Here is a 55286-nt window from a genome sequence, read left to right on the forward strand (position 1 = left end):
TGGACGAATGGGCCGGTGCTGTCCGGCCGTGGGCTGGTGAAGCGCTACGGCGCGCAGTACGCCCTGGCCGGCATCGACATCGACATCCAGCCGGGGCTCCGCCTTCGCCGAATGCAGACGAACCTAGGGTGCGGTCCAGCCGCGCTGCTCGCCGCCGGAGCGGGAAGCGCCGTTGAGCCGCATCTTCGCCGCCTCGGCCCGCTCGCGCTCGGCCAGCTCGGCGTGCAGCTCACGCAGCAGCGCCCGGTCGCGCTCGCTCAGGCTCGGGTCGTCCAGGTCCAGCGCCGGCAGCTCGACGACCTCGTGCATCGACGGCTTGCCGATGGCGATCTCGCGGCCCTTCTCCGGGTCCTCGGCCAGCGCCTGCCGCAGCTGCGCGACCTCGGCCGGGGTCAGGTCGGCGGTGCGCTCGGCCCGCGTCTCGGACCGCTCGGAAGACCGCTCCGACCGCGACTGGCGCGGCGGCTCCGGGACGGGCGGCGGCGACACGATCGGCACCACCGGGGCGACGGGCTCCGGCGAGGTCGTCGTGGCGGCGCTCGACCGCATGCTGTGCCGGCTGCCCGAGGACTCCGCGACCGGTTCCGGCGCCACCGCGGCCGGCGCCTTGACCGGCTCGGGCCGGTAGACCGACGCGGTCGACGTCGTGCTCCCGGTCACCCAGGCCGGCGACGCGGCCGCCGAAGCGGCCTGGTGGTACTCGGAGTGCGCGACGCCGGGGCCGCTGACCTCGACGACGGAGTGGATCCCGGCCCGGCGCAGCGCCGTGTCGACGCGGAACGCGACGGCCGGCGGGTTGCCCTCCGGCCCCAGCTCGACGAGCACCACGCGCTGCGGCAGCGCGCCCGGCACGCTGCCGGCCGGCGTGTTGCGCCACACCGCGTGCACCGAGCGGACGTCCGGCAGCACCTGCAGGGTCCGGTCGAGCGCCTCGGCGATGCCGAACTCCGGGGAGTTCTCGCCGCTGAACCGGTGCGTGCTGACCGGCTCGGCCTCGTCGACCAGCAGGTCGTTCGCCAGCGTGGCGTCCGACCGGCTCATCTCGAGCACCAACGCCAGTTCCCGCTGTTCGGCGGAGCTGACCGGGATCCGGCCCGCGATGAGCGTGCCGGTGGTCAGCTCGACCGCCTCGTCGATGTGCGCACGGGCGATCAGCTCACGCGCCTCGGTGAGCGCGCTGTCGTCGATCCGGCCCGCCAGGGCCAGTAACAGGTTGTGCAGGCGCAGGGGCACCGAGAACCCGTCCATGGGCGGGCCGTCGTGGACCTCCACCATTGCCTTGCTCCCTCCCAGCTCGCTGGCGGGCGAGCGCTATGCGGCTACTAGCCGGGTCCCCGTCACCGCGCCCACGCAGACCAGCTCTGAGTCGGCCAGCGCGGCCCGGTGGTACCCCGGCAGGTCGAAGCGCGGCGGAATGACCTCGACGCTGGGCTCTTCGTCGCCCAGAACGCGCAGCACCCGCTGCAGTTCGCCGGTCAACCTCGGCAGACCGTTCAGCGCGGTGATCAGCAGCACGCGTTTGGCCGTGCCCTGCCCGACCACACCGACGTGTCGCCAGCTTTGCCGCACTTCCCCCACGTCCGGGCGTCCTCGCAACGTTGCGTGGATCAACACGGACACGGAGTCGACCGAGTTAACCCATTCGGGCGCACTCGACGTGAATGTGTACCGGTTCTCGGTGACGTCGTCTACCCCCAGCGTCGAACTGACCTGGTGCCAGTCGGCGCCGTGCGGGATGAGCCCGGCCACGAGCAGGCGGTACTCCGTCTGGTCGAGGTCAATCCTGTGCTTAAGCAAAGACCTCGGCAGCGTCCGGGCGAGCGTGCCCATGGCGCCCTCGCCGAGCCAGTCCCGGAACCGCCACAGCAGCTGGTCGGGCAGCCGCCCGGCCAGCCGGAGCAGCAGCTCGTGAGTGGACTGCTCGATGTCCGGATCCATCACTGCACCTCCACGATCAGTTCGACCTCCACCGGCGAGCCGATGGGCAGCTCCGCCACGCCGACGGCCGAGCGGGCGTGGATGCCCGCGTCGCCGAAGACCTCGCCGAGGAGCTCGGACGCGCCGTTGACGACCGCGGGCTGGCCGGTGAAGCCCTCCGCGGAAGCCACGAAGCCGACAACCTTGACGATCCGCGCGACGTTGTCAATGCCGACCAGTGCGTGCACGGCCGCGAGCGCGTTGAGCGCCGACGTGCGGGCGTGGCCCTTCGCCTCTTCGGGGCTGATCTCCGCGCCGACCTTGCCGGTCGCGGCGAGGACGCCGTCGACGAAGGGCAGCTGGCCCGAGGTGTAGACGTGCTTCCCGCTCTGGACGGCGGGCACGTAGGCGGCCAGCGGGGCGGCCACGCCGGGCAGCTCGATGCCGAGCTCCTTCAGCCGTTCGCTCCAGCTCACGGGGTCAGCCCTTCGGACGCTTGAGGTACGCGACGTGCTGCTCGCCCGTCGGGTTCGGCAGCACGGTGACCAGTTCCCAGCCGTCCTCGCCCCACTGGTCGAGGATCTGCTTCGTCGCGTGGATCAGCAGAGGGACGGTCGCGTACTCCCACTTGGTGGCGCTCATGAACCGGGAGCGTAGCCAAGCGGGCAAGACCGCCGGGGGCCGCCGCCGGAAATCCGCGCGCGACTCGCCGTGCTGTGTTCCATCTCACGCCGCTAGCGTGGGCTCGTGGAAACGTGGCGCGTGATCGCGGCGGCCCTGCTCGCGGCGGCCGGGCTGCCCCTGGTGCTCGTCGTGATGGCGAAAGTGCGCGACCGGACGCAAAGCTCCGGCCAGGTCGTCCTCGGCGGGGTGATCACCTTCACGCTGCTGGTCGTCCTCGGTGTGCTCATCCTCACCGTGCTGCCCGGGCTCGTCGCCTGGGTGCTCGTCGCGGCGGTCGCGGCTGCGGTCAGCGTCATGCTGCTGGCCAGCTGAGCGCTGATTTAGGGTGAAGTGGTGACCACTTCCCATGCCGGCTGGACCGACGAGCTTGCCCGCGCCCGGCTGCACTTCGTCACCGGCAAGGGCGGGACCGGCAAGACGACGCTCGCCGCGGCGCTCGGCCTCGCGCTCGCCCGCGAAGGCCGGCGCGTGCTGCTCATCGAGGTCGAGGGCCGCCAGGGCATCGCCCAGCTCTTCGACACCGAGCCGCTGCCCTACGCCGAGCAGCGCATCGCCGCCGTCCCCGGCGGGGGCGAGCTGCGCGCGCTGCACATCGACGTCGAGGCCGCGCTGCTCGAGTACTTCGAGATGTTCTACAACCTCGGCTTCGCCGGCCGGACGCTGCGGCGGATGGGCGCGATCGAGTTCGCGACCACGCTCGCCCCTGGCCTGCGGGACGTCCTGCTCACCGGGAAGATCAAGGAGTGCGTCGGGCGCACCGAGTCCGACGGGCGGCACACCTACGACGCCGTCGTCGTCGACTCGCCGCCGACCGGCCGGGTCGTCAAGTTCCTCGACGTCACCAAGGCCCTGACCGACCTCGCGAAGACCGGCCCGATCCGCGGCCAGGCCGACGGCGTCGTCAAGCTGCTGCACTCCGGCGAGACGGTGATCCACCTGGCCACGCTGCTGGAGGAGATGCCGGTCCGCGAGACCGTCGAAGCCGTCGCCGAGCTCGACGGCGCCGACCTGCGCCCGGGTGCGGTGCTCGTCAACCGGGTCAGACCGCCGCGGCTGCCCGCGCGCTCGGTGACCGCCGCCGCGGACGGGCGCGTCGACGCCTCCCGCGTCCGCACCGGGCTCGCGTCGGCCGGGCTGAAGCTGCCGGAAGACACCCTGGACGCGCTGGTCGAGGAAACCGTCGAGCACGCCGTGCGGGTCGCGGCCGAGCAGCGGGCGCGCGAGCAGCTCGCCGAAGCCGACCTGCCGACGCTCGAGCTGCCGGACCTCACCGACGGCGTCGACGTCGCGGCCCTCTACGACCTGGCCGAGGCCCTGACCGACCAGGGGGTGCGGGTGTGACCACCATCGACATCGACGCGCTGCTGGACGCCCCGGAGAGCCGCGTGATCGTCTGCTGCGGCTCCGGCGGCGTCGGCAAGACGACCACCGCCGCGGCGCTGGCCCTGCGCGCGGCCGAGCGCGGCCGCCAGACCGTCGTGCTGACGATCGACCCCGCGCGGCGCCTGGCGCAGGCGCTCGGGCTGCGCGAGCTCGGCAACCACCCGAAGCAGGTGAAGGTCGAAGGGTTCGAGCCCAAGGGCGAGCTGTGGGCGATGATGCTGGACATGCGTCGCACCTTCGACGACATGGTGCGCGTGCACGCCGGCCCGGAGCGGGCCGAGCAGCTGCTGCAGAACCCCTTCTACCAGACCATTTCCACGTCGTTCTCCGGCACGCAGGAGTACATGGCGATGGAGAAGCTGGGCCAGCTCGCGGCCAGCGGCGACTGGGACCTGATCATCGTCGACACCCCGCCGAGCCGGTCCGCTTTGGACTTCCTGGACGCGCCGACGCGGCTGTCGTCCGCTTTGGACGGCCGGATGATCCGGCTGCTGACCGGCCCGGCGAAGGCCGGCGGCTGGGGTCTGCGCAAGGTCGTCAACGCGGGCTTCTCGATGTTCGCGAAGGCGGTCTCGACGATCATCGGCGGCCAGCTGCTGACCGACGCGTCGGCGTTCATGCAGGCGTTCGACAGCATGTTCGGCGGCTTCCGCGAGCGCGCCCGCAAGACGGCGGAGCTGCTGCGCTCGTCGGGGACGTCGTTCCTGGTGGTGGCGGCCCCGGAGCCGGACGCGCTGCGCGAGGCGTCCTACTTCGTCGAGCGGCTGTCGTCGGAGTCGATGCCGCTGGCCGGGCTGATCGCGAACCGGACGCACCCGGTGCTGGCGAAGCTGTCCGGCTCCGAGGCGCGCACAGCGGCGGACTCACTGCAGGGCGCGCCCTTGGCCGAAGCGGTGCTGCGCCTGCACGCGGACCGCGTCGACCTGGCGGCGCGCGAGGAGAGGCTGCTGGCGCGGTTCACCCGGGCGCACCCCGAGGTGGCACTGGCCCGGGTGCCCGCGCTGGCCGGCGACGTGCACGACCTGGAAGGCCTGCGCGCCATCGGCGTGAAGCTCGCCGGCTGAGGCCGAGCGGCGGGGCACGCGGTGGCAGGACCGCGCACCCCGCCGCGGCCCTCAGCCGACCTCGACCCGCTCTTCCGCGTCCCTCTTGGCCGCGTCGAGCAGGTCCGCCCAGCTCTCCACGTCGGGGCGGCGGCGCAGCAACGCCCGCCGCTCCCGCTCGGTCATGCCTCCCCACACGCCGAAGTTGATCCGGCCGTCGAGCGCTTCGGCGAGGCATTCCGTCCGGACCGGGCAGCCCATGCAGACCGCCTTGGCCCGGTTCTGCTCCGCGCCCCGGACGAACAAGCCGTCCGGGTCGGCGTCCCGGCAGGACGCGTTCATTCGCCAGCTCGACTGGTTGGTTTCCATACCCCCAGCTCCCTACCCTGGTGATCGACGCACCAGCGGGGAAAGGCACTGCGCTCCTTGCCCCCGCGAGCGTGTCTCCCTCTGCTCACGTCGGTTCCGGGCACCTCCCCGGTGCCGGTAGCCGCCGCATCGACCGGACGAGCTCCCACTCGTGTTGGTCCATCCGACGGCTTGTCTTCGTGAGACGTTGACGGACTGTAGGGGCCCTCGGTTCCCCCCGTCGAGACCTAGAATGCCTTCCGTTACCAGATGTCACCGAAGGGGGTCGGTTTTGTCACTGATTTCACACCTCCGGAGACACGGCGTCACCGGCGCCTGACTCACTCCGGGTAGCCTGGCCCTCGTGCGAAAAGCGGATGGTTTGTTCAAGCTCATCGGCCTCTGTCTGCTCGCGGGGGTACTCGTCGCCGGCATGCTCTTCCCGATCGTGGGGGCCGCCGGTGTCATGTCCAACCAGGCCAGCGAGACGGTGGAGAAGACGTCCTCGGACCTCGCCGACATCCCGCCGCCGCTGGTCACGACGGTCACCGACAGCACCGGCAAGCCGATCGCGACCCTGTACGACCAGTACCGCCTGCCGATCACCCCGGACCAGATCAACGAGGCCATGAAGTGGGCCCTGGTCTCGGTCGAGGACAAGCGGTTCTACGAGCACCACGGCGTCGACTGGCAGGGCACGCTGCGCGCGGCCGTCAGCAACACGACGGGCGCCGACACGCAGGGCGCGTCGACGCTGACCCAGCAGTACACCAAGAACTACCTGATCAACGTCGTCTACCGGAACGACCCGATCGGCCAGAAGAAGGCGCAGGAGCAGTCGGTCGCCCGCAAGCTCAAGGAAGCGCGGATCGCGATCCAGCTCGAGACCAAGCTGTCCAAGCAGCAGATCCTCGCCGGCTACCTGAACATCGTCGAGTTCTCCCGGCAGATCTACGGCATCGGGGCCGCCGCGCACGCGTACTTCAACACCACGCCGGAGAAGCTGACGGTGCCGCAGGCGGCGTTGCTGGCCGGGCTGGTGAACAACCCGATCAACAACGACCCGTGGAAGCACGCCGACAAGGCCACCGCGCGCCGCAACCTCGTCCTCGACCGGATGGTGGAGAACAAGAAGCTGGCCAAGGCCGACGCGGACCGCTTCAAGGGCGAGCCGCTGGGCGTCGTGCCGGACTTCCCGGCCAAGCCCGCGGCCAACTGCATCGGCGCGGGCCCGGAGTCCGGGTTCTTCTGCCAGTACGTCGAGGACTACCTGATCAAGGCCGGCATGACGAAGGACCAGCTCTACACCGGCGGCTACACGATCAAGACGACGCTGGACGAGCGCGCCAACCACGAGGCGAAGGTCTCGGCCGAAGCGCAGGTCAAGAAGACCCAGCCGTACGTAGCCAACACGCTGTCGCTGATCAGGCCGGGCAAGGAGCGGCACGAGGTGGTCGCGCTGGCCGCGAACCGCGACTACGGCCAGAACCAGGACCAGGGCCAGACGACGTATGCGCTGCCGACCGGCGTCTACAACACCGGCGGCGCGGGGTCGACGTACAAGATCTTCACGTCGGCCGCGGCGCTCGAGAAGGGCGTGGCGGGGATCTACTCGCCGGTGCTGGTGCCCGACTCCTATACGTCGCGCGTGTTCACCGGTGGCGCGAAGAGCTGCCCGCCGACCGGGCCGCCCCTGCGCTCGAACTGGTACTGCGTGGGCAACGCCGGTGACTACAGCCGGATCGCCCAGGGCGCGACCCTGCAGACGGCGCTCGCGACCTCGCCGAACACCGCGTTCGTCGAGCTCGAGGACCGGCTCGGCAGCACCGCGCCCGGCATCGACATGGCCAAGCGGCTCGGCATGCGCGACACCATGGCGAGCAACATCGGCGGTGGCACGGTCGACCCGAAGGCGGACAAGCCGGAGAAGAGCCAGAGCCAGGCCGAGTACTACGGCCCGAAGGGCAGCTGGCCGGGCTTCGGCGCGTTCACCCTGGGCTTCAGCCCGCTCAGCGGCCTGGAGCTGGGCAACGTCGCGGCGACGATCCTCTCCGGCGGCGTCTGGTGCCCGCCGACGCCGATCGCCGGGGTGACCGACCGCAACGGCGCGCCGGTGCCGGTGAAGGAAGCCCCGTGCGAGCAGGCCGTGCCCGAGGGCCTGGCGAACACCCTCGCCGTCGGCATGAGCAAGGACGACCAGCCCGGCGGCACGTCGGCCGCCGCGGCGGCCGCGGTCGGCTGGAACCGGCCGATCATCGGCAAGACGGGCACGACGCAGGGCAACGTCTCGGCGACGTTCGTCGGCGGCACCCCGCAGCTGGCGGGCGCGGCAATGACATTCAAGTTCGGCGGCGGCCAGGGCGGTATCTGCGACGCGGGACCGGGCAACGTCCGGGTCTGCGGCAGCGGGAACATCTTCGGTGGCAAGGCCCCGGCCCGCACCTGGTTCGGCGCGATGAAGAACATCATGGACGCCAGCCAGCCGGCTGTGCCGTTGCCAGGACCGGATCCGCAGTACATGGGCGGCGCCGCCCGGTAACGGCCGGAAGGGGCCGCGCTCGGCGCGGCCCCTTTCCGGCTTGTTCCGGTCGGTTACGCCGGCGGGAAAGCCGAATCCATCGACATCAGCAATTCCGGACTGGCCGGGTCGTCGATCTCGACGTACGGTCGTTCACCCACGTGCCGCGCCCAGAAGGTCTGGTTGCCCACCCACTCGGGATCCTCGGTCGACGACACCGAAACCGTGATGAGCGCCGTCACCGCCGGCGCGTCCGGAACGGCGCGGACGAGGTGCAGCACCTCGCGGCTCAGCGCATAACCACGACGAAGCAGCAGCGCCGCCCGCTCCTCCCCGCGCGGAAGGTCCAGGTCGTGCACGGCACGGCCGTTCACCGCCGCTTCGTACCCTGTCAGGTCGTCGAACGCGGCGCGGTCACCCGAATACGACCGGCGCCGGGCTCCCAGGACCCACGCGCCGCCGGGCTCCCGGACCCAGCCCGCCGCCAGGACTTCGCCGGCCCCGGGCGGGAGGTCCGCCGCGGTGACGGTGTCCAGCTCCGCCCGCGCGGCCAGTTCGCGCATCGCGTCGGTCATCACCAGCACGGTCATTCCCTTTTACCCGGAATACCCCAACGGTCAGTTCCCCCCTGGCATGTCGGACAGGACCTCCATGTTCCACCAGTAGTACAGCTGGTCGAGCCGGTCGTTGTCCGTCACCTTCGTCGACAGCAGGACCCCGCCCATCAGCTTCTTCGCGTCCGTCCACGCCAGCTGGGCCGGGTCGCCGAGGAAGCACGTCAGGTAGTCGCCGGGCACCGGCGCGCGCGTCTCGGCTCGGTAGTACGTGCCCCAGATCTTCGGGAAGGTCAGCGGGCGGCACGCGCCCTTGGCGTCGTTGCGCGTGAGGCCCTGGCTCTTCACGATGTCCTGGAACCACTTGTCCATCGCCGCCGCGTCGGCGAACCGCAGGAACTTCGCCCCCGTCGGCTGGGGGAACACCACGTTGCCCGCCTTGACGTCCCCCACGTTCGAGTCGCCGCATTCGACGGCGGCGGCCGCTCCGGCCGGGACGGTCGCGTCTTCGCACGTGTACTGCTTGTAGACCGCGGGAAGCGCGGCGTACAGCTTCTCGTCGTGGGCCGGCTTCGTTTCCGAAGTGGACGGTGGTGGCGTCGTCTTCGAGGTCGTCCCCGGCGTCGACGACGTCGGCGGGTCGACGGTCACCGGCGTCGTCGGACCGCCGGTCTGCGTCGTCTTGTCCTTCGTCACCACGTACGTGATCACCAACGCGACCACGACGATCCCGGCGAGCACGCCGCACAGCGCGATCCACCGATTCCGCTGCGACTTCGCCGCCCGGGGCGGCTGCGGCGCGACCGGGATCGGGACCGGGGCACTCCACGGTCCCGTCGGCGGACCCGCGTACGTCCCGGTCGGCGGACCTGGGTAGGGCGCGGTCGGCATCGGCATGGCGCGCGGCGGGGTCATCGGCGCGGGCCGAGCCGGCGGCGGTACCGGGCCCGGCAGGGTCTTCTGCCACGTCGGCATCGGCGGCACCGGCGCGGCGAGAGCCGTCCGGACGGCGTCGGCGAACGCCCGGGCCGTCGGGTACCGGTCGGCGGGGTACTTCGCCATCCCGCGCGCCACCACCGCGTCCAGCGCCGGCGGCAGCCCGGGCCGCTCCTGCGACGGCACCGGCGGCGGCGCGTTCAGGTGCGCGCCCATCTGCGCGGCCGCGCCTTCCGCGGCGAACGGGCGCCGCCCGGTGAGGCACTCGAAGAACACGCACGCGAGCGCGTAGACGTCGACGAGCCCGGTGATCGGCGCGTCGCCGAAGCGTTCGGGCGCCATGTAGTCGAGGGTGCCGATCACGTTGCCGGTGCCGGTGATCGACGTCCCCTCGCCCGACATCGACCGCGCGATGCCGAAGTCCACGAGGTACACGAAGTCCGCGCTCGTCACCAGCACGTTGGACGGCTTGACGTCCCGGTGCACCAGGCCGTCCTCGTGGGCGGCGTCGAGCGCGCCCGCGACCTGCTCGACGATCGCCGCCGCCCGCTCGGGCGTCAGCGGCCCGTCTTCGAGCAGCTCCTTGAGGTCCTTGCCCTCGACGAGCCGCATGTCGAGGTACAGCTGCCCGTCGATTTCGCCGTACGCGTGGATCGGGATCACGTGCGGTTCCCGCAGCCGCGCGACGATCTGCGATTCGCGGCGGAACCGCGCGCGGAAAGCCTCGTCACCCGCGTTCGGCCCGGACAACAGCTTGAGCGCGACGACGCGGTCGTGCGCCGTGTCGTACGCGCGGTGGACCTCGCCCATGCCCCCTCGGCCGAGCAGGCCCTCGATCCGGTACGGCCCGAACTGCTCCATCGTTCTCCCCAACCCCCCGGTTGGAAACCCATCACACGGGCCGACGCAAATGCTAAAGGTCAGGTTCCCCGGAACGGCGGCGAGTTGACCCAACCGTTGAGCACGTATCCTGGACTCCGTGAGCACGCTCAGTAACACAAGCACGTCGGGGGCGACCGCGAAGCGCCTCGCCGCGGGGACGGTGGCGCTCGGCGTCGCGACCCTCGGTTACGCCGTCGGCATCGAACGGCGCCACTGGACCCTGCGCACCGCCGAGCTGCCGGTGCTGGCGCCGGGGTCGCGGCCGTTCACCATCCTGCACGTCTCGGACCTGCACATGCTGCCGAGCCACCGCAGCAAGCAGCGCTGGGTCGCCGCGCTCGACGAACTGAACCCCGACCTCGTCGTCAACACCGGCGACAACCTCTCGCACCGGCAGGCCGTCCCGTCCGTGCTGCGCGCGCTGGGCCCGCTGCTCGACCGTCCCGGGGTGTTCGTCTTCGGCAGCAACGACTACTACGCGCCGAAACCCAAGAACCCGGCCCGGTACCTGATGCCGCAGGGCAAGAAGAAGCGCATCCACGGCGTCCAGCTGCCGTGGCGCGACCTGCGCGCGGCGTTCGTCGAGCACGGCTGGACCGACCTGACGCACGTCCGCCGCACGATCGACGTCGGCGGGCAGCCGGTGTTCGCGGCCGGCGTCGACGACCCGCACCTGCGCCGTGACCGCTACGCCGACATCGCCGGCCCGGCCGACAGCGGCGCGGCGGTCCGCATCGGCGTGACGCACTCGCCCGAGCCGCGGGTGCTCGACACGTTCGCCACGGACGGTTACGACCTGGTCCTGGCGGGCCACACCCACGGCGGCCAGCTCCGGCTCCCGGGTTACGGCGCCTTGGTCACGAACTGTGAGCTGGATCGCACCCGCGCCCGCGGCGCCTCGCGCTGGGGCGCGCACATGTGGCTGCACGTTTCGGCCGGCCTGGGCACGTCGCCCTGGGCGCCGGCGCGCTTCGCCTGCCCGCCCGAGGCGAGCCTGTTGACCCTGGTCCCGCGCGGATCGGGGACGGCGAAATCGCGTAAGTCGGCCCCCCGGAAAGCCCGCGACACCGTCCGCTAGACTTCTCCACGACCCGTTAAGCAGTACCTCGGGGTGTGGCGCAGCTTGGTAGCGTGCCTCGTTCGGGTCGAGGAGGTCGTGGGTTCGAATCCCGCCACCCCGACGAGTAAGAGCCGGTGTCTTCGGACACCGGCTCTTCTGGTTTCACAGCTCTTTCAGCGCTCTTTCAGCGGGTCGCCGTCACCTCGACCCAGCATTGGCTGAAATCGCCGTCGCCACCGCGGGTCCACACCCACGCCGAGCGGGCCGCGCTCGCCAGCTGGTCCCGGTCTCGTCCCTCCTCCCTGAGTGCCGCCTCGAGCCGCGTCTCCACGTATCTCGCCAGGTCGCGGTAGCTCATGTCCGAGCGGTAGCGGGCTCTCGACACGATCTCCGTGAACCCCGCCGTCGCGCATTGGTCCGCGATCACGCGGCCCGCGAACGGGTTGCCGCCCGCCTGGCGGCGCAGGAGGTAGTGGCCGCGCAGGGCCGCGTCGACGTTCGCCGTCTTCGGCCGGAGGCGGGCCTTGCTCCAGTCCGAAGTGGACAAAGCCAGCCTGCCGCCCGGCTTCAGCACGCGGTGCAATTCCGCCAGCGCGTCCAGCGGTGCGGCCAAGTGCTCGAACAGCGCGTGCGAGAACGCGACGTCCACGCTCCCGGAAGCGAAGGGCAGGTCGTACGCCGACGCCACCACGTAGTCCACTGTGGACCTCCCGGCCCGGCGCGCGGCGGCCCGGGCGAGCGCCACCTGACCGGCGTCGAGGTCGACTCCGGTGACGCGGGACTCCGCGGCCAGCCCGAGCGTGATCGAGCCCGGGCCGCAGCCGAGGTCGACCACCCACGTCCCCGGCCCGAACAGCGGCTGGGCGAACGTCGCGCGCTCCGCCGCCGTGCGCGCGGACATCATCGAAACCGCGTCTCGCCCGTAGCCCGGCGCGTAACCCTCCAGCACCCCGCACACAGTACGGCCAGAAGGTGGCAGGATCGAGGGGTGAGCACGCAGTCAGCCAAGCAATTCCCGCCCGCGGTGGTCCCGGACCGGCTGTTCGACGACGCCGAAGCCGAAGCCCGCTGGCGCGCCCGCTTCCACGCCCCCCGCATCTCGACGCCCGATTGGGCCCGCGACGCCCCCGACGCCAACGTCTACGTCTCCAACGCCAGCGGTGTCTGGGAGGTCTACGCCTGGAACCGTGCGACGGACGAGCACCGCCGCGTCACCGACCGGCCCAACGGCACCCTGCACTCGACCCCGTCCCCGGACGGCGAGTGGATCTGGTGGTTCGACGACACCGACGGCGACGAGTTCGGCTCCTGGGTGCGCGAGCCGTTCGCCGCGACCGAGGGCAGCAAGCCCGAGAAGGCCGTGCCGGACGTCCACGACGGCTACCCGGCCGGCCTCGAGATCGGCGCCGGGATCATCGCGGTCGGCGTCTCGACCGACGACGGCAGCGAGCTGTTCGCCCGGATCGGCGGCGAGACGCACCGCTTCTACAGCCACGCGGACGACGCCGGCATCGCGTCGATGTCCCGCGACGAGAGCCTGATCGCGATCTCGCACTCCGAGCACGGCGACTCGCGCCACCCCGCCCTGCGAGTGCTCGCCACCGACGGGTTCGCCGTGGTGGCCGACAAGTGGGACGGCGAGGGCAAGGGCCTGTCCGCGCTCGAGTTCTCGCCGCTGCCCGGCGACCAGCGCCTGCTGGTGCTGCACGAACGCCGGGGCCGCGAGGAGCTGCTCGTCTGGGACGTCCGGGACGACACCGAGACCGAGATCGAGCTGGACCTGCCCGGCGAGGTCGTCGCGGGCTGGTACCCGGACGCCCGCGCCCTGCTCGTCGTCCACTTCCACGAAGGTCGCAGTTCGTTGTACCGCTACGACCTCGACACGGCCGAGCTGTCCTCTGTGGACACTCCGGCCGGCCGGATCGGCGGCGCCGGGGTCCGTCCGGACGGGACGGTCGAGTACTCGTGGTCCAGCGCCGCCGAGCCGGCCGCGGTCCGGGCGCGGACGGCCGACGGCGCCGACTCGGTGCTGCTCGAGCCGCCGGGCGACCGGGCGCCGGGGTCGGAGCCGGTGACCGACGCGTTCGTCGAAGGCGTCGGCGGCCGGATCCACGCACTGGTCTCGCGGCCTTCGAACGCGCCGGAGGGCCCGCTGCCGACGGTGTTTTCGCTGCACGGCGGCCCACACGCGGCGGACGAAGATCGTTTCTCGGCTTACCGGGCGACCTGGCTCGACGCCGGGTTCGCCGTGATCGAGGTAAATTACCGCGGCTCGACCGGCTACGGCTCGGCCTGGCGTGACGCCATCGAAGGCCGGCCCGGGCTGACCGAGCTGGAGGACGTCGCCTCGGTCCACGACTGGGCCGTCCAAAGTGGACTCAGTGATCCGGCGAAGTGCGTCGTCAACGGCGCCTCGTGGGGCGGCTACCTGTCGCTGCTCGCGCTCGGCACGCAGCCGGCGCGGTGGGCGGCGGGCGTCGCCGGGGTGCCGGTGGCGGACTACGTCGCCGCGTACGAGGACGAGATGGAGCAGCTGCGCTCGTTCGACCGCGCGCTCTTCGGCGGTTCGCCGGAGGACGTGCCGGCGGTGTACGCGGAGTGCTCGCCGCTGACGTACGTCGACGCCGTCAGGGCGCCGGTGCTCGTGCTGGCCGGCGACAACGACCCGCGCTGCCCGATCCGCCAGATCGAGAACTACCTCGACCGGCTCGGCGGCCGCGACCTGCACCACGAGTTCTACCGCTACGACGCCGGCCACGGCTCGCTGGTGATCGCGGAGACGATCAAGCAGACGTCGATCGAGGTCAACTTCGCCCAGCGGGCCCTCGGCCTGCGCTGACGCGCTCGCCGGGAGGCCGGACGGTCTCCCGGCGGGTCAGCGTTCGGAGTGCAGGACGCCGCCGGTCGCCCAGTGGTCGGCGCCGATCTCGACGAGCGTCACCTGGACGCCCTCGGGCTTGCCGCCGCAGGTGCGGACGAACGCGTCGGTCAGCTCCCGGACCAAGGCGCTCTTCTGGGCGGGCGTGCGGCCGGGGAACATGGCAACGCTGATCATCGGCATGACGCGCAGCCTAGAGCCCCCGGTTCACCGACTGCAGCTTGGTGACGGCGGCGGCGTCGCCCTCGAAGTCGAGCTGCACGGCGTCGCGGCCGAAGACGAACAGCAGCAGGTCCACGGGCTCGCCGACGACCGTGACGGGGTCCGGCCCGGTCTTGACGGCGGCTTCCCGGCCGTCTTTCGTGCGGAGCGTCACGCCGACCGGCGCCTTGCGCAGGTTGAGCTTGGCGGCTTGTTTCGCCGACTTCCAGGCGGCGGCGTCCCGGGTGGCATCGGCGGGCCGCGGCTCCCAGCCCGGCTGCGCGCGCCGGACGTCCTCGTGGTGGACGAGGAACTCGGCGGTGTTGGTCAGCTCGTCGAGCGGGCCGATGGCGGTGGGCCAGAACTTCGACGGGCCCTTCCGGACCTGCTCGACCAGGCCGGCCCACGGCTTGGCGGCGTAGCGGTCCTGGACTTTCTGCGTGTACCCGGCGAGCGCGGGCACCATGATCCCGGGCGCGGCGTCGGGCCGGTGCTCACGCACGACGAGGTGCGCGGCGAGATCCCGCGTCGTCCAGCCTTCGCACAAGGTGGGCGCGTCCGGCCCGAGGTCGTCGAGGAGCGAGCTCAGCGCCTGGCGTTCGTCAGCAGCGACACCCATGTGGTCCACGTTACCCGTCGGTAGACGTCCCTGGCGACGGGAAGAGACCACGGGCACGTGTCGTTGATCCAGACGTGAGCCGACTCTTCAGCCCGATCTCCGTCCGCGGCCTGACCCTGCCGAACCGCGCGTGGGTGTCGTCGATGTGCCAGTACTCCGCCACCGACGGTGTGCCGGACGACTGGCACCTCGTGCACCTCGGCCAGTTCGCCACCGGGGGCGCCGGGCTCGTCATGACCGAAGCGACCGCCGTCGTGCCCGAAGGGCGGATCAGCCCCCAGGACACCGGCATCTGGAACGACGCGCAGGCCGGAGCGTGGCAGCGGATCGTCGAGTTCGTGCACAAGCAGGGCACCGCGATCGGCATGCAGCTGGGCCACGCCGGCCGCAAGGGCTCGACGCGGCGGCCGTGGGAAGGCTCGGGCAGCGTCCCGGAGAACGAGGGTGGCTGGCCGAGTGTCGGCGCCGACGCTCAGCCGTTCGGCGCCTACGCCCCGGCGCGGCCGCTCACCACGGACGAGGTCAGCGCCCTCCCGGAGGCGTTCGCCGAGGCGGCCAGGAAGGCGGTCGGCGCCGGGTTCGACCTGCTCGAACTGCACTTCGCGCACGGCTACCTGGTGCACCAGTTCCTGTCCCCGCTATCGAACACCCGGACCGACCGCTACGGCGGCGACTTCGAGGGCCGCACCCGGCTGGCCCTCGAAATCGCGGACGCGGTCCGCGCCACGACCGACGTCCCCCTCTTCGCCCGGCTGTCGGCCACGGACTGGACCGAGGACGGCTGGACGCTCGACGAGTCCGTCCGGCTGGCGAAGCTCCTGGCCGAGCGCGGGATCGACCTGATCGACACCTCCAGCGGCGGCAACACCCCGAACCCGGACATCCCCGTCGGCCCGGGCTACCAGGTCCCGTTCGCCGAGCGGATCCGCACCGAAACCGGCCTCCCGACCGGCGCGGTCGGCATGATCACGAACCCCCAGCAGGCGGAAGACATCATCGCCGACGGCGAAGCGGACGTCGTGTTCCTGGCCCGCGCCCTGCTGCGGGACCCGCACTGGCCGCTGCGGGCGGCGAACACCCTCGGCGCGGACGTCCACTGGCCGGACCAGTACGCCCGCGCCAAGTCCTGGCACTAGTGGTGGAAGGAGGTCGCCTTCGCGGGATCCTGAGGGCGGCCGCCCTCCTTCTCCAGTTCCGGCAGCACGCGCTTCAGGTCCGCCAGCAGCAGGTCCGCGAGGTCGTGGGTGAAGCCGTTGCGGACCACGATCCGCAGCACCGCCAGATCCGTCCGGTTCTCCGGGAACGTGTACGCCGGCACCAGCCAGCCGCGCTCGCGCAGCCGTCGTGACACGTCGAACACGTCGAACCCCGCGTCCGCGCGGGTGGTGAACGCGAACACCGGCAGCTGCTCGCCGCAGGTCAGCAGCTCGAACTGCCCCAGCGCCTCGATGCCGGCCGACAGGTGCGTCGCGACGTCACGCGAAGCCTGCTGCACCGCGCGGAACCCCTCGTGGCCGAGGCGCACGAACGTGTAGTACTGCGCCGCGACCTCGGCGCCCGGGCGCGAGAAGTTGAGCGCGAACGTCGGCATGTCGCCGCCCAGGTAGTTCACGTTGAAGACCAGCTCCGACGGCAGCGCGGCCTGGTCGCGCCACACCACCCAGCCGACACCCGGGTACACGAGCCCGTACTTGTGGCCCGACGTGTTGATCGACGCCACGCGCGGCAGCCGGAAGTCCCACTCCAGGTCCGGGTCGAGGAACGGCGCGATCATCGCGCCCGAAGCGCCGTCGACGTGCACGGGGATGTCCCAGCCGGTGCGCTCCTGGAGAGCGTCCAGCGCCGCGGCGATCTCCGCGACCGGCTCGTAGCTGCCGTCGAACGTCGAGCCCAGGATCGCGACCACGCCGATCGTGTTCTCGTCGCAGCGCGCCACCGCCTCGTCGGCGGAGAGGTGGTACCGGTCGCCCTCCATCGGCACCAGCCGCGGCTCGACCTCCCAGTACTCGCAGAACTTCTCCCAGCAGACCTGGACGTTGATGCCCATCACCAGGTTCGGCTTGCCGGTGCGGCCCAGCTTGGACCAGCGGCGCTTCAACGCCATCCCGGCGAGCATGCAGGCTTCGGACGACCCGGTCGTCGAGCAGCCCATGATGTCGGTGGGGTCGGGGGCGTGCCACAGGTCGGCGAGGATGTTCACGCAGCGCCGCTCCAGCTCGGCCGTCTGCGGGTACTCGTCCTTGTCGATCATGTTCTTGTCGACGCACTCGGCCATCAGCTCCCGCGCCTGCGGCTCCATCCACGTCGTGACGAAGGTGGCGAGGTTGAGCCGCGCGTTGCCGTCGAGCATCAGCTCGTCGCGCACGAGCTGCAGCGCCGCGTCCGGCGGCAGCGGGTCGTCGCGCAGCTTGTCGCGCGGCATGACGAGGCTCGCCGCGAGCGCCGGGTTCGCCCCGGCGTACATCGGATTCGTGCCGCCCACTCGGTCCGGACGGTCCGTCTTCCCCTGATGCAGCACCATGCCGCCGAACGTACTGCGGATCGCGGGTTTCGGCAGACGCGAAAGGGGCCGTTCCTCCCGGAACGGCCCCTTTCGCACGAAAAATCAGGCCTGCTGGGCCTGCCACATCCAGTGCGCCTCTTCGAGCGCGCGGGTGATCTCGATCAGCAGGTCCTGCGTCACGAGGTCGCTCTTGTCGGTCTCGTCGATCCGGGCCCGCAGCCGCTCGATCAGCGCGGACAGGATGTCGACGATCGCGGCGACCGTGGACTCCACGGACTGCCAGTTGTCGGGGTACTCGGGCACGCCCGAGCTCTCGACGACGGTCTTCGCCTTGCCGTTCGGCGAGATGCCGATGGCGTTGGCGCGCTCGGCGACCTCGTCGACGTACTGCCGCGCGGTGGCGACCAGCTCGTCGAGCTGCAGGTGCGCGCTGCGGAAGTTCGAGCCGACGACGTTCCAGTGCGCCTGCTTGGCGATCAGCGAAAGGTCGACCAGGTCCACCAGCGTCGCCTGCAGGGCGTTGCCGGTGATCTCCTTGTCGGCCTCGGAAAGCGGGCTCTTGATCGGAGACTTGCTCATCTCTGGTGTTCCTTCCTTCGTGCCGGAAAAGGTTCAGACGGTGGCGGAGAGAGCCACCTCGATGTTGCCGCGGGTCGCGTTGGAGTAGGGGCAGACCTGGTGGGCCTGCTCGACCAGCTGGTCGGCCTGGGCCTGCTCGAGGCCCGGCAGCGAGACGTTCAGCGCGACGCCGAGACCGAACCCGACGTCCTGCTTGAGCACGCTGACCTCGGCGGTCACCGTCGAGTCGTGCAGCGCCACCTTCGCCTGGCGGGCGACCAGCTGCAGGGCGCTGTGGAAGCAGGCCGAATAGCCGGCGGCGAAGAGCTGCTCGGGGTTGGTCTTGTCCCCGCCGGGGCCGCCCATCTCCTTCGGGATGGCCAGGGACTCGTCGATGACGCCGTCGGAGGAAGTCACTTCGCCGTTGCGGCCGTCGCCGCGAGCCGTCGCCACCGCCGTGTAGATCGCCTGACCCATGCTCAGCCTGCCTTCTGTCGCCGGACGCTCCTCAATGAGCGTCTCACTGGACACAACATCCCGCACCCGCGGAACAGTGCCCCCACATGGCAGGCATCACGTGGATCGATTACCCGGCGGCCACCGGGTGAAACGTCATGCGGTGCGCGTCACCGCGAACTCCGCGACCTGGCGCCCGATCAGGCGGAGGGTGCGGGCGCTCTTCTCGTCGGATGCGCCGCCGCCTTCGTCGAACTTGGTCTCGGCCGAGTTGATCGAACCACCCAGGGGGGTGGCCCAGCCGCGCAGCGCGTGCGTGATCGTGCGCAGCTGCTCGAGCGTCGTCACTGCCGCTTGCCAGCCGTAGGCGACGGCGGCCAGGCCGACCGCGCGGCCGTCGAGGTAGGGACGCTGGTCGTCACGCAGGTCCTCGACGTAGTCCAGGGCGTTCTTGACCAGGCCGGACAGCGCGCCGTGGTAACCCGGCGACACGACGATGAGCCCGTCCGCCTGGCGCACGGCTTCGATGAGGGTCGCGGCGCGTTCGTCGCGGTCCGGCACGCCGGCGTCGTAGAACGGCAGGATCAGCTCCGGGCCGGAGAGCATCCGGACCCGGACCCCGACTTCGGCCGCGCCGGAGAGCGCGATCTGCAGGGCGCGTTCGGACTGGGAGCCCTCACGCAGCGAGCCGCCGATCCCGAGCACGTTGACTGTCCTGGCTGAAGTCACGCTTTCCAGGCTAACCCCTCCACTTAAGTGGATATCCAGACTTTGGGACCGAGGCCCGCGTCACAGCTGGACCTGTTACTTACTGGCGAGTAACCTCCGGGGCGGCACCGAAGCTCAGGAGGCAAAGATGGCGATCCCGCTCCCGGTCCGCGTCCAGGCCGCGGCGTCCCAGCTCGCGTTCTGGCTGCCCAGGCCGTTGCGGCGGGCACTCGCGGGCCGCCCGGTGCGCCTCGACGGACAGGACCTCGCGCTCGACGCCCAGCTGCTGCTCCGGCTGCAGAAGATCGCGGGAGCCGAGCTGGTGCGGGGCTCGGTGGAGCAGTCGCGCGCCCTGCTCGACGTCGGACGGCACCTCGTCAGCGGCAAGCCGATCGAGCCGGTCTCGGTGCGGGAGATCGCCGTACCGACGCCCGATGGCGAACTGCCCGCGACGCTCTACACGCCGGTCGGGCTGCCGGAGAAATCCCCGCTGCTGGTGTTCTTCCACGGCGGCGGCTGGGTGATCGGCACACGCGCGAGCCACGACAACGCCGTCCGGTTCCTGGCCAAGCACGCCGGGGTCCGGGTGCTGTCGATCGAGTACCGGCTCGCGCCGGAGTTCCCGTTCCCGGCGGCCGCGGAGGACGCGCTCGCGGCGTTCGAGTACGCGGTGGCGAAGGCGAGCGACCTCGGCGCCGACCCGTCGCGGATCGCCGTCGGCGGCGACAGCGCGGGCGGCAACCTGGCCGCGGTGACGGCCCAGCAGGCCGTTCGCCGTGGCGGCCCGGTGCCGGCGTTCCAGCTGCTGATCTACCCCGCGACGGACTTCGCGCGGCGCTACCGCTCGCAGGACCTGTTCGCCGAAAACCTGTTCCTGACCGACGTGCACATGAAGTGGTTCGAGGGCCACTACGTGCCGGAGGGCGCGGACCTGACCGACCCGCGGCTCTCCCCGCTGCGCGCGGACGACCTGAGCGGCCTGCCGCCGGCCCTGGTCGTCACGGCGGGCTTCGACCCGCTGCGCGACGAGGGCGAGGCGTACGCGGAGAAACTGCGCGAGGCGGGCGTCGAGGTGGCGTTGCGCCGGCACGACGACCTGATCCACGGGTTCATCAACTTCACCGGCGTCGGGACCCGGTTCCGCGAGGCGCTGGCCGAGATGGCGGGCGCGCTGCGGCAGGGACTGTCCAAACGGGACTGAGTGGCCGCCGGCCGGAACGAACCCGGAGCCCGGCGCGGAGAAATGTCCGCGGCCGGGCTCCGGGCCCCCCTGTTTTCAGTGGCCGGTTACGGCGTGGGCAGGGGCGGCACCGGTACCGGCAGCGGCGGCACCGGCAGGCCGCCGAGCAGGCCGCCGAGGATGCCCGTCACCGCGGCGAGCAGGGCCTTCACCAGGTCACTGACGATCTTCAGCGGCCCGGGCAGGTCCGGCAGCGACGGGATCGGCAACGGCAACGGCGGCAGCTGGCGCGCCTTCGCCGTCGGGTCGGTCAGCAGCCGGTTGGACTCGTCGGCGCGGCCCTTGGCCAGGCCGGCCAGCTGCTGGGTGTCGGTCTGGATCGTGTAGCGCTTCCCGGCGGCGATGTCCGCGAGGACCGGGCTCATCTGGCCCAGGTCGGCGCGAGTGGCACCGACGTTGCCCGCGTAAGCCACCTTGGTCAGGTCGTCACGCATTTGGAGCACCTGTGCGGCGAGGGCCTGGGTGCTGGAGGAACCCTTGCCCCCTTCCGGGCTCGCCGAGGCGATCCCCGCCATTCCGACCGCCAGCAGACTGCCGGCGGCTACCAGGGCGATGGACCGCCCGAACTTGCCTTTCATTTCCTACCTCCTGGCCTCGGGAGACCTGACGGGTTAAATCGATACCCCCCGTATCGGAGATAAGCCACCCGATCACCGGTTAGGGACGTTTTCTAACCCTTACGTGCCGGATGCGAAGGCAGTGAACTCGCCCGCAATTGATTAACGTCGAAAGCTTGCCCTTCCCCCTGAAGATCATCCTGATCGATTCTCTCCGTCACCGCTGGTAGCGGATGTCCACTGTAGAGCGTTTCGGCCACTCGCCCGGGTGTAAACGGTGATCATTTGGCCTCATCACTCCGTTGGACCGCGTGTCGGCACTGCTCCAGACGGGGACTCTCCCGCGCCCGCGCCGCCACCCACAAGGTTCTCCCCTGGTCGGGACAGAAATGCGAAATCAATTCCGAAAAGGGACAATCGTCGAGAAGACGCGGGCGGGCCGGTCGTCAAAGCGGGAGGCCGGCCTCCAGGTGCGCCACCGCACGGTCGAGCACCGCCAGCGTGTCCGCCTCCGGGTCCGCCGCCGCGCCCAGGAACGCCGCCATGATCACCCCGACCACCGCGCCCGCCCAGTTGCGCACCTCGAAGTCGTCCGCCGCGCGGCCGGTGCGCTGGGCGGTCATTCCCGCCAGCAGCTCGATCCCGTCGGCGAACCGGTCCATGATCGCGCTTCGCAGCTCGGGCTCGCGGAACACCAGCATCTGCCGCTGGCGCTCGTCCTCCCAGTCCTGGCCCGAGAGCTGCTCGCGGATGACGTCCACCGTCGCCCGCAACGCCGCGAGCGGGGTGAGCTCGGCCGGCTGAGCGAGCGTCGCCGCGACCAGCACCGGGTCGAACGCGTCGTACAGCACCGTGGCCTCCTTCGTCGGGAAGTACCGGAAGAAGGTGCTGGGCGAGATCTCCGCCGCCGCCGCGATCTGGTCGACCGTCGTCGCGCCGTAGCCCTGCTCCCGGAACAGCCGCAACGCGTGCCGCTGGATCGCGGCACGCGTCTTGGCCTTCTTCCGTTCCCGCAGCCCCGTGGGCTCAGATCGCGACGACGTCATGCTCCGATTCTCGCGGCTGCGTCCCGGGGGCCGTCCGCCCGGGCAGGAACAGCACCGCGAGCAGCGCGCCGGCCACGGCGAGCCCGGCGCAGACCCACAGCGTCGCCGCCATGCCGTCGGTGAACGCGAGCCGCGCGGAGCCGGCGAGCGCGGGCCGATGCAGCTTCCCCGCGACGGCGACCGCGCCCGACGCGCTGCCGCGCACCGCGTCGGCGACCGGCGCGGGCAGGCCGTCGACGGCGACACCGGCGCGGTAGACGCCGTTGAGCACCGTGCCCAGCACCGCGACGCCGATCGTGCCGCCGACCTGACGCAGCACCTGGATCAGCGCCGAGCCGGCGCCCGTGCGGCCCTCGGTGAGCGCGCCCATCGCCATCGTCATCAGCGGCGGCAGCGTGCACCCCGTACCGAAGCCGATGACGAGCTCCCAGCCGACGGTGCCGCCGTAGCCGTCCGACGGCGACGTCGTCGAACCCCAGGCCATCCCGGCCGCGAGCAGCGAGAACCCCGCCGTCACGACCACGCGGACGCCGACCGCGGCGACCAGCTTCTCGGCGAGCTTCGCCGACACCAGCATCCCGCCGATCAGCGGCAGCAGCCGCACGCCGGTCTCCAGCGCGTCGGCCCCCTGCACCGCCTGGAACAGCTGGGGCAGCACGAACAGCAGGCCCATGAGCGCGAACGAGGCCATCGTCGCGAGCACCGCGCCCCAGACGAACCGCGGCTCGCGCAGCAGCCCGAGATCGGTCAACGGCGCCGCCGTCCGCGTCTGCAGCCGGCAGAACACCGCGAGCACCGCCGCGCCGAGCGCGAGCAGGCCGTACGTCGCCGGGTCGGCCCAGCCGTGCTCGCCGGCGTAGACGAAGCCGTAGGTCAGCGCGACCAGCCCGGCCGCCGAGAGCGCGATGCCCGTGAAGTCGATCGCGCCCCGGCCGGACCCGGGGGTGAGCGGCACCAGGAACAGCACCGCGACCAGGCCGACCACGGTCAGCGGGACGTTGATCAGGAACACCGAGCCCCACGCGAAGTGGTCGAGCAGCCAGCCGCCGAGCAGCGGGCCGAGCGGGATGCCGACGAACGTCGCCAGCACCCACGTCGTCAGCGCCTTCGCCCGCTCCTCCGGCGGGAACAGGACGTTCAGCAGCGAGAGCGAGAGCGGGATGAGGAACGCGGCGCCGACGCCGAGCACGACGCGGGCGGCGATCAGCTGGCCGGGCGAGCCGGCGTAAGCACACCCCAGCGAGGCCAGCCCGAACAGCGCGAGCGCGCCGAGCAGCAGCTTCTTCGGGCCGAACCGGTCGCCCAGCAGGCCCGCCGGCAGCAGCAGCGCGGCCAGCGCCAGCGTGTAGGCGTTGCCGAACCACTGCAGCTGCGTGGTCGTGGCGCCGAGGTCGACGGCGAGCGTCGGCACGGCGACGTTCAGCACGGTCAGGTCGAGTCCGACGGTCAGCAGGCTCACCGCGAGCGCGCCGAGCGCCCACCACCTGCGCGGATAGAGCTGAGTCACAGGGACCCCCATTTGGTAGTCGCTACCAAATGATAGTAGCTCTCACAATCTCCGGCCGCCAGCACCTCGGTGACGGGAAATAAGTTGCACGCGCGTACCACCTTGGGTTCTCATCGAGGGCGTGCCTCTGCAGCCCTACCGCCGGGTGCTCTCCGTCCCCCGCGTCCCCTCGACGATGGCCCTGATGTTCCTGGCCCGGCTGCCGATGACCATGAACGGCGTGCTGATGACGCTGTACATCGTCACCGGACTCGGCCGCGGCTACGGCGCCGCCGGGCTGGTCGGCGCCGGCGTCACCCTCGGCATGGCGCTCGGCGCGCCACTGCTGGGGCGCTGCTTCGACCGCTACGGCCTGCGCCCGGTCGTCGCCGTCTGCGGAATCGGCACGACGGTGTTCTGGATCGCCGCGCCGCACCTGCCCTACGCGGCGCTCGCCGCCGTCGCGATCCCGGGCGGGATGCTCTCGGTGCCGGCGGGCTCGCTCGCGCGTCAGGTCCTGGCCACGCTCGTCCCGGCCGCGGAGCGCCGCGCGGCGTATTCGCTCGACACGATCTCGATCGAAGCGACGTTCATGATCGGTCCGGCGATGGGCATCGCGGCGATCACCACGCTCTCCCCGACCTTCACGCTCACCGCGCTCGGCGTGCTCTTCGGCGGCACGGCCTTCCTGATCTGGCTGGTCAACCCGCCCATCCGCGAAAGCATGGAGCCCGGCGCGTCCACCACCCGGCCGCCGCTGCGGAGCTGGCTCACCGGCCGGCTCGTGGCGACGCTGCTGATCGCCGCCGGCGCGCTGTTCGTGCTCGTCGGCACCGAGCTGGCGACGCTGGCCGCCCTGCGCGCGAACGGCGACATCGGCGTGACCGGGCTGGTGATCGCGGTGATGTGCGCGGCGTCGATCATCGGCGGCATCGTCCACGGCGCGGTCAAGAAGTCGCTGCCGCAGGGCCTGCTGATGCTGCTGCTCGCGCTGCTGGTGGTGCCGGTCGGGCTCGCGGACCAGCCGTGGTGGCTGCTGATGCTGGTGCTGATCCCGACGAACCTGGTCTGCGCGCCGACGCTCGCGGCGACCACCGAGACGGTCAGCCGGATCGCCCCGCCGCAGGTCCGCGGCGAGGCGATGGGGCTGCAGGACGCGTCGACGCGCCTCGGCCTGGCGCTGGGCAGCCCGGTGGTCGGCTTCGCGATCGACCACTCGAGCCCGGCGTGGGGCTTCGCCGCGGCGGGCCTGGGCGGCCTGGTCATCGCGGCGGCCGGCCTGCTGCACCGCCGCACACCGGAACCGGCCGCGGAGCCGGTCCCGGCGCTGGCCGAGGGCTAGCTAGCCGCCGCAGGCCACGCGGAGGGCGTCGAGCTTCTTGACGTTGCGCTGCACCCACTGCGCGACGACGCCGGCGTCTTCGATGCGTTCCTTCTGCACCTCGACGTACGACCCGGCCATGCCCAGCAGCGCGTTCTTGACGTCCTGGTCCTGGACGTTCCCCGCCAGCTCCCGCAGTCGCTTCTCCTTGTCCGCGGCGCGGGCCTTGAGCTTGTCCGGGTCGACCAGCGGGTTCAGGTCCGCGAGCCCGAGCGCCTCGGTGCACGCGCCCACCTTGTCCGCCGTCTTCGACCCCTGGTCGACCGCGTTGCCGACCTGGTCGCACCCGCTCACCAGCAGTGCGATCCCGGCCAGCAGCGCGGCCGTCGTTCCACCCCTCGTCATCGCGCCAAGGTACCGCTCAACCCTTGACGCAGACCACCTGCTTGAGGTGCGCCACGACCTCGACCAGGTCCGTCTGCGCGCGGATCACCGAATCGATGTCCTTGTACGCCGCCGGGATCTCGTCGACGACGCCCGAGTCCTTGCGGCACTCGACGCCGGCCGTCTGCGCCGCGAGGTCGTCGGCGGTGAACAGCTTCTTGGCCTTGGTGCGCGACATCCGGCGGCCGGCACCGTGCGACGCCGACTGGAACGACGAGTCGTTCCCGAGGCCGCGGACGATGTACGAACCGGTCCCCATGCTGCCCGGGATGATCCCGAGGTCACCCGATCCGGCCCGGATCGCGCCCTTGCGGGTGACGAGCAGCTCGACACCGTCGTACGTCTCCTCGGAGACGTAGTTGTGGTGGCAGGAGATCGCGTCGTCGAACGTCGTGCCGGGCACGACCTCCGCCAGCGCCAGCTTCACGAGCGCGACCATCGTGGCGCGGTTGCGCGCCGCGTAGTCCTGCGCCCAGAAGAGGTCGCGCCGGTAGGCCGCCATCTCCGGCGTGCCGGCGACGAACACCGCGAGGTCCCGGTCCGGCAGGTCGGCGTTGTGCGGCAGCTTGCGCGCGACGGCCATGTGCCGCTCCGCGAGCTCCTTGCCGATGTTGCGCGAACCCGAGTGCAGCATCAGCCAGACCCGGCCCTCGTCCGCACCGCCCTCCTCGAGGCAGACCTCGATGAAGTGGTTCCCGCCGCCGAGGCTCCCGATCTGGCGCGCGGCCCGGTCGTGCAGCTCCTGGACGCCGGTGTGCAGCTCGCCGAAGCCCTTCCAGAACGTGTCCCAGCCGCCGACGCCGTGCACCTTCGCGGGGTTCACGGGCGTCTTGTGCAGCCCGAAGCCCACGGGCACGGCGCTTTCGATGCGGCGCCGCAGCTTCCCGAGGTCGTCCGGCAGGTCGCTCGCGGACAGCGACGTCCGGACGGCGCTCATGCCGCACCCGATGTCCACCCCGACCGCGGCTGGCGAGACGGCGTCACGCATGGCGATGACGCTGCCGACGGTGGCGCCCTTGCCGTAGTGCACGTCGGGCATCACGGCGACGCCGTGCACCCACGGCAGGTTGGCGACGTTCTGCAGCTGCCGCATGGCCTGCTCTTCGACCGACGCGGGGTCCGCCCACATCCGGATCGGGACGCGGGCGCCTTCGACAGCGGTGTACATGATTTCCTCCCCTGGAAATGGTTTCGCGGTGCCCAGGATCCCCCGGACACCGCGAAACGGCCAAGCGAGTTTCAGTCGTCCACTGTGGTCACTGCTGGGCGATCAGCTCCGCGATCTGCACGGCGTTGAGCGCCGCGCCCTTGCGGAGGTTGTCGTTCGAGATGAACAGCGCCAGCCCGCGGCCGCCCTCGACGCCCTGGTCGACGCGGATGCGGCCGACGTAGCTCGGGTCGTTGCCCGCTGCCTGCAGCGGCGTCGGGACCTCCGACAGCTCGACGCCCGGCGCGTGCCTCAGCAGCTCCGTCGCGCGCTCGACCGTCAGCGGCTGCGCGAACTCCGCGTTCACCGAGATCGAGTGCCCCGAGAACACCGGCACCCGCACGCACGTGCAGGACACGCCCAGGCCCGGGATGCTCAGGATCTTGCGGCTCTCGTTGCGGAACTTCTTCTCCTCGTCCGTCTCGAGCTCGCCGTCGTCCACAATGGACCCCGCCATCGGGAGGACGTTGAACGCGATCGGCCGGACGTACTTGTTCGGCTCGGGGAACTCGATCGCCGTGCCGTCGTGGGTCAGCAGCGACGCGTGCTCGGCGCCGGCCTTGATCTGGCCCGCCAGCTCGTCGACGCCGGCCAGCCCGCTGCCGGACACCGCCTGGTACGTCGACGCCACCAGCCGGACCAGCCCGGCCTCGTCGTGCAGCGGCTTCAGCACCGGCATCGCGGCCATCGTGGTGCAGTTGGGGTTCGCGATGATCCCCTTGCGCGCTTCCTTGATGGCGTGGGGGTTGACCTCGCTGACGACCAGCGGCACGTCCGGGTCCATCCGGAACGCCGAGGAGTTGTCGATCACCGTGACGCCGGCGTCCGCGAACCGCGGCCCCTGCGCCTTCGACGTCGACCCGCCCGCGGAGAACAGCGCGATGTCCAAACCGGACGGATCCGCTTCCGCGGCGTCCTCGATCGTGATTTCGGTGTCGCGCCAAGGCAGCTTCGAACCCGCCGAGCGCGCCGAGGCGAAGTACCGGAGCTCGGCGATCGGGAACTCCCGCTCCGCCAGCAGCTTGCGCATGACCGCGCCGACCTGGCCGGTCGCGCCGACCACCCCGACCCGCAACCCTTCGGCCATCAGCGACCACTCCCCGCGTAGACCACGGCTTCCTCGTCGCCGCCGAGCTCGAACGCGTCGTGGATCGCGCGCACGGCGTCGTCCAGCTGAGCGTCGCGGATCAGCACGGAGATCCGGATTTCCGAGGTGTTGATGATTTCGATGTTCACGCCGGCGTTGGCCAGCGCTTCGCAGAACGTCGCCGTGACACCGGGGTGCGAGCGCATCCCGGCGCCGACCAGCGAGACCTTGCCGACGTGGTCGTCGTAGAGCACCGACTCGAAGCCGATCTCCGCCTTGACCTTCTCCAGCTCCTTGACGCCCGCGGCGCCGTTGGCCTTCGACAGCGTGAAGGTGATGTCGGTGCGGCCGGACACCGTGCTGGACACGTTCTGCAGCACCATGTCGATGTCGATCTCGGCGTCGGCGATCACGCGGAAGATCCGGGCCGCGGCGCCGGCGTGGTCCGGCACCCCGGTGACCGTGATCTTGGCTTCGGAGCGGTCGTGCGCCACACCGGTGATCAGGGCTTGTTCCACGGGGATCTCCTCGATAGAACCGGTCACCGTCGTGCCCGGCTTGTCACTGTAGGAAGAACGGACACGGATCGGGACGCCGTAGCGGCGTGCGTACTCGACCGAACGCAGGTGCAGGATCTTCGAGCCGCTGGCGGCGAGCTCCAGCATCTCTTCGTAGGTGACGGTGTCGAGCTTCTTCGCGTCCGGCACCACTCGCGGGTCGGCCGTGTACACACCGTCCACATCGGAGTAGATCTCGCAGACGTCGGCGTTCAGCGCGGCGGCCAGCGCGACGGCGGTGGTGTCCGAGCCGCCGCGGCCCAGCGTGGTGATGTCCTTGGTGTCCTGCGCGACGCCCTGGAAGCCCGCCACCAGCGCGACGTAACCCTGTTCGAGGGCTTCGGTGACGCGGCTCGGGGTGACGTCGATGATGCGCGCGTTCCCGTGCACGGACGTCGTGACGACGCCGGCCTGCGACCCGGTGAACGACCACGCCTCGGCGCCCTGCGCGGCGATGGCCATGGCGACCAGCGAGTTCGAGATGCGCTCACCGGCGGTGAGCAGCATGTCCATCTCCCGCTCCGGCGGCGCGGGGTTGACCTGCTGCGCCAGGTCGAGCAGCTCGTCGGTGGTGTCTCCCATCGCCGAGCAGACCACGACGACGTCGTTCCCCGCCTTCTTCGTGGCGACGATCCGCTCGGCTACGCGCTTGATCCGGTCGGCACTTTCCAGCGACGATCCGCCGTACTTCTGGACCACGAGGGCCACGCCCGAACCTCCTAGACGGGCCGGGTCTGCTCCCTGGTGGGCACCGAGGAGCCCCCGCGTCCCATATTTGAACTGGAGCCTACCGGGGCACCGGCGGCCCGCCACCCTCTTGACGTGGGGCGGGTGCTGCGGGCGGGTGGTGCGGAAGTAAATCTTCCGTAACACCAACGGAATGCGCGAAGCCCTTCCTCCCGAGTGATGCAGCGCACTCGATGAGTACCGTGGCGATCGTGCGAAAGCCAGCTGTGACGAGCGTCCCGATCGCCTCCCTGATGGCCGAGCGGTGGAGCCCGCGGGCCCTGGACGCGTCTTCTGTGGTTTCCCCGGAGCAGGTCAGAGCGTTGCTGGAGGCGGCCCGCTGGGCGCCGTCGTTCGGCAACACCCAGCCCGCGCGCTACCTGGTGGGCGTGCGCGGGACGCCGACGTTCGACGCGATCCTGGCGACGCTGAACTCGGGCAACCGCGGGTGGGCGCACCGGGCGAGCCTGCTGCTGATCGGCGTGATGGTGACGACGAACGAGAAGGGCGCGGTGCCGTACGCGGAGTACGGGCTGGGGCTGGCTTCGGAGAACCTCGTCCTGCAGGCGGTGGAGCTGGGGCTGGTGGCGCACCAGATGGCGGGGTTTTCGGCGGACGCGGTGCGGTCGTCGTTCAGCCTTCCGGAGGACGCGGTGCCGAAGGTGGCGATCGCGGTGGGGTCACCGGCGCCGGCGGAGGTGCTCGAGGAGGACTGGCGGGTCGAGCGGGAGCGGGCGGAGCGGCAGCGGCTGCCCCTGGAGGAGTTCGCGTTCACCGGCCAGTGGGGCACGCCCGCCCTTTAGCCCGGCAGCACGACGGCCCGGTCACGCAGGCGGTCCCAGGCGTTGACCGGCACGGTGGTGAAGACGTCGTCCACGGCGGAGAACCCGCCGGCGGCCGTCCGGATCTCGACGATCCCCGCCGCGGTGGCCGGGTCGAGGCCGCAAACCGAGGCGATCACGGCCGCCGGCGCGTTGTTGAGGTCGACCAGGCCACCGTCGTCGTAGTTCCGCGGCAGGTCGGGGCGGCCGATCCCGAGGTCCCGCGCGATGAGCGGGTCACTCGCGACCAGCTTTCGCGCTTCGGCGCGACGTTCCCGCGCCGCGAGCGCGGCGGCGAGGGCCGGGTCCGGGCCGTCGAGGCGCTCACCGGGGACGTGGCGCAGGATCTCCCGGCGCAACTTGGCCTGCTGGACGCAGGCGACCGCGACCACGGCGAGCCCGAGGACCACCGCGACCGAGGTGAGCACGTTGCCGGCGGTGCCGACCGTCTTGCCCGCGGCATCCTTGGGCGAAAGGGACATCAGCGTGGACATGACCGCGGCGGCCGCCCCGAAGACCACGGCGCGCGCGTAGAGCGACTTCCGGCCGAGCCGCATGGCGGCGTGCACGAACGGCACCCACGCGAAGAGCCCCACCGTGGCGATCGTGACGACGAAGTACCAGCGGCTTCCGACGCGGGCGACCGCACTCGGCGACGTCACGACAGGCTGTGAAACGGACATGATCAGCACCCCTTCCGGCGTGCTGATGTCGCCTGGCGGCGACAGTGCGTTACGAGGGTCCGCCGATCGTGATCACCGCGAAATCAGGAAGCTCCGCCCACCCGGCGGATGACCTTGGCGAGGATCCCCGACACCACGAGCCAGAAGATGGCCGCGATGCCGTAGTTGACCAGGACCCGCAGCTTCCCGTCACTGGGTGTGAACAGGTCGCTGAAGCCCAGCGCCAGGCTGTCGGCCCAGGACTTCACGAACGAGACGATGCCGTTGTCCGGGTTGGCCGAGCCGACCGTGAAGATCACGTGGATCACCAGCAGCGCGGCGAAGATCAGGCCCACCCAGCGGACGATCGACGCCACCAGCGAGGCGACCTTGCCGCCGGTGCCGCGCCAGTCGACCGGGGCCCGGCGGGAGACCTTCGTCTCCTCGTCCGACGACGCTGCCGACGACTCTGCGTGCTCACCCATGCCCGCAGTTTCGCACGGCGACCGGCCAATTGCTACCCACAGGTAACCCCGAACGGGCATGGCCCGGCTTCCCTCACCCGGCGTTCCGTGGTTATGGTGTGGTCGTGGCGCGTGCTCTCCTGCTTCGCTGCCGCGACGGGGCCTGACCGGACCGGCTCCCCGTCGCGGGGCTTCGTGGTGCCGGTCGCACCCGTCGAGCTGGAGACACCCCCGATCCCATGAGCAAGATCCGCAAGCCTTCTCGCACCGCGCCCGCCGACCAGCCCGCTTGGAACACCCAGCGCGGCACGTCCATGCCGGTGCACCGCTACCGCCCCTGGTACGACGTCGTCGAGAACATCGACCTGCCCGACCGCACCTGGCCCGAAAAGCGCATCGACCGCGCGCCGCTGTGGTGTGCCGTCGACCTGCGGGACGGCAACCAGGCCCTGATCGACCCGATGTCGCCCGCGCGCAAGCGCAAGTTCTTCGACCTGCTCGTACGCATGGGCTACAAGGAGATCGAGGTCGGCTTCCCGGCCGCGAGCCAGACCGACTTCGACTTCGTCCGCGAGATCATCGACGAAGGCGCCATCCCGGACGACGTCAGCATCCAGGTGCTGACCCAGTGCCGTCACGAGCTGATCGAGCGGACCTTCCAGGCCCTCGAAGGCGCGCCGCGCGCGATCGTCCACATCTACAACTCGACGTCGATCCTGCAGCGCCGCGTGGTCTTCCGCGAGGAGCGCGAGGGCATCAAGAAGATCGCGACGCAGGCCGCGGAACTCGTCGTCGAGCTGGCCGCGAAGCAGCCCGACACCGACTTCCGGTTCCAGTACTCGCCCGAGTCCTACACCGGCACCGAGCTGTCGTACGCGCTCGAGGTCTGCAACGCCGTCACCGAGATCTGGCAGCCGACGCCGGAGAAGCCGGTCATCCTGAACCTGCCGGCGACCGTCGAGATGGCGACGCCGAACGTCTACGCCGACTCGATCGAGTGGATGTCCCGCAACCTGGCGCGCCGTGACTCGGTGATCCTGTCGCTGCACCCGCACAACGACCGCGGCACCGGCATCGCCGCCGCCGAGCTGGGCTACCAGGCCGGCGCCGACCGGATCGAAGGCTGCCTGTTCGGCAACGGCGAGCGCACCGGCAACGTCGACCTGGTCGCGCTGGGCATGAACCTCTACAGCCAGGGCATCGACCCGCAGATCGACTTCTCCGACATGGACGAGATCAAGCGGACCGTCGAGTACTGCAACCAGCTGCCGGTCCCGGAGCGCTCGCCGTGGGGCGGCGACCTGGTCTTCACGGCCTTCTCCGGCTCGCACCAGGACGCCATCAACAAGGGCTTGGACGCGCTGAAGGACGCCGCCGACAAGCAGGGCGTGCCGCTGGACGAGTACCCGTGGGAGGTCCCGTACCTGCCGATCGACCCGAAGGACGTCGGCCGCACGTACGAGGCCGTCATCCGCGTGAACTCGCAGTCCGGCAAGGGCGGCGTCGCCTACATCATGAAGGCCGAGCACCAGCTCGACCTGCCGCGGCGCCTGCAGATCGAGTTCTCGAAGGTCATCCAGCGCTACACCGACTCCGAGGGCGGCGAGGTCGACCCGACGACGATGTACAACGCCTTCTCGGCCGAGTACCTGGAGCTGAAGACGCCGCTGGAGCTGGTCCGCCAGCACGTGCGCGACAACGGTGACGGCGAGTACGACATCACCGCGACCGTGAAGGTGGAAGGCGACGAGCACGAGGTCACCGGCCGCGGCAACGGCCCGATCGCGGCGTTCTTCGACGCGCTGTCGACCGTCGGCTTCGACCTGCGTCTCCTGGACTACTCCGAGCACACGCTCTCGCCGGGTGACGACGCGCGTGCCGCGTCGTACATCGAGTGCGCGATCTCGGACCGGGTGTTCTGGGGCATCGGCATCGACGCGTCGATCGTCACGGCGTCGCTGCGCGCGGTCGTCTCGGCGGTGAACCGCGCCAACCGCTGAACCTGTGGGCCGCCTGTCGGGTTCCTGTGAGTACCCCTTGATCAGGAGTTTTCCGGGACCGGCAGGCGGTTAATGGAAGTGTGGACGGAACGACGGCGGGCCTGCTGGTGCTGTTCGTCGTCTCGCTGGTGCCCCTGCTGCCCACCGAGGTGACGCTCCTCGGCATGGGCATCGCGGCGGCGCAGGGCGGGACGTCGCTGGCATTGGTGATCGCCGTCGCCTCGGCCGGGTGCCTGGTCTCGGACCAGGCGCTCTACGCCCTCGGCCGGTTCGGTGGCCGGGCGGCGCTGGACCGGCTGAGCCGGCGGCGGAAGATCGCCGCCGGCATCGGCTGGCTCGACGGACGCCTGCAGCGCCACCCCCGGCCGGTGCTGGTCATCGCCCGTTGGCTCCCGTCGGGCGGGACGGTCGGTGCCCTGCTCGCCGGATCGCTCCGGTGGCCGGTCGCGGAGTTCTTCACCGCGTCGGCCGTCGGCGTCACGCTCTGGACGTCGTACGTGGCCTTCCTCGGTTACGCGGGCGGCCGGATCATCACCGAACCCGGGATCAGCATGCTGCTCTCCCTCGGCGTCGCCCTCATCCTGGGTTCGGTGATCACCTACGGCGTGAAGCGCGGCGCTAGAGCGATTTGAGGATCTCCGCCGGCTCGGTCCGCGTGACGAAGTCCGGGTGGACGTCGACGAACCGCAGTCCCCGGTCCTGATCCACCACGACGACCGCCGGGTGGACCAGCTCCCACGTGCCGTTGACCTGCTCGAGGTCCGTGCCGAGCGCCTGCATGGCTTCGCGCACGGGCGCGGAAACCGGGTAGCTCAGCCCGAGTCCGCGGGCGACGGTGCTGCCGACGTCCGACAGCACCGGGAACTCGAGGTCCGCGAGGGGCCCGTCCGGCTTCTGGGGGCTGATCGCGGCGAGGGTCACGTTCCTCGCTGTCAGCTCGGGCAGGAGTTCCTGCTGGTAGGTGCGCAGGGTCAGGTTGCAGTACGGGCACCACTGGCCGCGGTAGAAGACGAGCACCGCCGGCCCGTCGGCGACGAGGTGGCTCAGGCTCACCGACGTGCCGTCGGCCCCGGGCAGCGTGAAGTCTTCGATCTTGTCGCCCGCCTCGGCGAACTTCGTCCCGGTCGCCCGGCGCCGGTCCGCTTCGAGGACCTCGAAGATCTCCGGCGGCAGCGCGCCGCGGGCCTTCGCGTTGACGTCGGTCAGGGCGTCGTTGAGCGTCATGGATCCCCCTGGTTCAGTTGTACTGATCGGTACAGTGGCCCGAACTGTACTATCCAGTACATGGATGCGCAAGCAGCCGCCACGACCCCGCGCGGCAAGCGGACGCGGGACGCGATCGTCGACGCCGCGGCCCAGCTGATGTACGTCGACGGCGTCGCGGGCACGAGCGTCGACAAGGTGCTCGCCGCCAGCGGGGCCGGGAAATCGCAGATGTACCACTACTTCAAGAACAAGGAACAGCTGGTCGGGGCCGTGATCGACCGGTACCTCGAGCAGATCCTCGGCAACCAGCCGGCGATCTTCACGCTGTCCTCCTGGGCGGACTTCGAGACGTGGACCGAGCAGCTGCTGGACGTCCACCGCCGCGCGGGCGCGCCCATCGCGTGCCCGCTGGGTAACCTCGCCGGGGAAGTCGGGGACAACCCGAAGCTGGCGCCGCTGGTCGACCAGGCCTACCGGACGTGGGAGTCCCACCTGGAGCGCGGGCTGAAGACGTTGCAGGACAAGGGAGAGCTGGCTCCCGACGCCGATCCGGCCCGGCTGGCGCAGGCGGCGATGACGTCCGTCCAAGGTGGACTGCTGCTGGCCCACATCCGGCACGACCTCACCGCGCTGGAGGACGCGCTGGGGATCGCGCTCGCCCACCTGCGCGGCTTCAGGCGGTGAGCTGGGCGATCTCCGCGCGCAGTTCGTCGATCACCTTGGCCACGGCCGGACGCTGCAGCGCGCCGACCCGGCAGACCGCCTCCACCAGCCGGGCGGCGCGGATCCCCGCCAACGGCTTGCTGACCAGGCCGCTGCCGCGGCGGGTGTCGATCGTGTAGCGCGGGACCAGCGCGATCCCGTGGCCCGCCGCGACGAGCCGCTCGGTGATGCGGAAGTCGTTGATCCGCTGCACCACCACCGGCCGGACGCCGGTGCGGACGGTCAGCGAGCGCAGCACGTCGTCCACCGGGAAGCCGTGGTCGACGCCGATCCAGCGTTCGTCGGCCAGCTCCGCCAGGTCCACCCGCCGCTTGGCCGCCAGCCGGTGCCCGGCGGGCAGCGCGACGTCGAGCGGCTCCCGGAGCAGCGGCACGACGTCCAGGCGGCCGGAGTCGAACTCCGGCGCGTGCTCGTCCCGGTGCGCGACGACGATGTCGTAGTCGGCGACCAGGCCGGGCACCTCGGGTGGCGTCATGTCGACATCGCGGACGTCGACCTCCAGGCCCTCGTATTCCGCGACGCGGGTCAGCAGGCCGGGCAGCAGCATCAGCCCGGCCGACTGGAAGATCGCGATCCGCACGCGGCCGCGTGGCGCGCTGCGGTAGGTGTCCAGTTCGGACTCCGCGCGATCGAGCGCGGCCAGCACCTCGTCGGCGCGGGCGACCAGCGCGCGACCGGCGTCGGTCAGCCGCAGCCCGCGCCCGGCCGGCTCGGTGAGCGGCAGGCCGACCTCGCCCTGCAGCGCCCGCAGCTGCTGCGAGACCGCGGACGGCGTGCAGTGCAGCGCCCGCGCGGCCGCCGTCACGCTCCCGCGGTCGGCGAACTCGCGCAGTGTGCGCAGGCGACCCAGATCCACGGCCCCAGCGTAGTTGAAGCGCGGCTACACAGTGGCCACGCTTTCGGCGGCCTTCGCTTCACGGTCGTGGCGCAGCCGCGCGACCGTCCCGGCGCTGACGAGCGCGACGATCCCGGCGACGCAGCCGAGCGTGAGCACCGACGGCGTCAGGCGGTTGTCGGCCAGCTGCAGCACGTACGCGAACAGCGGCGACAACGTCAGCAGGATCGACGCGGTGATCGGCTCGGTCCGCCGGATCCCCACCTGCAGCAGGTAGAGCGGCAGCGCGACCCCGAGCAGGGCGATCAGCGCGGACGGCCCGAACGCCGGCCCGAAGCCCGGCGCGTCGTCGACCGCGACGAGCGCCCAGGTCATTGCCAGGATGAGGAAGAACCGCACGGCGAGCACCCGCCGCGGCGGCAGCTCGGCGTCACTCAGCCGCTTCGAGTAGATCACGTTCGTCACCGAGCCGACCCCGGTGACGAGCACGAGCGCCACCCCGACGAGCGTCTCGCCAGGCGTCCGGTCGAGTCCACTGTGGCCGGTGAACGACCCCCAGACGAGCAGCCCGATCAGCACGCCGATCCCGACCGCCACCCACGCCTCCGCGCGCAGGATCGCGGTTCCCTTGCGCAGCAACGGGTTGAACGCGAGGGTCAGCACCGGGCCGAGCGCGATGCCCACGACGTTCACCACCGCGGGTTCGAGGTAGCGCAGCGCGAAGAGCATCGACAGCCAGGTCGCGGGGGTCGTCACGTTGATCATCACGACGTCACGGCGCAGTCAGCGCCGCGAACCCCGGTCAGTGGCAGTACGCCTCGCAGCATCGGAAACTCCCCAGTCGTCGGCGGAGGCTCATCGTGTCCGGAATCGGACATCGCGGGCAATAGCGTCCGGGCGGGGGGAGCAAGGCCCGAGAGGTGACGTCCACCGATCGGCCCAGGTCAGCGGTCGTTTTCGTGAAGCTCAGCTACAAGGTTCGTGCAGATAATCTCGCTGGTCCTTCACTGTCCGCCTTGCGAGAGTGGAGGTATGCCCACCCGTGACCGCCTGCTCGCCGTGCTCGTCGCCGTGCTCTGGGGCCTCAACTTCCTCGCCATCCACGCCACGCTCGGCCAGTTCCCGCCGGTGTTCGCGGGCGCGCTGCGGTTCGCCGTCATCGCCGTGCCGACGATCCTGTTCGTGCCGTGGCCGAAGGTGAAGGTGCGGCACCTGCTCGGCTACGGCCTCGGCTTCGGCACCGGGCAGTTCGCGTTCCTGTTCATCGCGATGGACACCGGGATGCCGACCGGGCTCGCGTCGCTGGTGCTGCAGGCGTCGGCGCCGTTCACGGTGCTGCTCGGCGCCGTCTTCCTGCGTGAACGCGTCACGCCGCACCAGCTGGCCGGCATCGCGCTGGCCGTCGCCGGGATGGTCGCGATCGCGTGGCAGCAGTCCGGGCACGCGGCCCTGCTGCCGATGGTCCTGACGCTGCTGGCCGCGCTGAGCTGGGCGTTCGGCAACCTCAGCACGCGCAAGGCCGAGCCGGACAACCCGTTGCACTTCACGCTGTGGATGTCAGTGGTGCCGCCGCTGCCGATGTTCGCGCTTTCGCTGGTCATGGAGGGCCCGGCCGCGCAGTGGCGCTCGCTGACGACGCTCGGGACGCCGACCGGGCTGACCGCGCTGGGCGGGCTGGCCTACGTCGTGCTGATCGGCACGGTCGTCGGGTCCGGCCTGTGGACGACGCTGATGCGGCGCAACCCGGCGGGCGTGGTTTCGCCGTTTTCGCTGCTCGTGCCGGTGGTCGGCCTGACGGCGTCGTTCGTCTTCCTCGGCGAGCGGCCGACCGGCCTGGAGATCGGCGCGGCCGCCGTCGTGATCGCCGGGGTGCTGCTCGGCTCGCTGCGGTTCACGCGCAAGCGCGAACCCGAGCTCGTCGCGGTCTAGGCGGTCGGCTCGCTGACTTCCTGCTTCTCTTCTTCGTCGTGCTTCTTGCCGAGCCGCTTCTTCATCACGAAGAAGACGACGACGCCGATCACGATGGCGGCGACCAGGCCGTACTTGGAGAAGTTGCCGAGCCACTTTTCGGCGACGACGCCGAGGTAGTAGACGAGGGCCGTGGTGCCGCCGGCCCACACGATGCCGCCGGCCGCGTTCGCCATCAGGAACTTCGGGTAGTGCATCTTGAGCGACCCGGCGAGCGGGCCGGCGAGGATGCGCAGGAACGCGATGAAGCGGCCCAGGAAGACGGCCCACACGCCGCGTTTGTCGAAGATCCGTTCGGCGTTGGCGAGGTGCGTCGGGCCGAAATGCTTCGGGAATTTCCGGCCGGCCCAGGCGAACAGCCGTTGACCACCGGTCTTTCCGATCAGGTACCCGATGCTGTCGCCGATGATGGCGCCGGCGCTGGCCAGGATGCCGATCCACAGCGGACTCAGGTTGCTGTGCTGCGAAGCCAGCAAAGCGGCGCTGACCAGCACGATCTCGCCCGGCAGCGGAATGCCGAGGCTTTCGATCATGATCACCGCGCCGACGATCAGGTACACCGAAAGCGGCGGGATCGCCTCCAGCCATTGGTCGATGTGCACCGGTCGTACCCCCTGCTGTTCGCCGAATCTGCTTTCCGCAGGGTACCGGGGGTGGGGCGCTCGGGGCGGCCTACTCAGGTATTGCGGGGGGTACGACTCAAGTCGGGGTTCACTCGAGCGTGGCGAGGGCGGGGGCCACCGGGAAATCCCCGGAAACGACGTCGAAGCCGCGGTTTTCGGTGAGCGGCTCCCCGAGCACCCCGACGAGCACGGCGGCGACGTCCCGCCGGGTGATCCGCCCGGGTTCGAGGTGGCCCGCCACCTTGACGCGGCCGGTGGCGGGGCCGTCGGTCAGCGTCCCGGGCCGGACGATGGTCCAGGTCAGCGCGGACTTCTGCAGGACGCTGTCGGAGACCTGCTTGGCGAGCAGGATCGACCGGACCAGGCGGTCGCCCTGGTCCGGGGAGTCGGCGAACTGGGCGGAGAGCTGGATGAACCGCGAAACCCCGGCGACTTCGGCGGCCCGGATGGCGGCGATGGCCCCGTCCCGGTCGACTAGGTTCACCGATTCGGGTTCCGGATCGGGGGCCCCGATGGTGTTGATGACGACGTCGGAGTCCTTGAGGGCCTCGACGAGGTCGTCACGATCGGCGGTGACGTCGGCTACGACGGGTCGGGCGGGCTCGTCGCGGAGGACGTCGGCCCGTCTGCGGCTTCTCAGGCCGGCGCGGACCTGGTGACCTCGGGCCGCGAGCAGGCGGACGACGTGGATCCCGGTTCGTCCCGTCGCGCCCAGCACGGTGACCTGCATGCGGTGATCCTCCCGCAGGTGGGGCGGGTTCGCTGGACACCAGAGTTGTCCACAGGGTTCACCCCCATGTGGACAACTGTCAGCTGCCGGTCAGCCCGGCGGCCCGCGATCGCAGGTACTCCTGCTCGGGCAGGCTCAAGGTCCGCTGGGCAGCGGCCAGGTAAGCCTCCCGCGCCCCGGCCGCGTCACCCGCCAGCTCCAGCAGGTGCGCCCGCACGGCGTCGACCCGGTGGTGTTCCGTCAACTCGGCGTCCGCCAGCTCCGCCAACCCGGCCGATGGCCCGTGGACCTGCGCGAACGCCACCACCCGGTTCAACGTCACCATCGGCCCCGGCGCCACCACGCGCAGCAGGTCGTACAGCGTGAGGATCTGCGCCCAGTCCGTCTCCGCCGCCGACGCCGCCTCGTCGTGGACCGCCGCGATCGCCGCCTGGAGCTGGTACGGCCCCACCGGTGCCGTCGCCAACGCGCCCGTGATCAGCGAAACACCCTCTTCGACGAGCCGCGGGTTCCACCGGCTCCGGTCCTGCTCGGCCAGCGGGACCAGGGCACCCGCACCGTCGACGCGGGCCGGGCGGCGGGCTTCCGTCAGGAGCATCAACGCCAGGAGACCCGTCACCTCGCCGTCGTGCGGCACCTCCGCGCTCAGCTGACGGACCAGGCGGATCGCCTCCGTCGTCAGCTCGACGCGGTTCAGCTCGTCGCCCGAACTGGCCGTGTGGCCCTCCGTGTAGATCAGGTACAGCACCTGCAGCACCGCCGCCAGGCGCTCCGGACCGCCGTCCCGGGTGAGGCGCTCGCCGCGGAGTTTCTGCTTGGCGCGGCTGATCCGCTGGCCGATCGTGGCCTCCGGCACGAGGAACGCGCGGGCGATCTCCGCCGTCGTCAGGCCGCCGACCGCACGCAGCGTCAACGCCACCTGGGACGGCTGGGTCAGCGACGGGTGGCAGCAGAGCAGCAGCAACGTCAGCGTGTCGTCGACCCCGACCGGCGCGGGGCCGGGCGGCTCGGCCAGCGCCACGCTCTCCTCGCGCCGTTGCCGGGCGGTCTCGCTGCGCCACTGCTCGATGCGCCGCCGGGACGCCGTCGTGATCAGCCAGCCCTTCGGGTGGTCCGGGATCCCGGACGACGGCCACTGCTGCGACGCCGCCAGCAGCGCCTCCTGAACGGCGTCCTCGCAGGCCTCGAAGTCGCCGTACCGGCGGACCAGCGCCGCCAGGACCTGCGGGGCGAGCGAACGCAGCAGCTCGGGGTTCACCGCAGCTCCATCACCGGCCGCACTTCGACCACGCCGAACGCGGCTTCGGGGATCCGCGCGGCGATCTCGACGGCGCGTTCGCGGCTGTCGCAGTCGAGCAGGTAGAAGCCGGCGAGGAACTCCTTGGCCTCGGCGAACGGGCCGTCGGTCGTCGTCGTGCCGCGCTCGCCCACGCTGACCCGCGTGGACAGCTCCGGGAAGGCGAGCCGTTCGGAGACGACGCGCTCGCCGGACGCGTCGAGGTCGTCGTTGAGCTGCTGGTAGTGGGCGAGCCCGGCGGCCTGCTGCTCGTCGCTCATGCCCTCCCAGGCCGCGCGCGACTCGGGGTTGCCGTAGATCAGGACCACGTACTTCACGAACGCCTCCCGGCCGATGTCGAAATCCAGGATGGCATGACGGAGAGGCGCAGAAGCGAAACGACGAACGGCCGGCCGGGACGAATCCCGGCCGGCCGTTCGGAAGAGAACCTCAGAGGATCTCGGCGGACGTGCCGATGTCCGGCGGGCCGAGGTCGGGGTTCAGCGCCCCGGTGAGCTCGACCAGCTCCGGCTTCACCTCGTGCGGCTGGATGCGCCCGTCGCGGATGTCCTCGGCGTAGTGGCAAGCCACCCGGTGACCGCCGCCGATCTCGCGCAGCTGCGGGCGGTCCGTGTCGCACAGGCTCGCCTGCTTCCACGGGCAGCGCGTGTGGAAGCGGCAGCCCGACGGCGGGTTCGCCGGCGAGGGCAGGTCGCCCGCGAGCAGGATCTGCTCACGGGTGTCCTCGACCTGCGGGTCCGGCACCGGGATCGCCGACAGCAGCGCCCGCGTGTACGGGTGCAGCGGTTCGCGGTACAGCGAGTCCGCGTCGGTCTCCTCGACCAGCGCGCCCAGGTACATCACGCCGATGCGGTCGGAGATGTGCCGCACCACCGCGAGGTCGTGCGCGATCACCACGTACGTCAGGCCGAGCTGGTCCTGCAGGTCCTCCAGCAGGTTGACCACCTGGGCCTGCACCGAGACGTCCAGCGCGGACACCGGCTCGTCGGCAACGATCAGGTCCGGCTCCACGGCCAGCGCCCGCGCGATGCCGATGCGCTGGCGCTGCCCGCCCGAGAACTCGTGCGGGTACTTCCGCAGCGACGTCTCGGGGAGGCCGACCGCCGACAGCAGCTGGCGCAGCCGCCGCTGGGTGGCGTCCTTGTCCTTGTCGAGTCCGTGGGCGTGCATGCCCTCGAGCAGGATGGACTCGACCGACTGGCGCGGGTCCAAACTGGACAGCGGGTCCTGGAAGATCATCTGCATCCGGCGCCGGGCCTTCCGCAGGTCCTCGCCCTTGAGCTTCGCGACGTCCGTGCCGTCGAAGACGACCTGGCCGGCGGTCGGCTCGTTCAGCCGCAGGATCGCCCGGCCCAGCGTGGACTTGCCGCACCCGGACTCGCCCACCAGGCCGTAGGTCTCCCCGCGGCGGATGGCCAGGTCGACGCCGTCGACCGCGTAGACGTGCCCGACGGTCCGGTCGAACACGACGCCGCTCTTGATCGGGAAGTGCACCTTGAGGTCGGTGACCTCGAGCAGCACGTCACCAGCAGGACGGGTCATCGGGCTCCTCCTCCCGCCACGACCGCCGGTCGCACGGGGTTGTGACAGCGCAGCAGCCCGTTGCGGTCGGGCACCAGCTGCGGCGAGACTTCGCGGCAGACCGGCAGCGCGTTGGGGCAGCGGGGCGCGAACGCGCAGCCGCCGTTCCACGGGATGTTGTCGGCCACCGAACCCCGGATGGGGATCAGCTTCTCGCCCCGGCCCGCGTCGAGCCGCGGGATCGAGGCCAGCAGGCCGTGCGTGTACGGGTGCCGCGGCTCGGCGAACAGCTGGTGCCGCTGCGCCCGCTCGACGATCTTGCCGCCGTAGAGCACGTTGACCTCGTCGCACAGCCCGGCGACCACGCCGAGGTCGTGCGTGATCATGATCAGCGCGGTGCCGGTGTCCTGCACCAGTTCCCGCAGCAGCGCCAGGATCTGCGCCTGGATGGTGACGTCCAGCGCGGTGGTCGGCTCGTCGGCGATGAGCAGCCGCGGCCGGCACGCCAGCGCGATCGCGATCAGCGCGCGCTGCCGCATCCCGCCGGAAAGCTGGTGCGGGTACTCGGAAAGCCGGCGCGACGGGTCCGGGATGCCGACCTTGTCCAGCAGGTCCGTCGCTTCGACGGACGCCGCCTTGCGCGACATCCCGCGGTGGCGTTCCAGCACCTCGGTGATCTGCAGCCCGATCGGGATGACCGGGTTCAGCGAGGACAGCGGGTCCTGGAACACCATGCCGAGGTCGCGGCCGCGGCGGTCGCGCATGTCCTTGTCGGACAGCTTGAGCAGGTCGGTGCCTTCGAAGCGCACCGAACCGCTGACCTTGTTGCCGCGCCGGGCCAGCAGCCGCATGATCGCCAGCGACGTCACGGACTTGCCGCAGCCGGACTCGCCGACGAGGCCGACGGTCTGGCCGGGTTCGACATCGAAGCTGACGCCGTCCACCGCGGTGAAGGGGCGCTCGCCCCGGCGGACGAAGTTGACCGTGAGATCACGGACTTCGAGGAGTGCCATGTGTTACAGCACCGCCTGTTCTTCGGGTCGAGGGCGAGGGCCACCTGCGGCGACCTTCCGAACGGACAGATCACGGACTTCAAGGAGTGCCACGGTGGTTCACCGCCTGTTCTTCGGGTCGAGGGCTTCACGGAGGGACTCGCCGACCAGCGTGAACCCGAGCGCCACGATGATGATCGCGATCGCCGGGTAGTACGCGAGCTCGGGACGGACGTCGAGGAACTGGTGCGAGGCCTTGCCCAGCATCAGCCCCCACTCCGCCCGCGACGGGTCCGGGTCGCCCAGACCGAGGAACGACAGCGCGGCGGCCTCCAGGATCGACGTCGCCAGGGTCAGCGTCGCCTGCACGATGACCGGGCCGAGCGAGTTCGGCAGCATGTGCCGGAACACGATCGGCCAGCGCTTGACGCCGAGCGACCTCGCGGCCAGCACGTGGTCGGCGTCCCGCTGGGACAGCATGGAACCGCGCAGCAGCCGGGCGAAGATCGGCACGCCGATCATCGACACGGCCAGGATGACCGTCCACTGGCTCGGCTTCGCGAACAGCGCCGCGATCGAAATGGCCAGCAGCAGCGACGGGAACGCCAGCATGACGTCGACCAGTCGCATGAGGATGGTGTCGACCCAGCCGCCGAAGGCACCCGCCAGGCCACCGATGATCACGCCGATGAGCACGCCGACGATCGTGGCGAGCACACCGACGATCAGCGTCTGCTGGGCGCCGGCGATCAGCCGCGACAGGAAGTCGCGGCCGAAGTCGTCCACGCCGAGCGGGAACCCGGACTGCGCGCCGGGGATGAAGTTCGGCCGGACCTGGTCGCCGAGGTACTGGACGTCGGGGTCCTTCGGCTCCAGCACCGACGCGAAGATCGCGACGATCAGGAACAGGCCGGTGATGACGCCACCGGTGATCGCGACCGGGCTGCGCAGCATCCGGCGGAGCGCTTCCCCGCCGAGGCTGCGCCCGCTCGCCGCGGCGAGCTTGTCGATCGGTTCCTTCTTCTTGTTCAGCAGAGTGTTCATCGCACACGCACCCTCGGGTCGATGATCCCGTACGAGATGTCGACCAGCATGTTCACCAGGACGTAGACCACGGCCCCGAACAGCAGGAGCGCCTGCAGCCGGGGGTAGTCACGCCGTTCGATCCCTTCGGCCAGCAGGAAGCCGAGGCCGCGGAAGTTGAACACCCGCTCGGTCAGCACGGCGCCGCCGAGCAGCGCGCCGGTCTGCAGGCCGATGGTCGTGACCACCGGCAGCAGGCCGTTGCGCAGGACGTGCCGGGTGCGCACCACCTGCTGGGTCAGGCCCTTGGAGTTGGCCGTGCGGATGAAGTCCTCGTTGAGGACGTCCAGCACCGACGCGCGGGTGATCCGGGTGATCACCGCGAGCGGGATGGTGGCGAGCGCGAACGCGGGCAGGATCAGGTGCTTGATCGCGTCCCAGACGGCGTCCCACTCGCTCGTCATGATGCCGTCGAGGATGGCGAAGTTCGTGATCGCCGTGGCGTCGAGGCCCGCGGCCTGCCTGCCCTGGGACGGCAGGCCCAGCGGTGCGGCCAGGATGTCCTGCATCATGTAGCCCAGGAAGAAGACCGGCACCGCGACGCCGATCAGGCTGAGCACGATGACCACGTTGTCGACCGGCCCACCGCGGTACCGCGCGGACAGGTAGCCGGCCGGGATGCCGATGACGACCGCGATGATCATCGCGGAGAGACCGAGCTCGATGGTCGCCGGCAGGAAGGTGACGATCTCGCCCATCACGGGCTGGGTCGACACCAGGGAGTTGCCGAAGTCGCCGGTGAGCGCCCGGCCGAGGAATCCGAAGTACTGCACGAAGATCGGCTGATCGAGGCCGAGCACGTGGTTGAGGTTGGCGATCTTCTCCGGCGTCGCCTTGTCCCCCAGCAGAGCGGCGGCGGGACCGCCGGGCAGGGACCGGAGCCAAGCGAAGACCAAGATGGACAGGATGAAGAGCGTCGGGATCGCTTGTAGCAGCCGACGCACGAGAAAACGGAGCACTTGCAGTCCTTTGTTGCCAGCCCGGGAATCAGGCGCAGGGGGTGGGTGCGGTAGCACCCACCCCCTGCCTTTGGCTGAAATCCTTCAGTCAGCTCACGGTCACGGTGTTGAAACGCTCGTCGGTGAGCGGGCTCGCCACCAGACCCTTGACCTTCGGGCCGACCACGATCGCCGGGGTCGGGTACGCGATCGGGACCGCCGGGAGGAAGTCCATGATCTTCTTGTTGACTTCCTGGTACGCCTTGGCGTGGGCGTCACCGGCGGGCGAAGCGTCCGCCGCGCTCAGGGCCGCGAACAGCTCGGGGTTGTTGAACCCGAACTCCTTCTTCTCACGGCCGAAGAACGTGCCGACGAAGTTGCCGGCGTCGTTGTAGTCACCGGTCCAGCCGAGCAGGTGGAGGTCCTGCTTGCCGGCCTTCTGCACGTCGTCCTTGTAGCCACCGTTCCACGGCTCGGCGTGGGCCTCGATCGTGACGCCGATCTTCTTGAGGTCCTCGGAGATCGCGGTGAAGGTGTCCGCCGGGTTCGGCATGTACGGACGGCTGACCTCGGTCGGGTAGTAGAACTTCAGCGTGAGGTTCTCGGCACCGGCCTGCTTCAGGAGGTCCTTCGCCTTGTTCTGGTCGTACGGGTACTTCGTCACGTCGTCGGTGTAGCCCGAGATGACCTTCGGGACGAACTCGGTCGCGACCTCGGACCCCTCGGCCAGCTTCGACTTCACGAACTGCTCGCGGTTGATGCCGTACGCCAGCGCCTGCCGGACGCGCACGTCCTTGAGCTTCGGGTTGTTGGCCTGGTTGATGCCCAGGTACAGCACGTTGAACGACGGGCGGATGAGGACCTGCTCGCCGTCGTTGCGCAGCAGGCCGTAGTCCGCCGGGCTCGGGTAGTCGTAGCCGTTGATGTCGCCGGCCTTGAGCGCCTGCTTGCGGGCGTTCTCGTCCGGGATCACCTTGAAGATCAGCTTGTCGAGCTTCGCGGGCGACGGGCTGGTGTCGTTGCGCACCAGGGTGATCTCACCCTTGGCCTGGTCCCAGCTCTCGAACTTGAACGGACCGGTACCGGTCGGGAACTTGTTCGCGTACTCGCTGTAGGTGAACGAGTCGCCGCTCTGGGTGACCTGGTCCGCGTTGTGCGCCTTGAGCGCGGCCGGGCTCTCGATGGAGAACGACGGCAGCGTGAACGCCGACGGGAACGCGCCCTTGGCCTTGTTCAGGTTGAGGACCGCGGTCGTCGGGTCCTTCGCCTCGCAGCTCTTGTAGACCGGGTCGCCGCTCGCGTCGCCTTCGTTCTTGGCGAAGCCCTCGAAGACGTCGCCGTAGTAGATCATCTGGCTCTGGGCGGCGGCGCCCTTCATGTTGTACCAGCGGTCGAAGTTGTAGCAGACCGCCGTGGCGTCCATCGGGGTGCCGTCGGAGAACTTCACGCCGGACTTCAGGGTGAACGTCCAGGTCTTGCCCTCGTTGCTCTGCTCCCACTTCTCGGCGAGAGACGGCTCGAGGTCGGCGGTGCCCGGCTTGTTCTGGATCAGCGTGTCGTAGATCTGCCGCGTGATCCGGAAGGTCTCGCCCTCGTCGTTGAACGCGGGGTCGAACATCTTCGGGTTACCGGCCGCACCGAAGATCATCGTGCCTCCGGTACCACCCCCGGCGCCCTCGTCACGCTTGGATTCCGCACAGGCGGACAGCGAAACCGCGAGCGCGCCGGCGAGCCCGATCAGGGCCACGCGGCGTGTTCGGGTCAGCCGCAATTGCTGCATCTGGCACCCCTTGGGAGATGTTCGGGTTTCAAAGTCACCGTCCGGTCGGTCAGGAACTCGACGGACGGTCGGTGTGCCCGCCGACACTAGCGGGAAGTCGGCCTGGGCTTAAGTACGTGAGGTTACGATCGCGCTACGTGCGCGCCGATTTGACCGCAATGTGTCCGTAAATCACGACAGACTGTGACCATTTGGAGCCGACCACTGCGCCCGGTGCCGGATCACTAACTCAGATGGCGGTACCAACGTTAGACCGGTCGTGGTGACCCGACCGACTTGCCTTGATCGATCCGGAGTGGTCCACTCACGCAGGGTGACCGCTTCGTTCCGACGAAAGTCGGGTCCCGGCGGCCTCGGCGGTGCCGTCGACGGCGAACCAGCCGCACTCGAACCGTTGCCAGCGGGCCAGTTCGGCCCGTGCGGCCACGCCGTCGCGCGCGACCGTCCGGGCCAGCCGTTCGGCCGCGGAGCCGCCGGAGAGCCAGCAGAGGTGCGAAAGCAGGGGTCTTACCGAAGTGCGGCCGCACGAGACGCCCTCGAGCACCAGGACGTCCGGCACGGGCACCCGGACGGGCTCCCCCGGGCGGGGTGCCCCGCCCGCCCAGTCCATCCGCCGGTAAGCGCCTTCGACGCCGTTCGCGAGGGGCTTCAAGACGCCGTCGAGCAGCCGCGGCCACCACGAAACCGGGTCGTCCCACGTCGCGAAGGCGTCGGTGCTCACCAGCTCGGTCCGGCACCCGCGCGCACGCAGCCCGGCGACGATTCGACCGGCCAGAGTGGACTTCCCGGCGCCCGACGGGCCGTCGACGGCCAGCACGCGCACCGCCCCCAGCCGGGCGGGAGCGGCGAGCAGGGCGTCGATCAGCTCTTCACTTGCTGACGCGCTCGACCTCGGGAAGCCCTTTGACGTTGTCCGGCGCGGTGGTCCGCGCCTCCAGCTCGGCGATCCGGCCCGCCAGCTCGCGCTTGGCGTCCTCGAGCTCGCAGCGCAGCAACGCGGTCTCCTCGACCGATGTGCGCACCTCTTCCTCCAGGTGCCCGACCTCGGTGGACAGGTGCAGCGACACCAGGGCCAGCACGACGCCGGCGAGGAGGAAGACGAAGTTCGACGGCGTCTGCACGCCGGTGTGCTTGGCGAGGAAGTCGGCCGCCTGCGGCAGCACCGCGAGGACGACCACGCCGATCGAGACGACGAGCCACACGCCCGCGTACTTCTCCCGGAGCTTCCGCCGCCGCATCATCTCGAGGACGACGAACAGCACGACGCAGGCGACGATGATGCTGAGAATGCGCCAACCCTGCATTTCTGCTTCCCCTTACGCCGAGTCGGAGGAGTCGACCGCCGGGCGGCGACGCACCAACGCCAGCAGCAGTGCGAGCCCGGCCCGGCTCAGGTAGACGGCCGACTTGAGCGGCGAGTGGCTGGGCGTGCCGCCCGCGCGTTCCCGCATGACGACCGGGATCTCCCGGATGGTCAGCTTGGCCCGGATGGCCATGACCAGGGACTCCACGGTGTCGCCGAGGTACTCCGCCGGGTAGTAGCCGGCGAACAGCTTGATCGCGCGCGGCCCCATCGCCTTGAAGCCCGACGTGACGTCGGTGAGCTTGGTCTTCGCGAGCCGCGAGAACACGAGCGACAGTGCGACCATCGCGTACTTGCGCGGCCCGCTCGCCTTGTACGAGCCCTTGCCGGCGAACCGGGAGCCGATCACGATGTCGGCGTCCTCCAGGCCGCGCAGCAGCGCGTCGAGCTCGTCCGGGTCGTGCTGGCCGTCCGCGTCCACCTGCACGACGACGTCGTACCCGCGGGCGGCGGCGTAGCGGAACCCGGTGCGCATCGCGCCGCCGACACCCAGGTTCACCGCGAGGCGGGCGACCTCGGCCCCGGCCGCGCGCGCGAGCTTGGCAGTGTCGTCGACCGAGCCGTCGTCGACGACCAGCAGATCGCCGGTCGGCAAAGCACGTTTCACCTGGTCGATGACCGAAGCGACGCTCGCGGACTCGTTCAGCGCGGGCATCACGATGAGCACGCGGCGGCTGGTCACGGAGGTGCTGGACACGCGATCACTCTAGCCTTTCACTGCCCGTTACCGACTGCGGACCCTGGAGCGGCACCAGCGGCGACAACGCCCTGCTGGCCCTCGATCTCGTAGACGGAGGCGCCGGGGTTCTGGAACACGACCTTGAAGCCCGGGGTCGTGTCGAGGTGGCTCAGGCCGGGCCCGTTGTTCGTCTCCGACGTGACCTTGCCCTTGCCGACGAAGACGTACCGCACCTTGAGGTCGGTCAGCAGTTCCCGCACGTGGGGGAACCGGTCGATGTCGTCGAGGTAGATGCCGAGGTAGCCGGCCGGGGTGTCCGGCTCGGCGCCGTAGAAGGTCCATTCGACCGGCTTGACGCCGTCGAGCGCGTACATCCAGACCGAACCGTCGGCCTTGCCGTTCATCACGTGCTCGCCGGGCGCGACGTGCGCGCCGAGCCAGTCGAAGGCCTTGCGCTCGTCTTCGCTGACCGTCGGGCCACCGCTGTAGTTGATCTGCAGGCGGGCGGCGTTGCGGCCGATGTACCCGCCGCGGCTCAGGCCGCCGATCACCACGACGAGCAGCACGACGCCGACCGTGGTGAGCGTCGCCGGCGAGACGTTCGGCAGCCGGGTGGCCGCCTTCCGCCCGAACCAGCGGGCCGCGGTGTCGGTGAACTCCCCGAACGCGACCGCCCCGGCCAGCGGGACCAGCGCGCCGATCCGCCAGTGGTCGTTGTAGAAGATGCCGGTGAGCGTGTGGATGAGCGGCGTCTCCAGCGACACGGTGGCCGCGAACAGCCCGCCGAACACGACGTAGGCGGCGACCATCCACAGCATCCGGCGGTGTTTCACCAGCAGGAAGATGCCGATGAGGGCCGGCACGCCGATCCACCACTGCGGGAACGCCGCCATCGGCGAGAACGTGATCGTTTCGCCGAGCCCGCCGGTGACGGTGGCCTGCGACGCCCAGGACGCGCCCGTCACGCCACCCGCGTTGTACAGCGAGGGCAACGCGAGCGGCAGCCCGCAGAGGACGGCGAGCGCGATCGTGGCCCCGAGCGAGGCCCCGGACCGGCGCCAGTCGATCCGCTCGAACCGGAAGAGCACGGCGAGCAGGATCAGCAGGAAGTACACGACGACGACGAACGCGACGCTGGTGTGCAGGCCGATCAGCCCGGCGACGCCGATCCCGATCGCGACCGGGCCGGCGAGCCCGCGCGGCTCCAGCAGCAGCCGGGCGAGCGCGAGCATGGCCGGGATCAGCGCGACGCCGGCGACGTACGGCCAGAGCGGGCCGCGCCACAGCGAGTCGTACGGGAAGTTGGTGAACGACGCCGACACCGCCGCGGCCGCGGCGACCGCGAGCGGCGGCATCCGCCATACGTGGCACATCGCCGCGACGCCGATCGGCACGCACAGGATCACCGTGAGCGCGCCCATGTTCAGCGTCGGCATCATCGCCAGGCCGGCCTTGTCGAAGACCAGCGCGAGCAGGGCGTGGTAGGTGTCCGGGTAGAAGTAGTTCGTCTGGTCCGGCAGGTTCGCGATCGTGCCGACCGTCGACGGCCGGGCGTCGCCGTGCTCGGCGATCCAGCGCACCAGGTTGGCGTGGAACGGCGCGTCCCAGCCCTGCTGGACCTGGTTCAGGCCGCGGGCGCCGCGCAGGAACGTGACGATGCCGACGAGGCTGCCGGCCAGGACACCGGCGCCGATCAGCAGGTGGTCGCGCAGGGACCGGGCGGGGGCCGCCACGGCGGCGTCCTGCTCGGCCCAGTCCGGGTGGCGGCGCGCGGTGAAGCGCAGGACGAGGAACGAAAGCCCGAAGCCGACGGCCGAGAGGACGAGCGTCCACAGGGCGACGTCGAGCATCGACCAGCGGATACCGAGCCCGCCGAGCACCGGCACGCCCAGGCTGACGATGCCGAACGTCAGGATCGGCGCGGCCGCGGCGAGCAGCCAGCCGCGCAGCCGGATCGCGGCCCCGAAGGCGAGGCCCGGCAGCCAGAAGGCGAGCACGACCAGAAGTACGTTCATGGTTTTCCGCTGTCCAACCTCACCGGCGGTTCCCCGCCGATCCTGTCCCCGGGTCCGGCCGGGGTCACCCTACTGGGACGTCCGGAGCGGGCCGCACGTTGCCCGGACGCCGCAGAACGAACATCAACACGACCAGCAGGCCCAGCGTGGGGCCCCCGGCCAGCCCGGCGACCGCCTTGAGGATCGGGTCGCCCGGCACGAGCAGCAACGTCGCCGCGGTGGCGACCGCGACCACGGCCCAGGTGACGAGCACCTTGCTCGCCTCCTTGCGGGCCACGAGCACGGCCGTCATCAGCTGCAACGCCGTGAGCAGCACCGCACCCCACACCATCCACGCCACCCACCAGCCCTGGGCGACGAACTTCGCGCCGTAGAGCAGCGAAACCAGCCACGGCCCGATGAGCCAGCCGACCAGGGCGCCGACGACGCCGAGGACGACCGTGCCGAGCGCACCGAGCGCGAGCAGCCGCCGCAGCCGGTGCGTGCCCTCCTCGGTGCCCGAAAGCCGGACGACCGTCGGCACCGCGAGCGCCTGCAGCGGGGAGAGCAGCAGGAGCGGCACCCGGGACACGGTGAGCGTCGCGAAGAGGACGCCGACGTCGGCGTCGGACCCGCCCGGGGCGAGCAGGCTGACCATCGCCGGGTAGCCGGTGATGACGCTGGCGGTCAGGCCCGCGCCGGCCATCAGCACGAGGATCCGGGCGGTCACCGGCCCCCAGCCGTCGCCGTCGGCGTGCGGGTCGACCAGGCCGGCGACCGGGCGGACGAACAGCAGCCAGGCGAACGAGCCGGTCGCGGCCGCGATCGCGAACGACGTCAGGCCGGTGAGGCCGGCGGCGGCGATCCCGAGCAGGACGAGCACGCGGACGGCCGCCTCGGCGACCACCAGCCCCGAGTACGGCTTGATCCGCTGCTGGCCGACGAGCAGGCCGCGGGCGGCGAACTGGCACGCGAACGAGATCGCCCCGCAGAGCACGACGACGCCGAGGGCGGTGTGCCCGGCGTAGAGCCGGTCCGACAGCACCGGCACGACCAGGGTCAGCGCGGAGACGACGGCCACGGTCACCGCACCGACGGTCAGGGCGCGCAGCGCGGGCTTGCCCGCCTTGCCGCCGTCGAGCGCGGCCACCGCGGACTGGCGGGACAGCTCCTGCTCCAGCGGCGACAGCGCGCTGCCGAGGCCCATCAGGATGCCCCAGAAGGAGAGGTAGACCTTGCTGTTCTCCGGCCCGAGCCAGCGGGTGGCGACCAGCGTCAGTACGTAGCCGAGCGCGATCGCGACGAGCAGCGAGATGCCGATCTTCCCGGCCGAGCGCCCGGTTTCCTTCGCCAGGCTGCGCCCGTCCGCCTCGTCGGACTCGTGGGTCACCGGCGAGCTCATCGTCCCCGCCGCCGGCGGGCACGCAGCGCCATGACGAGACCACGCACGGCACCGGCACCGAAGCCGGCGCCGAACACCGGGGCCAGCTTCGCGACGGCCTTGGCCTCCGCGTTCGTCGCGCCGAAGCGCGTCACGGCCGCACCGGCCGCGGCGGACCCGGCGGCCGCGAGCAGCACGGCCGTCTTCGGGCGCTTGGCCGCGACGCCGAGGCCGAGCAGGCCGACGCCGAACGCGGCGAACAGGCCGTTGCGGGCCGGGCCCGGCGAGCCGAGGTAGGAGTCCACGAAGGTAGTCCCGCGGAAGTACGCCTGCGCGGCGAACTTCTTGAAGCTGTCGCGCCCGTGGTAGGTCGCGGAGAACTCCGGGGCCAGGAAGATGCGGTGGCGTTCGGCGATCCAGCGCAGGACGCCGGTGTCGTCACTGGCGAAGCGGACGTCGTCGAACAGCGAAACGAAAGCGTCCGAAGCCGACTCGAGAACCGCGCGCGGCGCGGAAAAGAATCCGGTGCCCTTCGGGAACAGGTCGAACTCTTCGATGCCGAAGGACATCAGGCGCGGATCCGCGCAATACCGGCGCCAGGGGATCTTCACCAGCCCGGCCATGAAACCGGCGTACGGGTTGTCCTCGGAGGCGACGTTGACGTGGCCGTTCCAGACCGTCCGCTCGGGGTGGTCGACCAGCTGGTCGCGCAGGAAGGTCAGCGCGCCGGTGTCCACCACCACGCGGCTGTCCAGCAGCAGGATCTGGTTCCCGGAAGCCTTGGCGATGCCCGCCCGCCGAGCTTCGAAGCGGCCGGAGTTGGCCTGGCTGAGCACGGTGATGCCGTGGCGTTCGCGCAGGTCGTCGAGCCGCGCGGGGGTGGCGTCCGTGCTGCCGTCGTCGACGACGACGACCTCGATCGGCCAGCTGGCCTCCGTCGCGGAGGCGAGCAGCGCGCCGACACTGCGTTCGATCCAGTCCTGCTCGTTGTAGACCGGGATCACGACGCTGAGCGAGGGGAGGAGCGGGTTCGCACTCACCGGGCCGAGGCTACCCGGCGGCCCCCGCGACGGGTCGGCCAGTATCCTTACGCCACCGCACCCGACCGGAAATGGGCTCCTCTGGTGATTTCCTTCATTCTCGGCACCACCGCGGAACTGATCAAGATCGCGCCGGTCTACCACGGCATCCGCGATCGCGGGATGCGGCCGAAGATCTGGTTCACCGCGCAGCACGTCGACGAGGTCGCGGACGTCCTCGCGGACCTGGACATGCCCGCGCCGGACGTCTGGCTGGTGCCGGAGGAGAAGGCGCACAACCTCGAGTCGCCGGCGCAGGTGCCGGGCTGGGCCGCGCAGGTCATGCGCACCGCCTGGAGCCGCCGCCACGAGCTGCGCGCCGCGCTGAACGAGGACGGCCGTCCCCCGCTGGTGCTGGTGCACGGCGACACGTTCACCACGCCGTACGGCTCGCTGATCGGGAAGCGCATCCTCAAGTCCCGCGTCGGGCACGTCGAGGCGGGCGCGCGGTCGGGCAGCATCCTGTCGCCGCTGCCGGAGGAGCTGAACCGCAAGATCGCGGCGAAGATCGTCGACATGCACTTCGCGCCGAGCGCGCGTGAGGTCAACAACCTGCGGCACGCGCGCGGCGTGGTCGTCGACACCGAGGCCAACACGGCGATCGACGCGATGCGCCTGGCCATCAACCAGCCGCTGGACGTGCCGAACCTGCCGGAGAAGTTCGGTCTCGCCACGCTGCACCGCTTCGAGCTGGTCTCGCGCCCGGACAAGTACCGCGAGGCGCTCGAGATCCTGCGCGAGCAGAGCCGCAAGATGCCGATCCTGTACATGGCCGGCGCGCCGGAGCGCGAGAAGATCCGCGCGCTGGGCATCGGCAACATCTTCGACGACCAGTTCATCGTCCAGCCGAAGATGCGCTACCTGAAGTTCCTCCCGCTGGTGGCGCGCGCCGAGTACGTCGTCACCGACTCGGGTGGTCTTTCGGCCGAGTGCTACTACCTCGGCCTGCCGTGCGCGGTGCACCGCGAGCGCACGGAGACGCCGCAGCACCTCGGCGAGACGGTCGTGCTGACGGAGATGCGCGGCGACAAGCTGCAGAACTTCCTCGACACGTACCAGAACCGGCGGGGCGAGTCCTGGATGGACAAGTACCACCCGTCCGAGATCATCGTGGACACGCTGGCCCAGCTCGGCTACTGCTGACGGTCTCGTTGGAGTGATCCCGGTCGCCGCCGCCGCGGCGATCGGGCAGCTTGGCCGCCATGATCCACATCGGACTGGCGGCTTTGCTGGTGGTGATCCCGCCTCCCGTCGACCAGGCGTCGGTGCGGGACGCCGCGCTTTCGTCGGGCTTCCAAGAGGCGTACGTCGGTTCGGCGGGCCCGATCGCCCAGGCGATCCACGCGGCGTACGACATCCCGGCGTCGGTCACGGTGGCGCAGGCGATCCTGGAGTCGAACTGGGGCCGCAGCAAGCTGTCGACGGCCGAGCTGAACCACTTCGGCTTCAAGTGCGTGACGCCGACGAGCCCGGGACCCATCGCGTTGCGGTGCGCGCGATACCCGACGACGGAGTGCATTCCGTCGCCGTGTCATCCGGTGGATGCGTTTTTCCGTTCGTACGCGTCGGTTTTCGACTCGTTCCGCGATTACGGGCGGCTTTTGACGACGTCCTCGAACTACGCGGCGGCGTTGCCGGTGCGTGACGACCCGGACGCGTTCGTCCGGGCGGTGGCGCGCAAGTACGCCACCGACCCGGAGTACGCGAACAAGGTGATCAGGCTGATGGACCTCTACGACCTGAGACGCTTCGACCGGTGAGCTGGTCGATTTCCCGGTCGTGGAAGCGGCCGGTCAGCTCCGCCAGCTTCTCGAAGAACCCGACGCCGCCCACAGCGAGGGCCGCGAGCAGGTCCTCCTCGCCGGTGACGTGGCTCAGGCTCGTGTCTTCGCTGTACGCCAGCGTGAGCCGCGCCAGACCGCCGGGGATCGCCTCCAGCCGGAGCTCGCCCGGCTGGTCGGGCAGGTCGGTCGTGGCCTTGCCCGTCTCGCGGTAGCCGGCCACGAGACCGGCGATCTGCGACCACATCATGACCACCTCGGTGTCGAGCGTGGTGCGGCCGATGACGGCGGGCTTTCCGAACGGCAGCTCGATCGAACCTTCCACGAGGCCGGACTTCGCGGATCCGGGCAGCTCGGCGCAGTCGGCGATGTCGACGTACCGCCCCTTCCGCCCCCGCCCGATGAGCACGAGCGTCCGGATCGGCGGAACCGGACGCCCGTCAAAGG

At 70.7% G+C, this 55286-nt stretch carries 59 protein-coding genes, 1 tRNA gene and 1 pseudogene (1 of these 61 running past the window's edge); 18 read left to right on the forward strand and 43 right to left on the reverse strand.

The genetic code is table 11. The features are described 5' to 3' along the window. Positions 1-93: pseudogene (locus ABZ342_RS36895) on the forward strand (ABC transporter ATP-binding protein); the annotation flags it as partial. Positions 94-123: 30 nt separating this feature from the next. Here the strand turns inward: ABZ342_RS36895 and ABZ342_RS36900 are convergent. From ABZ342_RS36900 to ABZ342_RS36915, 4 genes are read right to left on the reverse strand one after another with little or no spacing between them, the layout of a single operon-like run. Next, positions 124-1275 (reverse strand): hypothetical protein, encoded by a 1152-nt coding sequence (locus tag ABZ342_RS36900; protein WP_360483230.1) that lies wholly within the window; start codon positions 1273-1275, stop codon positions 124-126. A gap of 36 nt (positions 1276-1311) precedes the next feature. After that, on the reverse strand, positions 1312-1938 hold the full coding sequence (locus ABZ342_RS36905) for a hypothetical protein (protein WP_155547846.1): 627 nt from the start codon (positions 1936-1938) through the stop codon (positions 1312-1314). Next, positions 1938-2393 carry a RidA family protein gene (locus tag ABZ342_RS36910; RefSeq protein WP_086840822.1) on the reverse strand — a complete coding sequence of 152 codons (456 nt, stop codon included), beginning with the start codon at positions 2391-2393 and terminating at the stop codon, positions 1938-1940. Before ABZ342_RS36910 ends, ABZ342_RS36905 begins: the two co-directional genes overlap by 1 nt. 4 nt (positions 2394-2397) lie before the next feature. Beyond that, positions 2398-2559, reverse strand: coding sequence for a DUF4177 domain-containing protein (locus ABZ342_RS36915; RefSeq protein ID WP_086679227.1), 162 nt, complete (start codon positions 2557-2559; stop codon positions 2398-2400). Between the two features lie 105 nt (positions 2560-2664). Between ABZ342_RS36915 and ABZ342_RS36920 the strand changes: the two genes are divergently transcribed. The 3 genes from ABZ342_RS36920 to ABZ342_RS36930 are packed head-to-tail and all read left to right on the forward strand — an operon-like array spanning position 2665 to position 5048. After that, on the forward strand, positions 2665-2913 hold the full coding sequence (locus tag ABZ342_RS36920; RefSeq protein WP_155547847.1) for a hypothetical protein: 249 nt from the start codon (positions 2665-2667) through the stop codon (positions 2911-2913). A gap of 21 nt (positions 2914-2934) precedes the next feature. Further along, positions 2935-3942, forward strand: coding sequence for an ArsA-related P-loop ATPase (locus ABZ342_RS36925; protein WP_155547848.1), 1008 nt, complete (start codon positions 2935-2937; stop codon positions 3940-3942). Beyond that, positions 3939-5048: an ArsA family ATPase gene (locus tag ABZ342_RS36930; protein WP_155547849.1), complete on the forward strand. Its 1110-nt coding sequence runs from the start codon at positions 3939-3941 to the stop codon at positions 5046-5048. Before ABZ342_RS36925 ends, ABZ342_RS36930 begins: the two co-directional genes overlap by 4 nt. Before the next feature lie 51 nt (positions 5049-5099). Here the strand turns inward: ABZ342_RS36930 and ABZ342_RS36935 are convergent, their stop codons facing one another. After that, positions 5100-5396 (reverse strand): WhiB family transcriptional regulator, encoded by a 297-nt coding sequence (locus tag ABZ342_RS36935; RefSeq protein WP_155547850.1) that lies wholly within the window; start codon positions 5394-5396, stop codon positions 5100-5102. A gap of 343 nt (positions 5397-5739) precedes the next feature. Here ABZ342_RS36935 and ABZ342_RS36940 point away from each other — a divergent pair, with 343 nt between their 5' ends. Next, complete coding sequence (locus tag ABZ342_RS36940) at positions 5740-7914, forward strand: transglycosylase domain-containing protein (RefSeq protein WP_360483237.1); 2175 nt, start codon at positions 5740-5742, stop codon at positions 7912-7914. A gap of 53 nt (positions 7915-7967) precedes the next feature. Here ABZ342_RS36940 and ABZ342_RS36945 read toward each other — a convergent pair whose 3' ends face one another. Both ABZ342_RS36945 and ABZ342_RS36950 read right to left on the reverse strand, forming a co-directional pair. After that, on the reverse strand, positions 7968-8483 hold the full coding sequence (locus tag ABZ342_RS36945; RefSeq protein ID WP_360483240.1) for a hypothetical protein: 516 nt from the start codon (positions 8481-8483) through the stop codon (positions 7968-7970). A 27-nt stretch (positions 8484-8510) separates the two neighbouring features. Next, the gene (locus ABZ342_RS36950; protein ID WP_360483243.1) at positions 8511-10244 is read right to left on the reverse strand and encodes a protein kinase; all 1734 of its coding nucleotides are present in this window, start codon (positions 10242-10244) and stop codon (positions 8511-8513) included. A gap of 118 nt (positions 10245-10362) precedes the next feature. Here ABZ342_RS36950 and ABZ342_RS36955 point away from each other — a divergent pair, with 118 nt between their 5' ends. Together ABZ342_RS36955 and ABZ342_RS36960 are read left to right on the forward strand one after the other, a co-directional pair. Beyond that, positions 10363-11343, forward strand: coding sequence for a metallophosphoesterase (locus tag ABZ342_RS36955; protein WP_360483246.1), 981 nt, complete (start codon positions 10363-10365; stop codon positions 11341-11343). A gap of 29 nt (positions 11344-11372) precedes the next feature. Then, positions 11373-11446, forward strand: a tRNA-Pro gene (locus tag ABZ342_RS36960). Between the two features lie 63 nt (positions 11447-11509). On the opposite strand, the gene ABZ342_RS36965 is transcribed toward ABZ342_RS36960, so the two are convergent. After that, on the reverse strand, positions 11510-12274 hold the full coding sequence (locus ABZ342_RS36965; protein WP_360483249.1) for a methyltransferase domain-containing protein: 765 nt from the start codon (positions 12272-12274) through the stop codon (positions 11510-11512). 39 nt (positions 12275-12313) lie between these two features. Here ABZ342_RS36965 and ABZ342_RS36970 point away from each other — a divergent pair, with 39 nt between their 5' ends. Further along, positions 12314-14164, forward strand: a complete 1851-nt coding sequence (locus tag ABZ342_RS36970) for a prolyl oligopeptidase family serine peptidase (RefSeq protein ID WP_360483252.1) — start codon at positions 12314-12316, stop codon at positions 14162-14164. A gap of 36 nt (positions 14165-14200) precedes the next feature. Here ABZ342_RS36970 and ABZ342_RS36975 read toward each other — a convergent pair whose 3' ends face one another. Both ABZ342_RS36975 and ABZ342_RS36980 read right to left on the reverse strand, forming a co-directional pair. Then, positions 14201-14386: a tautomerase family protein gene (locus ABZ342_RS36975; protein ID WP_086859558.1), complete on the reverse strand. Its 186-nt coding sequence runs from the start codon at positions 14384-14386 to the stop codon at positions 14201-14203. 10 nt (positions 14387-14396) lie between these two features. Beyond that, entirely contained in the window at positions 14397-15023 is a 627-nt protein-coding gene (locus ABZ342_RS36980; RefSeq protein ID WP_155547855.1) for a TIGR03085 family metal-binding protein, read from the reverse strand. Positions 15024-15097: 74 nt separating this feature from the next. Here ABZ342_RS36980 and ABZ342_RS36985 point away from each other — a divergent pair, with 74 nt between their 5' ends. Further along, on the forward strand, positions 15098-16159 hold the full coding sequence (locus ABZ342_RS36985) for an NADH:flavin oxidoreductase/NADH oxidase (RefSeq protein ID WP_360483257.1): 1062 nt from the start codon (positions 15098-15100) through the stop codon (positions 16157-16159). Here the strand turns inward: ABZ342_RS36985 and ABZ342_RS36990 are convergent. The 4 genes from ABZ342_RS36990 to ABZ342_RS37005 all read right to left on the reverse strand — a co-directional run bounded on the left by ABZ342_RS36990 (position 16156) and on the right by ABZ342_RS37005 (position 19269). Next, complete coding sequence (locus tag ABZ342_RS36990) at positions 16156-17544, reverse strand: glutamate decarboxylase (RefSeq protein WP_360483260.1); 1389 nt, start codon at positions 17542-17544, stop codon at positions 16156-16158. The two genes, ABZ342_RS36985 and ABZ342_RS36990, sit on opposite strands and share 4 nt — an antisense overlap. A gap of 84 nt (positions 17545-17628) precedes the next feature. Beyond that, complete coding sequence (locus ABZ342_RS36995) at positions 17629-18105, reverse strand: DNA starvation/stationary phase protection protein (RefSeq protein WP_155547858.1); 477 nt, start codon at positions 18103-18105, stop codon at positions 17629-17631. Between the two features lie 33 nt (positions 18106-18138). Then, positions 18139-18561: an organic hydroperoxide resistance protein gene (locus ABZ342_RS37000; protein ID WP_155547859.1), complete on the reverse strand. Its 423-nt coding sequence runs from the start codon at positions 18559-18561 to the stop codon at positions 18139-18141. A 135-nt stretch (positions 18562-18696) separates the two neighbouring features. Further along, a complete protein-coding gene (locus ABZ342_RS37005; protein ID WP_360483264.1) occupies positions 18697-19269 on the reverse strand; it encodes an NAD(P)H-dependent oxidoreductase in 573 nt (190 codons plus the stop codon). Positions 19270-19396: 127 nt separating this feature from the next. Here ABZ342_RS37005 and ABZ342_RS37010 point away from each other — a divergent pair, with 127 nt between their 5' ends. After that, entirely contained in the window at positions 19397-20449 is a 1053-nt protein-coding gene (locus tag ABZ342_RS37010; RefSeq protein WP_360483267.1) for an alpha/beta hydrolase, read from the forward strand. An 86-nt stretch (positions 20450-20535) separates the two neighbouring features. Here the strand turns inward: ABZ342_RS37010 and ABZ342_RS37015 are convergent, their stop codons facing one another. The 3 genes from ABZ342_RS37015 to ABZ342_RS37025 form a co-directional block, all read right to left on the reverse strand. Next, entirely contained in the window at positions 20536-21066 is a 531-nt protein-coding gene (locus ABZ342_RS37015) for a hypothetical protein (RefSeq protein ID WP_360483270.1), read from the reverse strand. A gap of 425 nt (positions 21067-21491) precedes the next feature. Then, a complete protein-coding gene (locus ABZ342_RS37020; protein WP_360483273.1) occupies positions 21492-22091 on the reverse strand; it encodes a TetR family transcriptional regulator in 600 nt (199 codons plus the stop codon). After that, complete coding sequence (locus tag ABZ342_RS37025) at positions 22072-23598, reverse strand: DHA2 family efflux MFS transporter permease subunit (RefSeq protein WP_360483276.1); 1527 nt, start codon at positions 23596-23598, stop codon at positions 22072-22074. Before ABZ342_RS37025 ends, ABZ342_RS37020 begins: the two co-directional genes overlap by 20 nt. A gap of 184 nt (positions 23599-23782) precedes the next feature. On the opposite strand from ABZ342_RS37025, the gene ABZ342_RS37030 reads away from it, so the two are divergent. Next, positions 23783-24919: an MFS transporter gene (locus tag ABZ342_RS37030; protein WP_360483359.1), complete on the forward strand. Its 1137-nt coding sequence runs from the start codon at positions 23783-23785 to the stop codon at positions 24917-24919. Here the strand turns inward: ABZ342_RS37030 and ABZ342_RS37035 are convergent, their stop codons facing one another. The 4 genes from ABZ342_RS37035 to ABZ342_RS37050 all read right to left on the reverse strand — a co-directional run bounded on the left by ABZ342_RS37035 (position 24920) and on the right by ABZ342_RS37050 (position 28901). Continuing rightward, the gene (locus tag ABZ342_RS37035; RefSeq protein WP_360483279.1) at positions 24920-25303 is read right to left on the reverse strand and encodes a hypothetical protein; all 384 of its coding nucleotides are present in this window, start codon (positions 25301-25303) and stop codon (positions 24920-24922) included. A 16-nt stretch (positions 25304-25319) separates the two neighbouring features. After that, on the reverse strand, positions 25320-26510 hold the full coding sequence (locus ABZ342_RS37040; protein ID WP_360483282.1) for an RtcB family protein: 1191 nt from the start codon (positions 26508-26510) through the stop codon (positions 25320-25322). 88 nt (positions 26511-26598) lie between these two features. Further along, positions 26599-27636, reverse strand: coding sequence for an aspartate-semialdehyde dehydrogenase (locus ABZ342_RS37045; RefSeq protein WP_360483285.1), 1038 nt, complete (start codon positions 27634-27636; stop codon positions 26599-26601). Next, entirely contained in the window at positions 27636-28901 is a 1266-nt protein-coding gene (locus ABZ342_RS37050; protein WP_155547864.1) for an aspartate kinase, read from the reverse strand. The genes ABZ342_RS37045 and ABZ342_RS37050 overlap by 1 nt, the downstream gene beginning before the upstream one ends. Positions 28902-29131: 230 nt before the next feature. On the opposite strand from ABZ342_RS37050, the gene ABZ342_RS37055 reads away from it, so the two are divergent. After that, positions 29132-29722 carry a nitroreductase family protein gene (locus tag ABZ342_RS37055; protein WP_360483289.1) on the forward strand — a complete coding sequence of 197 codons (591 nt, stop codon included), beginning with the start codon at positions 29132-29134 and terminating at the stop codon, positions 29720-29722. On the opposite strand, the gene ABZ342_RS37060 is transcribed toward ABZ342_RS37055, so the two are convergent. Beyond that, positions 29719-30423 carry a helix-hairpin-helix domain-containing protein gene (locus ABZ342_RS37060; RefSeq protein WP_360483292.1) on the reverse strand — a complete coding sequence of 235 codons (705 nt, stop codon included), beginning with the start codon at positions 30421-30423 and terminating at the stop codon, positions 29719-29721. The two genes, ABZ342_RS37055 and ABZ342_RS37060, sit on opposite strands and share 4 nt — an antisense overlap. An 83-nt stretch (positions 30424-30506) precedes the next feature. Next, entirely contained in the window at positions 30507-30887 is a 381-nt protein-coding gene (locus ABZ342_RS37065) for a hypothetical protein (RefSeq protein WP_155547866.1), read from the reverse strand. Positions 30888-31105: 218 nt separating this feature from the next. Between ABZ342_RS37065 and leuA the strand changes: the two genes are divergently transcribed. Beyond that, complete coding sequence (gene leuA / locus ABZ342_RS37070; RefSeq protein WP_360483295.1) at positions 31106-32866, forward strand: 2-isopropylmalate synthase; 1761 nt, start codon at positions 31106-31108, stop codon at positions 32864-32866. Between the two features lie 80 nt (positions 32867-32946). Continuing rightward, the gene (locus ABZ342_RS37075; protein ID WP_360483298.1) at positions 32947-33498 is read left to right on the forward strand and encodes a DedA family protein; all 552 of its coding nucleotides are present in this window, start codon (positions 32947-32949) and stop codon (positions 33496-33498) included. Here the strand turns inward: ABZ342_RS37075 and ABZ342_RS37080 are convergent. Beyond that, positions 33485-34090 (reverse strand): peroxiredoxin-like family protein, encoded by a 606-nt coding sequence (locus ABZ342_RS37080; protein ID WP_360483301.1) that lies wholly within the window; start codon positions 34088-34090, stop codon positions 33485-33487. The genes ABZ342_RS37075 and ABZ342_RS37080 overlap by 14 nt on opposite strands. Before the next feature lie 60 nt (positions 34091-34150). On the opposite strand from ABZ342_RS37080, the gene ABZ342_RS37085 reads away from it, so the two are divergent. Continuing rightward, positions 34151-34756, forward strand: a complete 606-nt coding sequence (locus ABZ342_RS37085) for a TetR/AcrR family transcriptional regulator (RefSeq protein WP_360483304.1) — start codon at positions 34151-34153, stop codon at positions 34754-34756. Here ABZ342_RS37085 and ABZ342_RS37090 read toward each other — a convergent pair. Continuing rightward, positions 34746-35651, reverse strand: a complete 906-nt coding sequence (locus tag ABZ342_RS37090; RefSeq protein WP_155547870.1) for a LysR family transcriptional regulator — start codon at positions 35649-35651, stop codon at positions 34746-34748. The two genes, ABZ342_RS37085 and ABZ342_RS37090, sit on opposite strands and share 11 nt — an antisense overlap. Positions 35652-35675: 24 nt before the next feature. Continuing rightward, on the reverse strand, positions 35676-36386 hold the full coding sequence (locus tag ABZ342_RS37095; protein WP_360483307.1) for an EamA family transporter: 711 nt from the start codon (positions 36384-36386) through the stop codon (positions 35676-35678). Between the two features lie 276 nt (positions 36387-36662). Here ABZ342_RS37095 and ABZ342_RS37100 point away from each other — a divergent pair, with 276 nt between their 5' ends. Next, positions 36663-37559 carry an EamA family transporter gene (locus ABZ342_RS37100; protein WP_360483310.1) on the forward strand — a complete coding sequence of 299 codons (897 nt, stop codon included), beginning with the start codon at positions 36663-36665 and terminating at the stop codon, positions 37557-37559. On the opposite strand, the gene ABZ342_RS37105 is transcribed toward ABZ342_RS37100, so the two are convergent. The 15 genes from ABZ342_RS37105 to ABZ342_RS37175 form a co-directional block, all read right to left on the reverse strand. Then, positions 37556-38200, reverse strand: a complete 645-nt coding sequence (locus ABZ342_RS37105; protein WP_155547873.1) for a DedA family protein — start codon at positions 38198-38200, stop codon at positions 37556-37558. The two genes, ABZ342_RS37100 and ABZ342_RS37105, sit on opposite strands and share 4 nt — an antisense overlap. A gap of 109 nt (positions 38201-38309) precedes the next feature. Next, entirely contained in the window at positions 38310-38951 is a 642-nt protein-coding gene (locus tag ABZ342_RS37110) for an SDR family oxidoreductase (protein ID WP_155547874.1), read from the reverse strand. 79 nt (positions 38952-39030) lie between these two features. Beyond that, positions 39031-40209, reverse strand: coding sequence for a DUF6596 domain-containing protein (locus tag ABZ342_RS37115; protein WP_360483313.1), 1179 nt, complete (start codon positions 40207-40209; stop codon positions 39031-39033). After that, positions 40206-40565: a YciI family protein gene (locus ABZ342_RS37120; RefSeq protein WP_360483316.1), complete on the reverse strand. Its 360-nt coding sequence runs from the start codon at positions 40563-40565 to the stop codon at positions 40206-40208. Before ABZ342_RS37120 ends, ABZ342_RS37115 begins: the two co-directional genes overlap by 4 nt. Before the next feature lie 112 nt (positions 40566-40677). After that, positions 40678-41790, reverse strand: a complete 1113-nt coding sequence (locus ABZ342_RS37125) for an oligopeptide/dipeptide ABC transporter ATP-binding protein (RefSeq protein WP_360483319.1) — start codon at positions 41788-41790, stop codon at positions 40678-40680. Then, the gene (locus tag ABZ342_RS37130; protein ID WP_360483322.1) at positions 41787-42782 is read right to left on the reverse strand and encodes an ABC transporter ATP-binding protein; all 996 of its coding nucleotides are present in this window, start codon (positions 42780-42782) and stop codon (positions 41787-41789) included. Before ABZ342_RS37130 ends, ABZ342_RS37125 begins: the two co-directional genes overlap by 4 nt. 99 nt (positions 42783-42881) lie before the next feature. Further along, positions 42882-43805 carry an ABC transporter permease gene (locus tag ABZ342_RS37135; protein WP_360483325.1) on the reverse strand — a complete coding sequence of 308 codons (924 nt, stop codon included), beginning with the start codon at positions 43803-43805 and terminating at the stop codon, positions 42882-42884. Further along, positions 43802-44803 (reverse strand): ABC transporter permease, encoded by a 1002-nt coding sequence (locus ABZ342_RS37140; protein WP_155547880.1) that lies wholly within the window; start codon positions 44801-44803, stop codon positions 43802-43804. The genes ABZ342_RS37135 and ABZ342_RS37140 overlap by 4 nt, the downstream gene beginning before the upstream one ends. Before the next feature lie 88 nt (positions 44804-44891). Continuing rightward, positions 44892-46562 carry an ABC transporter substrate-binding protein gene (locus ABZ342_RS37145; RefSeq protein ID WP_230863014.1) on the reverse strand — a complete coding sequence of 557 codons (1671 nt, stop codon included), beginning with the start codon at positions 46560-46562 and terminating at the stop codon, positions 44892-44894. Between the two features lie 304 nt (positions 46563-46866). Beyond that, on the reverse strand, positions 46867-47394 hold the full coding sequence (locus ABZ342_RS37150; protein WP_360483362.1) for a uridine kinase: 528 nt from the start codon (positions 47392-47394) through the stop codon (positions 46867-46869). Positions 47395-47431: 37 nt separating this feature from the next. Then, on the reverse strand, positions 47432-47866 hold the full coding sequence (locus ABZ342_RS37155) for a DUF2304 domain-containing protein (RefSeq protein WP_360483329.1): 435 nt from the start codon (positions 47864-47866) through the stop codon (positions 47432-47434). A gap of 12 nt (positions 47867-47878) precedes the next feature. Beyond that, positions 47879-48622 carry a glycosyltransferase family 2 protein gene (locus ABZ342_RS37160; RefSeq protein ID WP_360483333.1) on the reverse strand — a complete coding sequence of 248 codons (744 nt, stop codon included), beginning with the start codon at positions 48620-48622 and terminating at the stop codon, positions 47879-47881. Between the two features lie 17 nt (positions 48623-48639). Beyond that, positions 48640-50619, reverse strand: coding sequence for a DUF6541 family protein (locus ABZ342_RS37165; protein WP_360483336.1), 1980 nt, complete (start codon positions 50617-50619; stop codon positions 48640-48642). A 64-nt stretch (positions 50620-50683) separates the two neighbouring features. Further along, complete coding sequence (locus ABZ342_RS37170; protein ID WP_360483339.1) at positions 50684-51988, reverse strand: hypothetical protein; 1305 nt, start codon at positions 51986-51988, stop codon at positions 50684-50686. A gap of 8 nt (positions 51989-51996) precedes the next feature. Further along, positions 51997-53019, reverse strand: a complete 1023-nt coding sequence (locus ABZ342_RS37175; protein WP_155547885.1) for a glycosyltransferase family A protein — start codon at positions 53017-53019, stop codon at positions 51997-51999. A gap of 84 nt (positions 53020-53103) precedes the next feature. On the opposite strand from ABZ342_RS37175, the gene ABZ342_RS37180 reads away from it, so the two are divergent. Both ABZ342_RS37180 and ABZ342_RS37185 read left to right on the forward strand, forming a co-directional pair. Next, on the forward strand, positions 53104-54201 hold the full coding sequence (locus ABZ342_RS37180) for a UDP-N-acetylglucosamine 2-epimerase (protein ID WP_155547886.1): 1098 nt from the start codon (positions 53104-53106) through the stop codon (positions 54199-54201). A 59-nt stretch (positions 54202-54260) separates the two neighbouring features. After that, on the forward strand, positions 54261-54818 hold the full coding sequence (locus ABZ342_RS37185) for a glucosaminidase domain-containing protein (protein ID WP_360483344.1): 558 nt from the start codon (positions 54261-54263) through the stop codon (positions 54816-54818). On the opposite strand, the gene ABZ342_RS37190 is transcribed toward ABZ342_RS37185, so the two are convergent. Together ABZ342_RS37190 and recR are read right to left on the reverse strand one after the other, a co-directional pair. Further along, positions 54775-55248, reverse strand: a complete 474-nt coding sequence (locus ABZ342_RS37190; RefSeq protein ID WP_360483347.1) for a hypothetical protein — start codon at positions 55246-55248, stop codon at positions 54775-54777. The genes ABZ342_RS37185 and ABZ342_RS37190 overlap by 44 nt on opposite strands. Before the next feature lie 31 nt (positions 55249-55279). Then, positions 55280-55286 carry the end of a recombination mediator RecR gene (recR, locus tag ABZ342_RS37195; protein ID WP_103343528.1) on the reverse strand. The gene runs 590 nt beyond the window's last position, so only the last 7 of its 597 coding nucleotides appear in the window; its start codon lies beyond the right edge, outside the window; it ends in the stop codon at positions 55280-55282.

The sequence above is a fragment of the Amycolatopsis sp. NPDC005961 genome (assembly GCF_040629235.1).
In the GTDB taxonomy this organism is placed as follows: domain Bacteria; phylum Actinomycetota; class Actinomycetes; order Mycobacteriales; family Pseudonocardiaceae; genus Amycolatopsis; species Amycolatopsis camponoti.

Coding starts and splice junctions, on each gene's coding strand:
- ABZ342_RS36900 (WP_360483230.1), bottom strand. CDS start 1,275: ATGGTGGAGGTCCACGACGGCCCGCCCATGGACGGGTTCTCGGTGCCC.
- ABZ342_RS36905 (WP_155547846.1), bottom strand. CDS start 1,938: ATGGATCCGGACATCGAGCAGTCCACTCACGAGCTGCTGCTCCGGCTG.
- ABZ342_RS36915 (WP_086679227.1), bottom strand. CDS start 2,559: ATGAGCGCCACCAAGTGGGAGTACGCGACCGTCCCTCTGCTGATCCAC.
- ABZ342_RS36935 (WP_155547850.1), bottom strand. CDS start 5,396: ATGGAAACCAACCAGTCGAGCTGGCGAATGAACGCGTCCTGCCGGGAC.
- ABZ342_RS36945 (WP_360483240.1), bottom strand. CDS start 8,483: ATGACCGTGCTGGTGATGACCGACGCGATGCGCGAACTGGCCGCGCGG.
- ABZ342_RS36950 (WP_360483243.1), bottom strand. CDS start 10,244: ATGGAGCAGTTCGGGCCGTACCGGATCGAGGGCCTGCTCGGCCGAGGG.
- ABZ342_RS36975 (WP_086859558.1), bottom strand. CDS start 14,386: ATGCCGATGATCAGCGTTGCCATGTTCCCCGGCCGCACGCCCGCCCAG.
- ABZ342_RS36980 (WP_155547855.1), bottom strand. CDS start 15,023: ATGGGTGTCGCTGCTGACGAACGCCAGGCGCTGAGCTCGCTCCTCGAC.
- ABZ342_RS36990 (WP_360483260.1), bottom strand. CDS start 17,544: ATGGTGCTGCATCAGGGGAAGACGGACCGTCCGGACCGAGTGGGCGGC.
- ABZ342_RS36995 (WP_155547858.1), bottom strand. CDS start 18,105: ATGAGCAAGTCTCCGATCAAGAGCCCGCTTTCCGAGGCCGACAAGGAG.
- ABZ342_RS37000 (WP_155547859.1), bottom strand. CDS start 18,561: ATGGGTCAGGCGATCTACACGGCGGTGGCGACGGCTCGCGGCGACGGC.
- ABZ342_RS37010 (WP_360483267.1), top strand. CDS start 19,397: ATGGCGATCCCGCTCCCGGTCCGCGTCCAGGCCGCGGCGTCCCAGCTC.
- ABZ342_RS37015 (WP_360483270.1), bottom strand. CDS start 21,066: ATGAAAGGCAAGTTCGGGCGGTCCATCGCCCTGGTAGCCGCCGGCAGT.
- ABZ342_RS37020 (WP_360483273.1), bottom strand. CDS start 22,091: ATGACGTCGTCGCGATCTGAGCCCACGGGGCTGCGGGAACGGAAGAAG.
- ABZ342_RS37030 (WP_360483359.1), top strand. CDS start 23,783: ATGTTCCTGGCCCGGCTGCCGATGACCATGAACGGCGTGCTGATGACG.
- ABZ342_RS37035 (WP_360483279.1), bottom strand. CDS start 25,303: ATGACGAGGGGTGGAACGACGGCCGCGCTGCTGGCCGGGATCGCACTG.
- ABZ342_RS37040 (WP_360483282.1), bottom strand. CDS start 26,510: ATGTACACCGCTGTCGAAGGCGCCCGCGTCCCGATCCGGATGTGGGCG.
- ABZ342_RS37045 (WP_360483285.1), bottom strand. CDS start 27,636: ATGGCCGAAGGGTTGCGGGTCGGGGTGGTCGGCGCGACCGGCCAGGTC.
- ABZ342_RS37060 (WP_360483292.1), bottom strand. CDS start 30,423: ATGTCCGTTTCACAGCCTGTCGTGACGTCGCCGAGTGCGGTCGCCCGC.
- ABZ342_RS37065 (WP_155547866.1), bottom strand. CDS start 30,887: ATGGGTGAGCACGCAGAGTCGTCGGCAGCGTCGTCGGACGAGGAGACG.
- leuA (WP_360483295.1), top strand. CDS start 31,106: ATGAGCAAGATCCGCAAGCCTTCTCGCACCGCGCCCGCCGACCAGCCC.
- ABZ342_RS37080 (WP_360483301.1), bottom strand. CDS start 34,090: ATGACGCTCAACGACGCCCTGACCGACGTCAACGCGAAGGCCCGCGGC.
- ABZ342_RS37085 (WP_360483304.1), top strand. CDS start 34,151: ATGGATGCGCAAGCAGCCGCCACGACCCCGCGCGGCAAGCGGACGCGG.
- ABZ342_RS37100 (WP_360483310.1), top strand. CDS start 36,663: ATGCCCACCCGTGACCGCCTGCTCGCCGTGCTCGTCGCCGTGCTCTGG.
- ABZ342_RS37110 (WP_155547874.1), bottom strand. CDS start 38,951: ATGCAGGTCACCGTGCTGGGCGCGACGGGACGAACCGGGATCCACGTC.
- ABZ342_RS37125 (WP_360483319.1), bottom strand. CDS start 41,790: ATGACCCGTCCTGCTGGTGACGTGCTGCTCGAGGTCACCGACCTCAAG.
- ABZ342_RS37130 (WP_360483322.1), bottom strand. CDS start 42,782: ATGGCACTCCTCGAAGTCCGTGATCTCACGGTCAACTTCGTCCGCCGG.
- ABZ342_RS37135 (WP_360483325.1), bottom strand. CDS start 43,805: ATGAACACTCTGCTGAACAAGAAGAAGGAACCGATCGACAAGCTCGCC.
- ABZ342_RS37145 (WP_230863014.1), bottom strand. CDS start 46,562: ATGCAGCAATTGCGGCTGACCCGAACACGCCGCGTGGCCCTGATCGGG.
- ABZ342_RS37155 (WP_360483329.1), bottom strand. CDS start 47,866: ATGCAGGGTTGGCGCATTCTCAGCATCATCGTCGCCTGCGTCGTGCTG.
- ABZ342_RS37165 (WP_360483336.1), bottom strand. CDS start 50,619: ATGAACGTACTTCTGGTCGTGCTCGCCTTCTGGCTGCCGGGCCTCGCC.
- ABZ342_RS37185 (WP_360483344.1), top strand. CDS start 54,261: ATGATCCACATCGGACTGGCGGCTTTGCTGGTGGTGATCCCGCCTCCC.